This is a genomic window from Dysgonomonas mossii DSM 22836 (assembly GCF_000213575.1).
GTDB classification, from domain to species: Bacteria; Bacteroidota; Bacteroidia; order Bacteroidales; family Dysgonomonadaceae; genus Dysgonomonas; species Dysgonomonas mossii.
Genome location: NZ_GL892004.1, coordinates 1 through 57,671, shown reverse-complemented (window position 1 = coordinate 57,671; position 57,671 = coordinate 1). Strand labels below are relative to the sequence as shown.

Genomic DNA, 57,671 nt, shown 5'->3' with positions numbered 1-57,671 from the left:
GGCAGTCGGTACAGATGTGCTGCTCTCCTTCGCTCAATCGTTGTTTGCAGACAACACAGAGGTTCGGGAAAAAGAGATCGAGAAAATTATGGAATATTGTCTTCATAAGTACCGCCTAAGATTTTATCTACACATTTAATACACAAATCCATAGAAAAACCTCGCCCCAAAGCAAAACGTATTAGTTTGGTTTTCTTATCGTAGTCATTCTTTGCCTTTACTGATTTCTCTTTTATGGAGAGGATGTGCATCAGTTGTTTTTCGAATTCATCTCCTGCAAGGTCTTCCAAGATCGGGTTGTAGATCGATTCTGGAATGTTAAGTTTTCGGAGTTCGAAAACAATTTTGGTCTTTCCCCATTTGTTGAATCGTAATTTATCGTTGATAAAGCTTCTTGCAAAACGTGTGTTATCAAGGTATTTTTCTTTCCTTAGCCTGTCCATAATTCGTTCTATAGCATCGGGAGGTAATTCCCATGCAAGTAGTTTTCTGCGTACTGCAAATTCAGATCGTTCGGCTCTGGAACAATAGGCTGCAACACGGTTGAGTGCTTGTGGTTCGGATAACTTCAATTTCTCTTGTTTTTAGAATAACACTCAAAAGTAGGAAAAATATTATCCTGAATGTAGTAAAGTTTTTTGTTTTGGTAAAATTTAGCACATTATCTGTCTATCTCTGCTCTCACCATCCTATCGTTTTTGTTTAAATCTTGAAATAGGCAAACGTTTATAAAACCTTTGCTTTTGACTAATTGTACTGTATCCTCTCCTTTTCTCTGATTTATTTCAAAGTATAATTTACCATTTGGCTCTAGCAAGTCTAAGGCAATATCGGCAATCCGGTCATAAAACAAAAGTCCGTTATTGTCGGGTACAAAGAGTGCGGTGTGTGGTTCATAGTCCAGAACATTCTGATCCATTCCGGATTTCTCTTTTTCCAAGATATAAGGAGGATTGCTGACAATGATATCAAATTTAGTGTCTGTAGGATAATTTTTTAGAACATCCACATTTCTGAAAATTATATTCACAGCATTTGAATCTGAGTTTAGTGTAGCGATCTTTAATGCCTCTTCTGATATATCCCATGCTTCGATATCTGCCTTTTCTAAATGCTTTGCTAATGCTATTGCAATAGCTCCGCTACCTGTGCCGATGTCGAGTACTTTTAATCCTGATTTTTTGTTTTCGTTCAAAATCAGTTCCACAAGCTCTTCCGTTTCGGGGCGAGGTATCAATACATCCTTCGTTACATGGAATGGAAGTCCGAAAAATTCGGTTTCACCAATAATATACTGTATTGGTTCGAACGTTTTTAAGCGATCTAGTATAGAGTGCAGCAGGATTGTTTGTTCTTCTGTCAGCTTTGTACCTGATATCACAGCCTGAGGGTACGAACGCTTGGTTATATGTTCTATTATAATACGTATAAATACCGAGATTTCGTTTTCGGGATAACACGTTTTTAGGTATTCTTTTATGTAGGATATTGTTTTTTGCACTTGGTCTACTGTTTTTAAATCATTTTTTCTTGTAAAGAACAAGTCCTTCATTTTTGTAAAGCAGAGAATACTCTCTGTCTAAAATCTCATAAAAAGAAGAATTTGCAGGCGTATAACCTGATTCAGACATATTATCCGCAGGTATGATAACCCATAGAGGAGAATGCTTAATCATCATGGAATTGATATCCTCAAATATCTTCTTATCATGAACTCCGTGCCATTCCTGAAAAATAAAGAATCTGTAATATGGTTTTATCCCTGTATTGAGAAAGAAACGGGATTGTACATTATAGGTGTATATTTTGTCTTTTTCATTATCTGGTATATGAGAAATTATATCTGACGATTGTTTGATAAAAATAGAATCATCCAGCATTTCTCTATATCTGGGACTGTTGTATTTCCATATACTATATCCGCATAATAAAGAAAATGAGACAATTAGATAGGTGTAAGTTAATAATTTGGAGTATCTCTGGTATGTGTATGTATTTAGTAATAATGCGAAGCCTAATGCAAGTAAAGGAATGTTTAATGTCATGTAATGAGGAACATACAGCCCAAATCTAGTGCTTACGACTCCCCATAATACGAGAAAACAGGTTAAGACTAAAATATCCTTCTTCCTCGTTTTATGACAATAAAGAACTGTTCCAAGGACGAGTATTATAAATGATGGCCAGTATTTAAAAAAATAGATGATAAATGACCTGATGGTAAAATGAGTTTTCGGTTCATATCCGATGTATTTCATGTTGAATATAAAGGTTGCGTAAATCATTTCGTAGAAACCTTCTTTATATGCAAAATACAATATGATGGGGATGGTTATGAGTAAAAATCCCAATGATAAACCTACAAGTAAATTTTTTATACCCTTCCAGTCTTTACCTTTAATAGTGAATACGAGTATAAATGATATGCAGGCGCATATTACTCCCATATTATTCATCCGCATCCAGAAAAGGAAAGCGACGCTTATCCCCATGATGAAATATTTCCATATGAGAATACTCTTTCTTCCTGATAAATGATACTGAATGGTAAATAGTAAAGAAGAAAGGATAAAAGGTAATGTGTATTCTTCGGTAAGATTTCCTTCTCCGATACTCAAAGAGAACATGAATAGACAGAATAAAACGATACTGAAGCTGATAAGTACTGGTGTAAAATGCCGGCAAATATGAAATATCAATATCTGCGCAATGGTGAGATTTATTATTTGTATAATAAAGATACCTGTATTGCCACTAGGGTACAGACTAAGGCCCAGTGCTTCGACTAAAATGAGAATAGGGCCTTTATGGTCGAAAAAGTCTACATATGGCGTTTTGCCTTCTAGGAACATTTTGCCCATCATTACAAATATAGAACTATCTACCCCCGACATATTATATAAAGGACTGGTACTTCCTGAAAATATCAGTAGAAAGAAGATAGATAAAATAAGGAATAAAAGATATATAAAGTAGTTAGTTCCGGTTTTTAATGATTTGCAAAAGTCCATATAAAGGTTTCATTTTGATATACAAAGGTAGATTTTCATGTCTGGTTTACCTGTATCTATATAATAAGATAAATTTATCGAAATATCCTTATTCCATTTCTTCGTCGTACTTCTGAAAGAGGAAATCGTTGTAAGGGTAGCGTTCTATATGAATCTCTTTTATTCTGTCGTACAATTTCTGTTTCAGTTCATCAAAATTCAATTTCTCTGTAGCCGAAATAAAAATACAATCGTTGTGCATTTTATTCATCCACGAGTTTTTGAGTTCCTCCAAAGAAATGTTCTCCTTGGTTTTAGGAGTCAGGTCGTCTTCATCTTTAGGCTTATAAGAAAAAGAGTCCACTTTGTTAAAAATCAATATAGTTGGCTTTTCCTCTTTGTCTATTTCAAGTAATGTTTTATTCACTACCTCTATTTGCTCTTCGAAGTTAGGATGAGAGATATCCACTACATGTAATAACAGATCAGCCTCTCTTACTTCGTCCAATGTAGACTTAAATGACTCGACCAAATGAGTAGGCAACTTGCGGATAAATCCTACAGTGTCGGATAACAGAAATGGGAGGTTGTCAATGATAACCTTTCTTACTGTCGTATCCAGTGTCGCAAAAAGCTTGTTCTCCGCAAAAACTTCCGATTTGCTTAGTAGCGTCATAAGGGTTGATTTACCTACATTGGTATATCCTACTAAGGCCGCACGTACCATTTTGCCTCTGTTCTTTCTCTGAGAAGCCATTTGTTTGTCAATCCCTTTCAGTTCTTCTTTTAGGAATGCTATCTTGGTAAGAATGATACGGCGGTCGGTCTCCAGCTGAGTCTCACCCACACCACGCATCATTACGCCTCCCCCTCGTTGACGGTCTAAGTGTGTCCACAAACGAGTCAAACGTGGGAGTAGGTATTGATATTGTGCCAGTTCTACCTGTGTTTTTGCATAGGCTGTTTGGGCACGCATGGCAAATATATCGAGAATGAGGCTTGTACGGTCAAGAATTTTCACTTGCAGCTCCTTCTCTATATTTCTTATTTGCTTTGGAGAAAGTTCGTCATCGAAAATGACTAGACCTATCTCATTATCTTCCATATATTGCTTTATTTCCTGTAATTTTCCTGTACCTACGAAGGTAACGGGATTTGCTTTTTCGAGCTTTTGTGTGAATTTTTTTACAGGAACGATGCTCGCCGTTTCGGCAAGGAATGCAAGCTCATCGAGGTACTCTTTTACCTGTTCTTCTGTTTGGTATTGAGTGATAAGCCCTACTAGAACTGCTTGTTCGTTTTTTGATTCTGATATAATAAAGTCTTTCATATAATCTTTTAATCTCTAAAGATTTTAAATCCTATTTGTACTCTAACTCCAAAGTTCCACCATTGAGAATATCATTGTGGTTTATTCTGAAATCGGAGATAATTTTTCCGTTATACTTCACCTGTTTGATTATAGCCTCGGGTGATTTACGGTTCTTAGTTGTAATGTTTAATTTTTTTCCGTTATCCAACTGTATGGTAATATTATCATAAAGCGGGGAAACGATTTCGTACCACGGTTCGCCTACTACCAGAGGATATAGTCCTATTGTAGAGAATACATACCATGCACTCATTGTGCCATCGTCTTCGTCCATTTCGGGCATGTATCCTTTTGGTTCTGCCTTAAAGGGTTTGCCATAATAAGGAGTCGGATATTCGGCATTCCCTCCATACAGGTGGTTCAAATCATCCTTTATGATGCGTCTTACATTCGCCTGAGCTTTCTCATATTGTTGCAAGCGATTGAAAATATACGGAGCATGTATTCCCGGTTCGTTTCCTTGATTAAACAGATTGTTTTCAAAGAAATAGTTGAGCTGCTTCGCTAAGATGTCTTGTCCTCCTGCACTGTCAGCCATTTCGTTCAGGTATTGAGGCAAAGCCCAGCGATATTGCCCAGCGTGTACCTTGATAAAGCCCGCTGCCTCGCATCTTTGTAAAAGAATCGTCAATGTTATTAAAATCTGTATTCCATGTTTTTATAAATGTGCTTTTTGCTTTGTCGCTATAGTAATTAGCGTCATCCGTTTTGTTTAATATCTCCGCTATCTGAGCCATAGCCCACCAGTCTATACAGCTCTCCAGTGTCTGATCGGGACGATTGGTAGGAAGGTTGTCCATTTCTTTTTTTATTCCATTGTAAGCTTTAGCTAAATTGATATTGGTGATCCCTTTCTTGTACGCATCCAGTAACACTACTTGCGAATGCTCGGTACGTACTGTAGGGGCGGATTCGAAGTCTGTAGCCCAATCTTTTTTGCCATATATATACAGATTACACAAAGAGTTTGCAATATCTCTCATCGATTTGGAATCGAGTAGGGTGATCAACGGAAACTTGGTGCGATATGTATCCCACATAGACCAGCAACTGTAGTATGTATAGTCCTTTTTTTGCTGTACTTCTCCATTTGTAGCCAAATACTTTCCGTCGATCGACGTTGTATTCGCCGGACTAAGAAATACTCTGTACAGAGAGGTGTAGAATAGTTTCTTTTCGTCTTCGCCAGCTCCTTTTATTTCTATTCGCGACAAGATATTTTCCCATGCATTAGCGGCTTGTGATTTTATTTGTTCGAAAGAAAGGTTTTTTACACCTTCGTTTTCTAAGCTTGCTGTTTCTGTGCTAATCGGAGAAAGTGCAACTCTCACTTCTATCGGTTGATTATCCCTGCTCTCAAAAGCCAGCTCTAGATCTTGCCCATGCTTTACATTTACTGTAAAGGGCTTGTTTATACTTATGTTGAAGTATAGTTTGTAAGCACCATGATCGCATGTGTTGCCTGCATGTATATATCCTTGTATTTCCTTGTCTGAAACAATTTTGTAATCACAGCCTAATACTCTGGTGAAAGATGAGGCAAAATTTATTGACATCTTTTGCGCCTCTCCCTTTGGGTAGTGATAACGTTCTATGGCTACATTGTGAGTTGCTGTCAATTCCGCTTTTATTCCATTGGTAAGAGTGGTGGTATAGTAACCCGGAGCAGCAGATTCCAACTCTTTATTCATACTGATGCTAACGTCTTTCGTTACAGGTTTTATACTTAAATTACCCCCTGCGCCACTGCATCCGATACCTGATATGCGATTGACTGAGAACCCCGAAATCTTGCTTACATCATAATCGTATCCGACATGAGTTCTAGGGTCGGAATCGGGACAAACCCTTGCCATGCCATATGGAACACATGCGGCAGGGTCTACCTGTCCGTTATCTCCGGCTGTACCCATAAAGAGGTAAACATATTCGTTCTTTGTCTTCCTCTGTTGAGCAAAGAGATCATTTGTATTTATGAGTATCGAGCAGAAAAGAATAATCAGGATGAGCGATGGTTTATAGAATCTCATAATTAAAGTTTTTTGCACAGGATTTGGTATAATGGGCTAAAGGTAAGAATAATCTGCAAGAGGTAGCAGTACATAGATATTAAAAAAGAGCCTGCATTGTAGGCAGACTCTTCTGTATCTTTTTCGTACTTTGTTGTAGGATAAAGAATTAAGCTTTGTTAGATACAACTCTTTTTTCTTTGATTCTAGCTTTCTTACCTGTAAGATTACGAAGGTAATACAATTTAGCACGACGAACTTTACCCACTTTGTTTACAGTGATACTGTCAATAAATGGTGATTCGATAGGGAAAATTCTTTCTACACCGATGTTGTCAGACATTTTACGAACAGTGAAACGTTTTTTTGTTCCGTGTCCTGCAATTTTAATAACCACACCGCGGTACTGCTGAACACGTTCCTTGTTACCTTCTTTGATACGGTAAGCAATTGTCACTGTGTCACCACTTTTGAATTTAGGAAACTCTTTTCCTGTAGCAAATGCTTCTTCTGCAACTTTAATTAAGTCCATGATTATATATGGTTTTGTTGTTAATATACGCAATATACACGAGCACCTCCCGTCAGAGATTACGCAAAGCGGATGCAAAGATAACGATATTTCCGAAAATTGCAATACCTTAACCTCTATTTTTGAAACTATTAGGATGGGTATCAGAAGGTGTATTCCATTCCTATTCCGTAGCAGTTATCTCCTATATTTGGAGCTATTGCCAGTGTGTGTTTCGAATTTAAGTGATTCGGGTATAAAATTTTATTGATTGTGGGTAATAAAAGATAGCTGGCTTCGACACTAAATATGCCTATGCCGGCTCCCATTAATACATCACTTACCCAATGCCTTTTATTGAGTACCCGCAATACGCCTGTTGTCGAAGATGCTATATATCCACTAAAAGCTATATAGGGAGATTTGCCTATATACTCACGAAACAGGATGTGTGCACCTACAAAACTTGTAGCCGTATGGCCCGACGGGAACGAATTGCGTGTCGACCCGTCCGGTCTAAGCACTCCGGTACTGTTCTTTAGAATGTTGACAGTTCCCGCCATCAGAAGGTGAGACGTAGCCATTATGATAGTTACATCTTTCAGATCGTGATTCCCTTTAATTCCGGCAAGATTTAATGTATATACAGAAACGGCAGGGGCAAACTGTAGATAATCATCATATATCATCTTATTCTTAAAATGTTCGCCAACTTCATTATTTGTGCTTTTGTCCAAATCTTTGAGCATATGATTCTCGTGAGCCATGATACCATAAGCAATAAATAGAGTAGGGGCAATTAATCTGGGATAGGTTGAGTTAAAGCTTATTTGTTTAATATTCAATTCAGGAATTTTGTTTTCCCATTTGTCGGAGTCGATATTTAAGGGAACTTGAGGTGATGCGGATAAATCTATTTTGGGAAATAATGTCTTGTTCGGCAAGGTACTACTTTGCAATAATTTAGGTTTCGATGTAATTAACGGCTTATATTCTTGGGCATACACATGTATAATGCCTGTTTGTGTAAGTAGTATAATGATAAAAAGACTTACTTTTCTAAACACATTCATATATGTCAAATTTGATAGTTTATTGATGATAAATATATAACGAAGAAGTTTTTATTTCGTTATTTATTGGATATATTTTAAGGTTAAATAATCATAAGACAAGGTATTATATCTTTGTTAATCTATGTTTAATTAAAGGTTCTTATTGGTTTTGTAAAGCTTATTCGTTATACTTTTGTATATACAGGAGAAAAAGCCTTTTAATTTATTATCAAGTATAAAATGAAAATAAAATATATAGCAGCTGCAACTGCATTCTTTGCAACGATATGCCTCAATGTTGCTGCTTTGGGAAGTAAAACAACTAGTCTCTACGATACGGTCGATAAAGAAAAAATGGGACATTGGGTCGACTCAGTCTATAATCAAATGTCTCTGGATGAGCGTATAGGACAGCTTTTTATGCCTATTGTTAGCGGAGATAATACAGAATCGAATAAAACCACAATAAAAAATCTGATAACGAACCAGTATGTCGGCGGACTATTGTTTTCTAAAGGCTCTCCCCAAAATCAAGCGGAACTCACCAATTATGCGCAACAAACGGCTAAAACTCCTTTGATGATCTCGCTCGATGGAGAGTGGGGCTTATCGATGAGGTTAGATAATACAACACAGTTTCCTCGCAATATGATGCTAGGTGCAATTCAAAATGATTCCCTGTTATATTACTATGGTCTCGAAGTTGCTCGACAGTGCCGACAGATAGGCGTGCAGGTTAATTTTGCTCCGGCACTCGATGTTAATAGCAATCCAAATAACCCTGTGATCGGGAACCGTTCGTTCGGTGAAGACCCCGACCGTGTAGCCCAACTTGGTGTTATGTATTCGAAAGGTTTGGAAGCAGGCGGTGTGATGGCTGTAGCAAAACATTTTCCGGGACATGGCGATACATCCACTGACTCTCATAAAACTTTGCCTACTATTACGCATGACAAAGACAGGCTTGATGATTTTGAGATAAAGCCTTTCAGAAAATATATTGATGCAGGTTTGTCGGGAATGATGATCGGGCATTTGAATATTCCTGCTCTCGACCCTAAAAGGCAACCCAGCTCTCTATCTGAACCCATCACTACGAAGCTGTTGCAAAATGATCTTGGCTTTTCGGGATTGATTTTTACAGATGGCTTACAGATGAAAGGAGTTTCGGGTGAAGATAACTATTGTGTAAGGGCTTTGTTGGCGGGCAATGATGTTCTTCTCGGGCCGGTTAATACAGCAAAAGAATTCAATGCGGTAAAGAAAGCGATAACAGATACCTTACTCACGGAATCGCAAATAGAGGTTAAGTGTAAGAAGGTATTGGCATATAAATATATTCTGGGATTAAATCATGTCGGGACTATAGAAACTTCGGGTCTTATCCAAAATCTGAATAATGCGAATGCCGAGTGGATAAACCGAAACCTGCATCGGGATGCAATGACATTGATAAAAGATGATGATAAAATCGTCCCGCTAAAGGGGCTTGATAAAAGAAAAATTGCAGCGATATCGATAGGCGCTTCGGTGGACAATACATTTCATAATATTTTGAAAATGTATGGAGATGTTACCTGCTTCAATGTTTCGGATAGTGATGCCCTTTTGCAGTTGAAAAAAGTACTTGAGCCATATAATACAATTATAGTATCGGTGCACACTGCAAGAACAAATTTTAGTACTGCTATACAAAATGTAATACAAGGAAAAGAAACTGTACTGACCTTTTTCATTAATCCTTATCGGGTAGCAGCTTATGCCTCTACAGTCAAAAATGCCGATGGAGTTTTGCTGGCTTATGAAGATACCGATCTGGCTCAGAACTATGCGGCTCAAGCTATATTTGGCGGAAATGCTATTACAGGAAAAGCTCCTGTGACCGTGAAAGGAGTGTTTAAAGAAGGAAAAGGGATCAATACTAAAAAGATAAGACTAAGCTATGCTGTGCCCGAAGATGTAGGCATAGCAACAAGCCGCCTGGATGGTATAGAGACTATTGTACACGAAGGTATAAAAGCTCAGGCTTTTCCCGGATGTCAGATATTGATAGCCAAAGATGGAGAAGTTATTTATAATAGATCATTCGGTTCGTTCGAATATGATGGCAAGCAAAAGGTAACGAATACCGATTTGTACGACCTTGCCTCCATGACGAAGGCTACGGCTACCGTTCCTGCTGTGATGAAATTGTATGACGATGCCAAATTGAAACTCAATACACCTATCAGCAACTATGTATCTGCACTGAAAGGTACGGACAAATCGGATATAACAGTACGGGATGCGCTCTTGCACGAGAGCCGACTTCCTGCCTTTATTCCTTACTATATGAATGCGATAGACGAGGAGAGCTATGAAGGTAAATTGTTCAATCGTACGCAGACTTCTCTTTATTCTGCTCAGTTCGATGCGAATACATGGGCTCGTACAGATTATAAATTTAAACCTTCGATGGTGTCTCAAACTCCTAAAGTGGGCTTCTTGCCTTTGGCCGAGGGGCTTTACATCAACGAAACTTATGCAGATACTATTATTTCTGAAATTGCGAAGTCGAAATTGTCTAAAAGGAAACAATATGTATATAGTTGTCTCAATTTCATGCTACTGAAAGAAGTTGTGGAAAAAATATCGAAAGAGGATTTGAATACATTTGTACAGGAAAACTTTTTCAGCAAGCTAGGTGCTACAACAACGACTTACAATCCCTTGACAAAATTCGATAAGCAAAGAATTGTCCCTACCGAGAAAGATGATTTTCTACGCAAACAACTCTTGCAAGGCTATGTACATGACGAAGGCGCAGCCTTTATAGGTGGAATCTCGGGTAATGCCGGCTTATTTTCGGATGCGAATGATATTGCCAAACTGTATCAGATGTGGCTGAATATGGGTACGTATGGCGGTGAGGAGTATTTGTCGCCAAAAACTTGTCAACTGTTTCTTCAGGCAAAGAGCGGAATTTCACGCCGTGGACTGGGATTTGATAAGCCGGAAACAACAACGAGCAAATCGAGTCCGACAGCGTTAAGCGCACCTGCAAGTACATACGGGCATACAGGTTTTACAGGAACTTGCTTCTGGGTCGATCCTGATAATAATTTAATTTATATATTTTTGTCGAACAGAGTGAACGATAAGCGAACTCATAATGCGATATCTACTTTAAATATACGTACACGTATTCAGGAAGAGATATATTCGGCGATGAAAAAAGGAACTGTATTACAAGAAATAAATATAACTAATACTAATACCAATGACAAACAAAAGACTGACGCTGAATGACGAATTGAAACCATTTTTTAGTACCGAAAACCAGCTAATATGGGATTTGATAATAGAAAACAAAACCGAAGAATTGCACCCGGTATTATCGGAAGAAGATGAGCATATCAATAAAATACTTGCCGAACTTTTTACAGAGGGTAAAAGCGATACTCTGGATGCATACGATTTTGTAACTGTCAAAGAGCCCAATAGTAGTTTATTCAGAGATTTGGTTCGTTTCATTTTTGCATCAGATATCAATGGAAATTATGATGAAATAAAAGAGTTGATCTTGAACAAGATTTTCGATTTTACACTCGATATGATTGAGCAGTTGCAAAAGGAGACCCAAGGATACCCGATGAGGCCTGTTTCCGAAATTGTAATCAAAGAAGCTTCGTCGATTCGTATGTCATTGAATACATTGGCTTATTATTTTCGTGAAAAAGAAGATGTTGAAGGACTACACTTCGCCACGGTTATGAGAACCAAGCTTACGCTGTCTATCATGAGCAACTATAAAAATATAGTAGGGCATGATATGATAGAAGCTGCTAAAATAAAGGAACGGGTGGGGGAGACTGATGCCGCTCTTGTTTTTTATAATGCTGCCCGTGAGAACTTGAAAAATGAACTGCATTGGTTTGTAGAAAGTCCTGAGATGGGAGCCAGCGAAGATGATGTGATCATGCTGCAATCTCTTAAAGAAGCATATCAGTCTATCGACAGATTAAAGAATACAGAGCTGTTTGTACAAACATGTGAAATTATCGACGAAATATTGAGCAGGGAATATGTTGAGTATGACTTCGATGAAGAGGATGAGGAAGATTAAAAAATATATATTTCTATATTGCTGTCTTTTGTTGTTGCCTTGTGCTTTATTTGCTCAGCAGCAAAAGACAGCATCTATTAGTCTCGAAGAATATCTGCAAACGCAGGAGCTGGTAAATGTCAATGCTTTAGATAGTAGTATTCGTGTAGATCTAAAGTATGCAACAACAGATAACTTTACAAAAACAATCCTTTACGATTCGTTGGCAAATATATATCTGCATCCTTTGGCTGCAAAAAAGCTGGTGGCTGCACAGAAATATTTGAAAACTCTCCACCCTGATTATAGTTTATTGGTTTATGATGCCGTACGTCCATTGAGTGTGCAGCATAAGATGTATCGGGTGGTGCAGAATACCAAATATGCGGCTTATGTCGCAAACCCTTCACGTACAGGTCTTCATAATTATGGAATGGCAGTAGATCTTACTATTTGTAACAAAAAAGGTGTACCTTTGGATATGGGCACTCCCTTCGATTTTTTTGGTGGTGCTGCCGGTATTAATAAGGAAGCTGAATTGGTGCAACGAAGGGTTCTTACAAAACAGCAAGTCGCAAATCGTGAACTATTGCGCAAAGTGATGAGGCATGCCGGTTTTTTGACTATACGTGGCGAATGGTGGCACTTCAATGCTGTAAGTCTTATAGAAGCCCGCAAGTTGTATAAGGTTATTGAATAACGCTTTTCTTTTTCTTTCGAAAGATATATTTGTAATTCTAAAATAATAAGCACATGAAAAGGATTTACACAGTTTTACTTGTATTATTTATTTTGAGTATGTGCGCACAGAACGCTAACGCACAATTTGTGGTGGCACAAGACACCGTTCGCGGACGAATTGACTTTTGTCCTCGTCTTGGAGATTTGCATAATGCTGTAGAGATTCCCAACGATTCGGTTTTTTATATGCTGCCTATAGATCAGAGTACAGATCCGTGGCGTCAGGTCTATCGCTATATGCCTGATAGAAGCGTCAGCGGCGGATATATACATGGTAGGAAACTGATGCGGGTGGATGATTATGATATAGTAGAGGTAGAACGTCTATCGGCTCATGGTAGCATATCTTTCAAGAATGCAGATGTACGAGTCGTTGTTTCCGTTGCACCCATCGGTACAAAAGATACTTCAGTGAAAAAAGGTGCTGATGGTACCTATATGGTAAACGGGAAGAAGGCTTATGGCGTCTCAAGGTGGTCTTCTCCTCAGTTGCACTATAAATCTATTACGGTGTCTATAAAAGGACGGAATATTCCTGTTCCTCAGAAGGTATTTGAGCACTTGCTCGAGCCCGATATTGAAGATATGGTTGTGTATTATAATCCCAGCAAACAAATAGTTTATATGCAAGTCAACAATGGTGGCACATCGGCTTCTTATACCGCATTGTTTACCATTTCGGTTCGGGGTGTATTAAGTCCGTATGTGTTTTATCCATCTATGAATAGGTAAGAGCAGGTTGATAATCTTTTTATCCTTCTGAATGAAATAAAGATCTCAGTATAGAGGTAATTCTTTTTTAAGGATTTATCTTATAATAAGAGGTCTTTGAAGTGATTGTATGCTGAGTTTCTAGTGTGCGGCAAAAAGTGACACAGCAAAAGAGTGCAAAACCTGTTACTTTTGTTGCTTTTTAACAATTAAACAAAAGGGTAATTGGATTGAGGGTGATGATTGAGAAGGGATTTACTTCTTTAACATTCCCGTTTGCTGAAAGATAGATAAGGTGATATATAGCAATATTCCTGCTGCTATTCCTAATACTCCGATTGTTATTGTAGCTACGATAATGAATGCTGCAAGAAAATAGCGATACTCGTTTCCTTTAAACTTGATATTTTTTATTTTCAACGAGAACATTGGAATTTCAGATACCATGAGTAATGAGAATACTACAATGGCAACCAGAAAAGTATATATCAACGATGGAGTAATCATTGGAACTTTGTATGCAAGACCATAACAGAAGCTAACCCAAAACATAGCATTAGCCGGAGTGTTTAACCCGATAAAAGACTCGCTTTGCCTTTCGTCTACATTGAACTTTGCTAAGCGCAAAGCAGAGAAAATAGCGAGTAGGAATGCTATATATGGCAGATATTCTACTATAATGGGATTCTGAGATATGCGTATCGTGTTGTCTGACAGGAAGCGGAAGGCTGCAATACTCGGAGCCAATCCGAAACTGACCATGTCGGCCAAAGAGTCGAGCTCTTTACCGATTGGAGAATAGGCCTTCAGCAAGCGAGCTGCAAACCCATCGGAGAAATCGAACAGGGCTGCGATGATAACCCATACTACTACCCATGTATATTCTCCCTGAAATGCCATAACCGTGGCTATCGATCCTGAAAACAGATTGAGAGAAGTGAGTGTGTTTGGGATATGCTTTTTCATCTCTTTATGCTCGGAACTTTGCTATTACAGTCTGGTTTCCGGTTACCTTTTGATCCATTTCTACAAGTATCTCAGTACCTAACGGTAGATATACGTCAACTCTTGATCCAAGTTTGATGAAGCCGAGATGTTCGTCTATGCTGCCTGTTTCTCCAACCTGCGCATAGGTTACAATCCGTCGGGCCATAGCTCCTGCTACCTGACGTAGCAATATTTGGTTTTTACCGTCTTCGGTTTCCATGACTACAGTCGATCTCTCGTTTTCTGTACTCGATTTTGGCAGGTATGCCGCCATAAAGCGTCCATCATGATGCTTAGACATCAATACTTTCCCGTTGATCGGATACCAGTTTGCATGAACATTGAATGGAGACATGAATATAGATACGATAATACGTTTGTCTTTAAAGTATTCGCCTTCGTACACTTCTTCTATAGCCACTATCTTTCCATCGGCAGACGCTACCACAACACCGTTGCTGTCGCCTTTGAATTGCCTATACGGGCTCCGATAGAAGTTGAGCACTATACCGAAAAAAACAAGTGATGCTCCACCTGCAAGATAGGATAAAAATGTGTGACGGAAGAAATACCAAAGTATCCCGTTTAATACAAACAGGATTATAAAATATGTTGTTAAAACGTCTCGTCCTTCGTGATGAACCTTCATTATTTTGTGATAAACATATTTAATGTAAGGTGCAAAAGTATCTTTATTTGGCGATATATACAAATTTGGAATCTGAATTTTAGTACAAAAGAAAAGAGAGATGAACGAATCACCTCTCTGATGTATGTATTTTATACCTATTTTGTATTTATAGGATATACAGTGAACTGATAGATTCGTTGCTTAATACTCTGCGGATAGCATTTGCAAACACATCAGCTACAGATAAGATAACTACCTTTTCGCACTTCTTAGAGTAAGGTATGCTGTCTGTAAATACCATTTCTGTAAGTCCCGATTGGGTTACTCTTTCCGATGCAGGGTCAGACATCACCGCATGACTGGCTATAGCTCTCACCGATCTCGCTCCACTGGCTTTCATTATGTCGGCAGCTTTTGTTATTGTACCTGCTGTATCCACAATGTCATCTACCAACAGCACATCCATTCCAGTAACGTCCCCGATGATTTGCATTTCGGATATTTCGTTTGCTTTTTTACGAAGTTTATAGCATATAACCATCGGCAAACCAAAGTATTTGGCGTATGAGCTTGCGCGTTTTGTACCTCCCACATCGGGTGTTGCTATCACTAGGTTATCGGTATCCAATGTTTTGATATAGTCAACGAATATTGCAGATGCGTATAAGTGGTCTACCGGAACATTGAAGAATCCTTGTATCTGGTCGGCATGCAAGTCCATAGTTATTAGTCTGTTGATGCCCGCTGCACTAAGCATGTCCGCAATAAGTTTAGCTCCGATAGAAACACGAGGCTTATCTTTGCGGTCTTGGCGAGCCCAACCGAAGTATGGTATTACAGCTATTATAGATGAGGCAGACGCCCTTTTTGCGGCATCGATCATCAATAGGAGTTCCATAAGATTATCTGAAGAAGGGAACGTAGACTGTATCAAAAAAACCTGACCCCCCCTGATTGACTCTTCGTATGAAACAGAGAATTCTCCATCGGCGAAGCGTTCAATTTTCATTTTACCCAAAGGGCATCCAAGGCTAGTACATATTTTTTCAGCTAAGTAACGAGAATTAGTTCCCGAGAAAATTTTGAAAGGTAGATTATTGTCCATCTCTTCTTTAATTTTTTTAATCTTTATGGAAAGTTTTTTAATAGATTTATATGAGACTGTAAAATTAGGAAAAACAACACAATTAGCTCATAGAAAATTTAATTATTTTCCCAGAATATTCTTCTATGTTTAAAAACAGGTTCCGATCCCATTGTGGACTTAATGTAAAATTCTTTTTAGTGAGCAGTTCTTTCGCTTTTTTTATTTCGTGCGGTTTTATTTCCATATATTCGAAAGCATGAAAAGGAATATGCACAGAAATATCCACAGGCTTGGAATCAAAATTAGCGACTACAATCAAGAATTCATCTTTGCCAGACCTCAAGAAAGCGTATTGTTTTGTAGAATCAAAGTCCATGTTGTTATAATTAGCATACATCAGATCAAAGAATTTACCTGTTCTGATTGACTCTTCTTTTGCGATCTTTAGAAGCTGAATATAAAACTTCCGAAGTTTTATCTGTTCCTCCTTTAGTCCTCCTTCTCTGAACGTTCCTTTGTTCCTCCAGCTTCTTATAGAGTCTACCGACCAATAATCAAAGATGGTTGTACGTCCATCTAGTCCGCTAAAACCTTCTTTATCCATTCCCCGTTCACCCAGTTCTTGTCCGAAGTAGATCATTACGGGATTGGTATTCATTGTTGCGGCTACAATCATTCCCGGAATGGCTTTAAAAGCATCGCCTGCAAAGAAATCAGATGCTATGCGCTGTTCGTCATGGTTTTCGAGGAAGTTTAGCATTTTGGTTTGTAGCCCGTCAATGCTTTGCCAAGAAAAGGTAATGTCCGATGAAGGTTGTTGATGGGTGATTACATTACGTAGTGTATCATAGAGCCCAACTTTGTCGTATAGATAATCAAACAGTCCCCAATCTACATATTTGTGATACAAGTCGGGATTATATACCTCTGCAATAAAGATAAGTGTCTTGTTTTTTGCTTTTACTCTCGGTATTACCCAGTTCCAAAATTCCACAGGGACCATCTCCGCCATATCACATCTAAATCCGTCTACCCCTTTGGCTGCCCAGAATAGAAGAATGTCTTTCATCTTTAGCCATGTGTCAGGGGTTGGTATAAAGCAGCTTGTGTTGTTATTGGTATAGTCTATTCCATAATTTAATTTAACCGTTTCGTACCAATCTGTTACCGATGGCTTATTGCTGAAGCAGTCATTGCCGGTTGCTTTAGCCGGATATTCTATGTATGCGTTTTCTCCTTGTTGAGTAGGGAATTGCAATTCTAGTTTTTGATTGGGTATATAATAGAAATTATTATCCGGATCGAACGCTACGTTTTTATTATCATCTGCACCCAGATCTTTTATCTTTTTAGGTTTTGCATCAGAATGATATTGTCGTGCAACATGATTGGGAACAAAATCAATAATGACTTTCATTCCATTTTTGTGCGTACGTTCTATGAGGGCTTCAAATTCTTGCATCCTGTTGTCTACAGTATCAGCCAGATCGGGAGAAACATCATAATAATCACGGATCGCATAAGGCGAGCCTGCTTTTCCTTTTATTACATCGGGATGATCTTTGGCTATTCCATTTGCTGTGTAGTCGGTAGTAGAGGCATGTTCAAGTATGCCGGTATACCAGATATGGGTAAATCCCATTTTTTTTATTTCTTTCAATGCCTTATTGTCGAAGGCTGAGAACTTACCTACTCCATTTTCTTCTATGGTGCCGCTTTCCTTATTTGTGCTGTTGTCGTTGCCGAATAATCGGGGAAGTACTTGGTATATAAAAATCTTTTCTGCCATAGCTGCTAATTTTATTATTGTGCATGTGTTATGCATGTAATAAGGTTGATATGTGGAAAATCTTTTGTTAAGGCTTCTTTTTTTTCTTCAAAAAATTTTGTTGTCAAGTTATATCCTGCCTTATATATTTCTTCAACATGTTCTAGATCAAACATTGAATATTGAGACAAAGATGTTGATTCGATCAGATAGTCACACAAGTTTCGGTCTAATAAGGTATTGGAGCCGGACATATAGTGGAAAGACCTTTCTGCAATATATTTAATAGAGCTCCTGAATTCTGCTTTTATGATGGGGCTAACATTGACTCCTATAATTTTAACGCAATCTTTGCGTATCGTGGAAACTGGGAAGTTCTTAAATAGACCTCCGTCAACATAATAATGTTGGTTGATTTCCACAGGACGGAAAATGATAGGTACCGAACATGATGCAATAACGGCCGGTATCAAAGCTCCTGTAGAAAACACCTTTGTTTCACCATATTCTATATCAGTAGCCACAGTTCGCAGGGGTATTTTCAGATCCTCAAAGGTTTTAGCTCGGAGATGTTTTTTTAGAAATGAACGAAACCCATCGCTTTTGAAAAAGCCGCCATGTGGTATCGTAAATTCTGCAAACTCTCTGAATACCTTCTTCTTGAAGAATGATAATATTTCCTCAGGAGTATACCCATCCGCATATAATACTCCGGCAAAAGCTCCTGCGCTGGTTCCGGATATAATTTGAGGATAAAGACCAATTTCATTTAGTGCTTGCAATACGCCTAAATGAGCAAAACCTTTGGCACCACCTCCGCTAAGGGAGAGACCTAGTTGATAAATGTTTTTTTCCGGACTCATGCGTTTTGTATCAATATACAAATTTAAGGATATTCTTCTTATTTGCTAATTTGTAGTCTAATAATAGTTGCGACGATGTGTGTGAATAATGAAAAGAGCTGTTTTTAATCATTAAAAACAGCTCTTTTCATATATTCTGAGTAATTGTTACTTTACTTCAAAATCTTGTTTCATATCAATTTCTTCTCCATTTTCATCCATAAAATGATATTCGAGGAATGCCAGATTCTGGTTTGGAATGATCTTCACTCCCATGCCATAACGCCATTTCCATTGCCATTTTAATGAAGGAAAACCTTTATTGATAAATGCTGCTACATACGGATGTATGTAGAGTTTGAAATTCTTTACTTTTAGATCTTTTACTAGATAGCTTATTTTCATGCGCAGGGTATCTGTAAACAGTATGGATGGTCTTATTTCTCCCTTCCCAAAACATGTAGGACATGCTTCGGTGGTTGATATTTCCATCTCTGGACGTACACGCTGACGTGTGATCTGCATTAGCCCGAACTTGCTCAGTGGGAGTATATTATGCTTTGCCCGATCATTTGCCATCAGCTCCTGCATTTTGGCCATTAGTTGTGCTTTGTGCTCACCTTCCGTCATATCTATGAAGTCGATTACGATGATTCCCCCCATGTCTCGTAATCTCAATTGACGTGCTATTTCTTCTGCTGCTGCGGAATTCACTTCCCATGCATTATTCTCTTGTCCTGCTTCAGGATTCTTCGACCTGTTGCCGCTGTTTACGTCTACAACGTGAAGGGCTTCGGTATGTTCCAAGATAAGGTATGCGCCATTACGGAATGTAACTGTTTTTCCAAACAAGGCTTTTACCTGTTTTGTTACATTGAAATTATCAAAGATAGGTAACCCGCCATCATAACTTTTTACAATGTTTTTTTTGTCGGGTGCTATAAATGATATATAATCCTTAATCTGGTTGCAGGTATCTAAATCATTGACATGGATTTCCTGAAAGGTAGGATTGAAGATGTCTCTCAGTAAGGCCACAATACGGCCTGTTTCTTCAAAAACGAGGGTTGGAAGTTTATTTTTCTGAATCTTAGGAAGATTATCCTCCCAACGTTTTACCAATGTTTTCAGTTCTGTATCCAGATCAGCTACCTTTTTCCCTTCAGCTACAGTTCTTACTATTACTCCGAAGTTTTTTGGTTTTATGCTTTGTATAAGTTGTCTTAGACGAGCACGCTCCTCTTTCGATTTAATTTTTTGAGAGACAGATACTTTGTCGTTGAACGGAATGACAACTAGAAAACGGCCGGCCAGTGAAAGCTCGGCTGTGAGGCGGGGGCCTTTTGTTGATATAGGTTCTTTGGCTATTTGTACCAGTATTTCTTGTCCTGGTTTGAGAACGTCGCTGATAGACCCATTTTTGTCTATGTCTGCTTCCATTTTCATCTTCGAGATGTTAGGAAACTTTTTCTTATCAGCTAAAGCCTGTTTGTAAAACTTATCAACGGATTTGAATTGAGCACCTAGATCTAAATAGTGAAGAAAAGCGTCCTTTTTGTATCCTATGTCTACAAAAGCAGCATTTAATCCGGGCATCAGTTTTTTAACTTTGCCGGCATAGATGTTTCCTACCGCGTATGAAGCGTCTCTTCCTTCTTTTTGCAGTTCGACAAGTTTCTTGTCTTCCAAGACTGCGATTGAGACTTCATTGGGCTGAACATCGACTATTAGTTCGCTATTCATAACTATGTTTTAGAATTAAAAATAAGATTTAAATTCCCTATTTAAATCTGATAGTAGAGTTTACTTCTTTGTTTATCAAGAAGCTTTTTCATTAAATACACAAAGAACAAACTTAGAAATTCAACAATTTGCAAGTTTGTTCTCGTATATTTCATTAAATAAAAGAATTACAGATTATTTTTTCTTTTTGTGTCTGTTCTTTCTTAATCTTTTTTTGCGCTTGTGCGTAGACATTTTATGTCTTTTTCTTTTCTTTCCGCTTGGCATGTTATTTATATTTAGAAATTAATTTAATAAAAGGCAAGATTACTTTCTCACTTGAGTTATGAAAGTTTTGGCAGGTTTGAATGCCGGAATTGAGTGAGCAGGTATGATGATAGTAGTGTTTTTAGAGATATTACGAGCTGTTTTTTGAGCTCTTGTCTTCACGATGAAACTACCGAAACCTCTTAAATAAACATTTTCATTCTTGCTTAACGAGTCTTTTACAACATCCATGAATGATTCAACTGTTTTTAATACAGTAGCTTTGTCTATTCCTGTATTTTTCGCAATTTCGTTAACGATGTCAGCTTTTGTCATTTTCTTATCTTTTTAAATTCGAAACAATTAATTTTTTGGACTGCAAATATATAGCTTTTTATTTACCTTTGAAACAAATAATTATCATTTTTTCTCCTAGATAAAGAAATTAACGTTCAACTATAGCTTGTTTTGAGCGGATATTAATGTGTTCTAAAATGAATATGGAAAAAGATTTAAGACTAAGCTCTATATTAATAAGGTGGTATGAAGCTAATAAGAGAGATTTGCCATGGCGCAATACGTCCGATCCGTATGCAATATGGCTTTCAGAGGTTATCTTGCAGCAGACACGTGTAGATCAAGGTTATTCTTATTATAATAAGTTTATACAAAAATACCCGAAAGTGGATATGTTGGCAATGGCTGACGAAGATGAAGTTTTGAAGCTTTGGCAGGGACTTGGCTATTATAGCAGGGCGCGAAACCTTCAGGCGGCGGCAAGGTTGATAGTGAAAGATTATAATGGTGTTTTTCCTCGCCAACACAAAGATGTATTGAAGTTGAAGGGGGTGGGCGATTATACTGCCGCGGCTATAGTTTCCATCTCTTACAACGAGCCTTATGCTGTGGTAGATGGTAATGTGTACCGGGTGCTGTCGCGTATTTTTGCTATTAACGAACCCATCGATAGTGGCAAAGGTAAAAAAGTATTTGCAGAATTGGCTCAAGAGTTGCTCGATGATGCTAATGCAGGCTTGTATAATCAGGCAATAATGGAATTTGGTGCATTACAATGTGTGCCTGTTTCGCCTCGTTGTGATATTTGTCCGGCATCCTCGATATGTTTGGCGTATGCTCAAAACAAAGTAGCCCAATATCCTAAAAAGGCGGGTAAGCAAAAAGTGCGAAACCGTTATTTTAATTATTTTGATATCCGACATGGCGAATCTATGTACTTACGCAAACGAGGGGATAAAGATATCTGGCAGAATTTATACGAATTACCCCTTGTGGAGACGGAAAAAGAACTGACGATTGAGGAATTGCAAAAAGATGAAAAATTTAAACCGTTGTTTGAGGCTGCTTCTGATGTTAAAATACAATACATCCGGCAAATAAAACATGTTTTATCGCATCAAATTATTTATGCAATATTTTATAAAGTAGAGGTGTCGGAAATTCGATTGGAAAAAGAATATCTAAAAATCGGAGTTGGCGATGTTGACGATTACCCGGTTTCGCGATTGGTGCATAAATATCTGGAACAGTTGTGACTTATATATTCTGGGGCTTGTGTAAGATCGAAAAAAAATTAACTTTGTAATCAAATAATAGAGCGATATGGATAAAATATCATTGATTGTCCCTTGCTACAATGAAGAACAAGCTCTTCCGTATTTGTATAAAGAAGTAGTGAAACTTGCGGAAGGAATGCCTGATCAGGAATTTGAATTTATTTTTATAAATGATGGTTCGAGGGACAAAACCTTAACAGTAATTAAAGAACTAAGAGAGTCGGACGAAAGAGTGCATTTTGTGTCTTTTTCCCGCAATTTCGGTAAAGAAGCAGGTATATATGCCGGCTTGCAAGCAGCTACCGGAAATTTTGTATCGTTAATTGATGCAGACTTACAAGACCCGCCGTCCTTGATAAAGGAAATGTATGAAACCTTGAAAACAGAAGACTACGACTGTGTGGCTACTCGCCGGGTAGACCGAAAAGGAGAGCCGCCTATCCGTTCGTTTTTTGCCAAGCAGTTCTATAAGCTAATAAATAAGATATCAGATACTGAAGTTGTAGACGGAGCTCGTGATTTTCGTCTTATGACGCGGCAGATGGTTGATTCTATATTGGAAATGGGCGAATACAACCGTTTTTCGAAAGGTATTTTCGGTTGGGTCGGATTCAAAACAAAATGGATTGCCTTTGAGAATGTCGAACGTGTGGCCGGAGAAACAAAGTGGTCATTTATCGGATTATTTTTGTATTCTCTGGAGGGGATAATTGCATTCTCTACCCGCCCGTTGATTATTGCATCCGTTTTTGGTATCCTTTTTTGTATAATAGCATTCATTATGATATGCTTTATTATCTTCAAAAAGATATTGTTCGGTGATCCGGTGCAAGGTTATGCGTCTACTCTTTGTATCATTTTCTTTATCGGAGGAATCCAGTTGTTTTGCCTTGGTATTTTGGGGCAATATTTATCAAAAACATATATGGAGGCAAAAAAACGACCTATTTATATCGTAAGAGAGCGGGCTTAATTCGCTATTTTGCAATCTATAGTTGCCAAATTTGCATAATTTGGCGTTTTATTTTTTGCGTTTCTGAAATAAAAGATTAATTTTGCGCCGATTGTCAGGAAGGCTCTAACCGAGTCTGTGTCTCATGCCTGTAGCAAAACGCTATGAATATTATCAAAAACTAAAGACAATCGATAGAAAAGTCTTAATTTTAATATAAAAATATGAGTTCTTCCGCTCTTTTTTTAGTAGTTTTCTTAACTGGAATCACACTCGTTTGTGCCGGATTAGGCATGGCCTTACTGTTATCACCAAAATCTTTCAATCCTCAGAAAGGAGAACCATACGAATGTGGTATTCCTACGCATGGAACTTCCTGGATGCAGTTTAAGGTAGGTTATTACCTGTATGCAATTCTTTACTTAATGTTCGACGTTGAGGCTATATTCCTCTTTCCTTGGGCTACAGTTGTAAGGCAATTGGGTGTACCCGGTCTGTATTGTATATTGTTTTTCGTAATAATATTGGGTCTGGGCTTAGCTTATGCCTGGAAGAAAGGAGCATTAAAATGGAAATAAAGAAAATATATATAAAAGGTATTCCTAACGAGGAGTTTAGAGACAATGAATACCTTGAGGATTATGTCAAAGAGCTCAACGAAGGCGGGGTTCCTGTTATAGTGGGTAAGCTCGATGATCTGATCAACTGGGGTCGTTCAAATTCAGTGTGGCCATTAGCTTTTGCTACAAGTTGTTGCGGCATTGAGTTTATGGCTTCAGCAGCAGCTCGTTACGATTTGGCTCGTTTTGGGATGGAGGTAACTCGCAATAGTCCGCGTCAGGCCGATACAATGGTGGTGGCCGGTACGATTGTGCACAAGATGGCTCCACTTTTGAAACGTGTATATGATCAGATGGCAGAACCGAAATATGTAGTTGCGATGGGTAGTTGCGCTATTTCGGGAGGTCCATTTGTTGATTCATACCATGTTGTGAAGGGTATTGATGAAATAATTCCTGTAGATGTATATGTGCCGGGATGCCCTCCGCGTCCTGAAGCTTTATTTTATGGTTTGATGCAATTGCAACGTAAGATAAAAGTAGAGCGTTTTATGTTCCGTAAAGGACACAAGAACATCAAACGGGATAAATAAGAATAATATAGAACTGAGATCCCTTACTTTTCCCAAAAAGACTAAGAAACAAAGAGACAATGGAAAATATCAAGAAGGTAATACTCGAAGCTGTACCTGAAGCGGCTATTGAAGATAAAACACCTTTAACTGTAACTGTAGAACCTAACAAACTACGTCATTTAGTAAAAGCACTTCGCAACTATGCTGCGATGCCTTTCGATTACTTGGCAATGTTGACAGGAACTGATGAAGGAGAGATGCTGATGGTAACTTATTTGCTGTGCCCTTCAACAGATTTGTCGAAAGAAATAGCGGTAAAAACAGGAACAGCAAATCGCGTAAATCCATTATTGTATACAGTTACCGATATTTGGGAAACTGCACACTATAATGAGCGTGAAGTTTTTGCTATGCTGGGTATTCGCTTTATCAACAACCCTGATATGCGCCGTTTCTTTCTCAACTCAGACTGGGTTGGTTTTCCTTTGAGAAAAGACTATGATGCGAGTCCCGTAAAGAATCCCGTATCGATAGAAAGTAAGGATATTATAGATACTGCTCCACGTATTGTAGAAATGCCTGATGGTAAGCTGAAAGAGGAGCGAGCTGATATTTTCGAAAAAGACGATTATATAATAAATATAGGGCCACAGCACCCATCCACACACGGAGTAATGCATTTTCGTGTAGCTTTGGAAGGTGAGATCGTTAAGAAGATCGATGTGCATAGTGGTTACATTCATCGCGGAATAGAGAAGCTGAGTGAGAAACTCACCTATCCGCAAATACTACACTTTACAGACCGCCTTGATTATCTTTCTGCCAACATAAACCGTCATGGATTGTGTATGTGTGTAGAAAAGGCTGCTCAGATAGAAGTTCCCGAAAGAGCTCAATATATACGTACTATCATGGATGAGTTGAATCGTATCGATTCTCACTTGGTTGCATGGGGTACGATGTGTATGGACTTGGGTTCTACTACAGCCTTTATATACGGTATGCGCGAAAGGGAAGATATCCTTAAGATATTTGAGAAAAACACAGGAGGCCGTCTGATTATTAACTACAATGTCCTTGGTGGTGTGATGTTTGATATACAGCCTGATTTTCAGTCGGATGTAAAAGCATTTATACCTGTAATGCGTAAGGCACTGATCGAATATGATAAATTATTCACCGGAAACGTGATCGCAGTAGGCCGTATGAAAGGATTGGGACTTCTGTCGAAAGAAGACGCCATTTCGTATGCTGTTACCGGACCTGCAGGACGTGCATCAGGATTTTCTTGCGATATACGTAAACATATGCCTTATGCGTTGTACGATAAGGTTGAATTTAACGAAGTTATTCGCGAAAATGGAGACTCTTTCGACCGATATTTGAATCGCCTTGACGAAATAGAAGAATCTTTAAAAATCATAGAACAACTAATCGATAATATACCTGACGGAGACTATCTGGCAAAAACAAAAGCGATAATAAAACTACCTGAAGGTGAATATTATCAGCGAGTAGAAGCCGGACGTGGAGAGTTTGGTATATATATAGAAAGCCGTGGAGATAAAGCTCCTTATCGTCTCAAGTTCCGTTCGCCCTCTATGGCTGCTGTTTCGGCTATGCCATTGATCTGTGCGGATGAGAAGATATCAGACTTTATCGGTATCGGTGGATCTATGGACTATGTGATTCCGGATATCGACCGTTGATCAAGAGCGTTTTAGGGTTGCTAGAGCAGGGACAAAGTTTATTTGGATTTTGCCAAGTCACACCGGACGACTAATTAATTGAATATTTATTTTATCAATATAAGAAGATATATGTTGTTATTTGATTCTCAAGTAGTAGAAGTATCATATTGGCTTAGCCAGTTCGATGTATTTCTGACTAAGAATTTACCTACATGGGCGGTCTTGGCTATAGAGTTTGTATTGGTTGCCGTCGCATTGCTGACCTTGTACGCCGTATTAGCCTTGATCCTGATATATGTAGAACGTAAAATCACAGCTTTCTTTCAGGCTCGTCTCGGTCCTAACCGTGTCGGTAAATATGGATTAGTTCAGAGTGTTGCCGATATGGTAAAGATCCTTATCAAGGAAATTATCCATGTAAGACAGTCCGACAGATTTCTGTTTTTCACAGCTCCTTTCTTCATGATTATAGCATCTATGCTTACATTCGGTGCTTTGCCTTTTGGTAAGGGGTTGCAAGCTATAGATTTTAATATTGGAGTGTTTTACGTTGTGGCTGTATCTTCACTTGGTATTATTGGAGTTTTGCTGGCCGGATGGTCTAGTAACAACAAATACTCGATGATTGGTGCTATGCGAAGCGGTGCGCAATTTATAAGTTATGAATTGTCTGCAGGTTTCGCCCTGATGACTATGGTGGTGTTGTCGGGAACAATGAGCTTTTCTAAAATAATAGAAGGACAAACATATCTTCATCAATGGAATATAATTGCAGGACACGTTCCGGCACTTATTGCATTCATTATTTATCTGATTTCGGGACATGCTGAAACAAATCGTGGACCGTTTGACTTACCTGAAGCCGAGTCGGAGTTGACAGCCGGATATCATACCGAATATTCGGGACTACAGTTCGGTTTCTTCTATTTGGCAGAATATCTGAATATGTTTATCGTAGCCGGTATTGCCACTACTGTATTTTTGGGAGGATGGATGCCTATTCAGATTCAAGGGTGGGATGCCTTTAATGAGGTTATGAATTACATACCATCATTCTTGTGGTTCTTCGGAAAAGCAGGATTCCTTATCTTCCTCAGCTTGTGGGTAAGATGGACATTCCCTCGTTTGCGTATCGACCAGTTGTTGAATCTGGAATGGAAATATTTACTGCCTATCAACCTCTTCAATATTTTGTTGATGGTAGTTCTTGTCGTATTTGGTTTGACTCTGAAATAATAAATTATAGTATAAGAAAATGAGTTCAGTTTCAGAATATTTTTCAGGATTATTTGGAGGTATTAAATCTCTTCTCACAGGGATGAGAATTACATGGGGTGAGCTGTGGACTAAGAAAATCACAGAGCAGTACCCTGAGAATAGAGCAACCCTTGTTATTCCCGATCGCTTTCGTGGAGAGTTGACTATGCCTCACGATGAAAACAATGAGCATGCTTGTACTGCTTGTGGTATTTGCCAAATGAATTGTCCGAACGGAACAATACAGGTAATATCGAGATCGATAGAAACAGAGGATGGCAAGAAAAAGAAAGTTCTTGACAAGTATATATACGACTTGGGGTTATGTACATTTTGTAACCTATGTGTGATTACCTGTCCGTCTGATGCTATCAAGTTTGCGAATACGTTCGAAAACTCACTGTTTACACGTAGCAAGCTGATAGAACAATTGAATAGGGATGGATCTAAACTTCGTGAAAAGAAGAAGGAACCAAAACCTGTAGTGGGTAAGCCTGTGGCTAAAGCAGAAGTTGCTGTTGACAGTGCTGCTCCTGCACCTGCACCATCAGCACCTGTTCAAGAGGTAAAAGAAGACAAAGAATAAACATATACGATAATCAATAGATTATGGCAGAACAAATTATATTTTACATTTTAGCAACAATCATTGTGTTTTCTACTATTATGGCAGTAACAACACAAAAGATTATTCGCTCGGCTACATTCCTGTTGTTTGTACTTCTTGGTACTGCGGGCTTGTACTTATTGTTGGATTATCATTTTCTGATGGCTGTGCAGATTGCTGTATATGGCGGAGGGGTGATGGTGCTGTTTATATTCGCTATTTTGCTTACTCACGAGCCGGGAGTAGATGTTAAGTTCGAGAAGCCGGGCAGGATATTTATTTCTGCTTTAGCTGCGCTGGCTGGTTTGGCTATTTGCGGACACATTATATTTTACAATGTCAACAAGTTTTATACCTACATCACGCAACAAGAATTGAATATGCAGGATATAGGTATGGGAATGATGGGAACAGACAAATATCAATATTTGCTGCCATTTGAAGCGATAAGTATATTGCTCCTTGCTTGTATCATTGGAGGAATCATGATTGCTAGAAAAAGATAAGAAAAAGAAAGATATAAGTTATGGGTGAGTTTATAACAAATTTTCTGTCCGGGCCGGTGCCAATCGAAGCATATCTGGTTGTGAGCACCATCATGTTTTTTGCAGGAGTATATGGTTTCCTGTCTCGTAAAAACATGTTGATGGTACTGATATCCGTTGAGTTGATGCTGAATGCTACCGATTTAAACTTTGTGGTGTTTAACCGCTATTTATATCCGGGACAGCTTGAAGGATTCTTCTTCACATTGTTTGCAATAGGTATTGCTGCGGCAGAAACAGCTATTGCTATAGCTATTATCATCAATATATACCGTAATGTGAAAAGTATATATGTGGATGAGAATATAACTAAAATGAAAAACTAAGCAGGGAAATAGTAATAAGATATGGAACATTTTGATTTTACATATTCGATACTGATAGTTGCTTTGCCGGCTATTATGTTTGTTATACTCGGACTGGGTGGAAAATATATGAAACCTGTTGTTGCCGGAATACTGGGAACAACCTCTCTGAGTGTAATGACAATACTATCCTACTTGACGGCATATCAATATTTCTTTGTTGTGGGTAAGGTAGACGGAGCCTATCAGGCGATTCATACAGCAGTAAGATGGCTTACATTTACCGATAAACTGCATATTGATTTGGGTGTTTATCTTGATCCTATTTCGGTAATGATGCTTGTTGTAATCACTACAGTATCATTGATGGTGCACGTTTACAGTTTAGGTTATATGAAAGGAGAAAAAGGTTTTCAACGTTATTATGCCTTCCTTTCACTGTTTAGTTTTGCCATGCTGGGACTGGTTGTTGCAACCAATATTTTCCAGATGTATATTTTCTGGGAGCTTGTGGGGGTATCATCCTTCTTGCTTATCAGTTTCTATTATATCAAACCTTCTGCAGTGGCAGCTTCAAAGAAGGCATTCATTGTTACTCGTTTTGCCGACTTCTTTTTCCTTGTAGGAATTTTATTGTTATCATATTTCTCAGGCTCATTCGATTTCACAGATATAACAGCTCAAGGTGCACCGTTTATTGCTACAATGCAAGGTTCATCTTTCTTAGGCTTGTCTATTATATCGTGGGCGATGCTACTTATATTTATGGGTGGAGCCGGAAAATCAGCGATGATGCCATTCCACATCTGGTTGCCCGATGCGATGGAAGGTCCTACACCTGCTTCGGCATTGATCCACGCCGCAACGATGGTTGTAGCCGGAGTGTTCCTTGTTGCACGTCTATTCCCTGTGTATGCGTTCGGAGCACCTGATATATTGCATTTTATTGGTTATGTAGGTGCAATAACCGCATTGTTTGCAGCTATTGTAGCTTGTACACAAACCGATATAAAACGTGTGTTGGCATTCTCTACCATATCTCAAATCGCATTTATGCTAACCTCTCTTGGTGTTTCCGAATATGGAGGCCACGAAGGTTTAGGATACATGGCCGGTATGTTCCATTTGTTTACTCACGCATTCTTCAAAGCATTATTGTTCTTGTGTGCGGGTGCTATTATTCATGCTGTTCATAGCAACGAGATGGACGATATGGGAGGACTCTGGAAAAAATTACCAATTACAGGTGTTGCCTTTGCTGTAGCTTTGTTTGCGATAGCAGGTATTCCTTTCTTCTCCGGGTTTTATAGTAAAGATGAAATATTAGCTGCGGCATACGAGCACAATAAGATTATATACTTTATACTATCTTTCGCTGCCGGTCTTACAGCATTCTATATGACTCGTTTGTTCCTTCGTATATTCTTCTACGAAAAGAAACACTATCATCACGAGCCGCATGAGGCTGGTCCTGCAATGGCTATCCCGTTGATCATACTAGCCATTTTTGCATTCGGAGCAGGGTATGTCCCTTTCAGTCAGTTTGTGACTTCAGACAGAATGCCATATGATGCGCATATTAATATGCAGGTGGCTATAACAAGCGTTGTGATTTCACTGATAGGAATGGGTATTGCATTTAAACTATACTATAAGAAAAATGAAATACCGGATAAAATTTCAACAAGTATCAGTACGTTGTATACATGGGCTTTGCATAAGTTCTATTTCGACGAATTGTGGTTGTTTGTAACCCGTAGCATTATATTCAAGCGTATATCTAAGCCTATTGCATGGTTTGACCGTAATATTGTAGATGCCTTTATGGACTCTTTGGCATACGTGACTCAGGCTGCCGCCCGTTCTATCAAAGGACTACAATCGGGCTATATTCAGCAGTACGCATTGGCATACTTGTTGGGAGCCTTGATTTTAGTTGTGGGTTTTGCCGGATGGCTGATATGTTTTATTTGTAAGTAAGATAAAGATTAAAATATAAAACAATGAATATTCTTTCATTATTTGTTCTTGTACCTGTGTTGATGTTGTTAGCATTTATACCATGCCGCAACATTAAACAAATCCGTACCGTAGCGGTAATCGGTGCAGCCATTGAAATAGTATTGGCTGTTGCTTTACTCTTTATGTTCTATGCAGAACGCAGTGCCGGCAATACAGCCGAGATGTTGTTTACTTATGATAAGGTTTGGTTTGCGGCGTTGAATATCCATTATGCTATCGGTGTTGATGGTATTTCGGTATTAATGCTTTTGCTTACCGCTGTTATTATATTTACCGGAACATTTGCATCATGGAATATGAATCCGCTGCCTAAAGATTTCTTTATGTGGTTGACCTTACTTTCGGTGGGGGTATATGGATTCTTTATCTCATTGGATATGTTCACCATGTTCTTCTTCTATGAGATTGCTTTGATTCCGATGTATCTGCTTATCGGGCTTTGGGGAACAGGACGAAAAGAATATTCGGCAATGAAACTTACCCTGATGTTGATGGGAGGCTCTGCTTTCCTTGCAGTTGGTATATTCGGTATATACTTCAACTCCTCAACAACGGGAGATTATACATTTAATATACTAGAGGTAGCTGCAAACAATGCAATACCTGTAGCTACTCAATATTGGATATTTCCACTTACGTTCTTAGGATTTGGAGTATTGGGAGCACTTTTCCCATTCCATACATGGTCTCCTGATGGTCATGCATCGGCACCTACGGCTGTGTCTATGCTTCATGCCGGAGTATTGATGAAACTAGGGGGATACGGATGTTTCCGCATCGCAATGCGCCTGATGCCGGAAGCGGCTCACGAGCTTTCATGGATATTCATTATACTAACAGGTATCAGTGTTATCTACGGGGCACTGGGAGCTATTTCTCAAACTGACTTGAAATATATCAATGCATACTCTTCGGTGAGTCACTGCGGACTGGTATTGTTTGCAATATTGATGATGAATCAGACTGCGATGACAGGTGCTGTGATGCAGATGCTTTCACACGGATTGATGACTGCCCTATTCTTTGCTCTGATAGGTATGATATACGGACGTACTCATACACGTGATATTAGACAGATGGGAGGACTCATGAAAATCATGCCATTCCTTAGCGTGTGTTATGTTATTGCGGGTATGGCTTCTCTGGGGCTTCCCGGATTGAGTGGATTCGTCGCCGAGATGACAATCTTTGTAGGTTCGTTCCAGCATAGCGATCTTTTCCATCGTATTTTCACGATTGTTGCTGTTTCTTCAATTGTTGCAACAGCAGTTTATATATTGAAAGTGGTTGGAAAAATTTTATATGGACCAGTACAAGATCCTCATCACTTGGAGCTGACAGATGCAGTATGGCATGAAAAGGTAGCTACAGTAGGGCTGATTGTTTGTGTTGCCGGAATGGGATTGTTTCCGAGTTGGATTTCCGATCTTATCAGTGCAAGTTTGGCATATATAAAATAAGTAAGGATAAATAGTAAACATTGTAATTTTAAGATATAAAGATGGATTTAAGTAATTATTTGTTGATGAAGCATGAACTATCACTGATTGTGGTATTTCTCTTACTCATTTGTTATGATTTGTTTGCTTCAGACAACGCTAAGAAATATTATTTTCCGGTAGCTTGTGGCATATTTCTTATACATACAGTTTTTTGTTTCTTTATCAAAGACGACGGAAGCTCTTTTGCCGGAATGTATGTTACAGGCCCTGCTTATCTTACGATAAAGAATATTCTTAATATAGGCGTCTTCCTTATTTTCTTGCAAGCAAACTCATGGCTTAAGAAACCCGATTCGATATTGAAACGAGGAGAGTTTTTTATGCTCACAACTCTTACTCTGATTGGGATGTACTTGATGATATCTTCAGGAAACTTCTTGTTATTCTACATCGGACTCGAAACAGCATCTCTGCCTATCGCAGCTTTAGTTGCTTTTAATAAATATAAAAAAGAATCGGCCGAAGCCGGAGCAAAATATATCTTTAATGCTATATTCTCTTCAGCGATCATGACATTCGGATTGTCTTTCCTATACGGAGCTTGCGGAACTCTTTATTATACAGATATAGCTGCAAACATCTACTCTACACCACTCGTGGTTATGGCAATGGTTTTTGTTATGAGTGGATTGTTCTTCAAGATATCTTTGGTTCCTTTCCATCTTTGGGCACCGGACACATATCAGGGAGCACCTACTAATGTGACTTTATATTTATCTACCATATCGAAAGGAGCGGCTGTATTTGCTCTTATGACTATCTTGTTTAAGGTATTCCCGGCATTGCAGGATGTATGGCAAAATATAATATGGATTGTAATCCTTGTTACCATTACTGTTGGTAACTTGTTTGCTCTTCGTCAGAAAAACATGAAACGCTTCCTTGCCTTCTCATCTATTTCGCAGGCAGGATATATTATGCTGAGTGTATTTACCGGGACATCGGCAGGTATGGCAGCAACTATATTTTACGTATTTGTTTATGTCTTTTCCAACCTTGCAGCCTTTGGCGTTATTTCAGCAGTGGAAGATAAAACAGGTAAAGTGAATATGGACGACTATAACGGATTGTATTATTCAAATCCGAAATTAGCATTGGCTATGATGATCGCCATGTTCTCTCTTGGAGGAATTCCATTTGCCGCAGGATTTTTCAGTAAGCTGTTTGTCTTTATGGCAGCTATGGAACAAGGACACACTTTGTTGGTTTTCTTAGCGTTCCTCAATACTGTTATATCACTCTTCTACTATTTGTTGGTAGTGAAGGCAATGTTTATAAAAAAGGCAGATTCTCCTATCGAATCGCTAGATACAGATAAGTATATGAAAGCCTCTTTAGTAATATCAATGATCGGTATTTTTGCCGTAGGTGTAGTAAGTTACTTCTATGAGTATATAGCACACGTTAGCTTTGGTATATATTAAAGAATATTAAAGAATAAAAATAATTCGACAGAAGGCCTTATCTTTGGGACTTCTGTCGAATTTTATGTAATAATAAGGAATCAATATATATGAATTTATTCATTTTACTACAAGCAGCAAGCCCCGTGATCGAAATGGCAGATCAAGCTGCACAGACTGCACCTGAAGAAACTTATCTTAGTCTTGTCTTGAAAGGGGGATGGGTACTTCTACCTATATTTCTTCTATCGTTACTCTCCATTTATGTTATAATAAACAAGTGGCTTGTAATAAGTCGTTTGGGAAAGAAAGACTCTATTTGGCTGTCTCGCGTTATTGAGTTGGTGAATGAGGGTAAGATAGATAAGGCCTTGAAATTCTGTATAGAACGTCCTTATGCTTCGGCGAAAGTTATTGCAGCCGGATTGAAAGAATTTGAATTGAGCGAAAAAGAGATAGAAGAAGCAATGGAGGTTGAAGCACGCCAACAGGTAAATATCCTTGAAAACCAAATGAACTGGCTGGGAATTACCGCTTCTATTGCACCTATGCTCGGATTTTTAGGAACAATATTTGGAGTTATAAAGATATTTTATGATATTGCACGAACAAATGATCTCGCTATTGATACTATCTCTACCGGATTGTATCAGAAAATGATATGTTCGGCAGCCGGTTTGTTGGTAGGTATTGTTGCATATTCAGGCTACTATATACTCAATGGACGTATTGATAAAGTAGTAGTAAATATAGATAAAGACTCAAACGAAGTGCTTAAAGCTATACGTGCATATAAGAAGGGAACAATAGTAGCGTAATATTTGTTTTGAGTAAAGACATTGAACAGAAATGAAGATAGAACGAAGAAAAACAAGAACAGCCGAGGTATATACTGCATCATTGAATGATATAATGTTCTTTTTATTATTATTCTTTCTTATTATATCCACGATGGTGACACCTGCTGCCATCAGGGTGCTACTTCCCAATGCCGCAACCTCGGAAAAGGTGGTGACAAAGAAAAATATAAACGTGATCATAACAAAAGATCTACGATATTACATTGATGACAAAGAACTACAGAAAAGTGAATTAGAGTCTGCACTGGGTTCAGTTCTGGCAAAAGAGAAGACTGACAACCCAAATGTAGAGATGAACGTTTTGCTACAAGCCGATAAGTCGTTGAGCTTACAGGATGTTGTAGATGTTATAGATATAGGAAATAAACTTCAGGTCAAGATGGTTCTTTTCACTCAAAAACCTGAATGATTTATACTTAATAATCTTTATATTATAAAGTTAAAAAAAGAGGTGGTATAATTATTTTTATCACTGACAGATGCAACACTTCCACAAAAAATGCATCTTTAAAGTGAGGCTTAGCCAATATGAATGAACTGCAAATGATAGCAGGCTGTAAAGAACAAAAGCGAGACGCACAAAAAATGCTCTACGAAACGTATGCACGTAAGATGTATAGCATATGTCTCCGTTATAGTTCGGATCAGGATGCTGCGCAGGATCTTTTACAGGATGGCTTCATGAAAGTTTTTTCAAATATCGGTTCATATCAGGAAAGAGGTTCTTTTGAAGGATGGATGAAACGCGTATTTATAAACCTTGCTTTAGAAAACTTAAGAAAGAAAAAGTCGATATTTCATTCTTCTGAGGATATCCAAAATCTCCCGGAGGTCGTTGATGAATCAACAGAAGACGATCAAATGTACAGGATATCGGAAACGGAACTATTGAAAATGGTACAAGAATTGCCGAAAGGTTACTCTACTGTTTTTAATTTGTATGCTATAGAAGATTACTCCCATAAAGAAATTGCTGATATGCTTGGTATAAGTGAAGGAACTTCTCGCTCACAGTATGTGAGGGCCAGGCAAATATTGCAGGATAGGGTAAAAAAATATGTAAACGAGAGAGTGTAAAGATGATAGAAGATAAAGACAAAATAAAGGATCTATTCTCCTCAAAGTTGAAAGACTTTGAGCCGGAAGTGCCTGCATCCCTATGGGGTGGGTTAGATCAGCTTTTGTCTCAGCAGGCAGCACCTGCTGACCCATCTTCTGCGTCCAGCTCCTCTTCTTCTTCGGGTTCTTCTGTTGCAACAGCCTCTAAGGTCTCTCTAATAAAGACTGCATTGATAACAGTAGGTGTTGCTGCGGCAGTTGTTACCGGTGTACTGCTTATCCCAAAAGGGAGTAATTTGGTTGTACCCGAAGAGCCAAAAGTAGCTACAATAGAAGAAGCTATTCAGGATACAATCAAGCTTGATGATACAACGATCGTGATTTCTCCACGACCTGCGATAAGACCTATTATAGCAAGGGCCGAGCTACAACAGGAGAAGAAAGCAGTTGTTGATGTGCAGGTTTCAACTTCTTCACAGCAGCCGCAGAAAGAATCGGGTAAACCCGAAAAGAAAGAAGATGTGGCAAAAGAGAAGTCTTTGCGCAGTAGCGGGGATCATAAAGAAGTGAGATTGCTACCGAAGAAGAATTCGGGTTCAGGTCTTTCTGTCGGACTGTCTACTAACTCTGCATTATTTGGTCAGAATATCAATCAAAATGGGGGGCGCTTATTATTCTCTTATCCTACCAGAGGCAAATTTTTCAATGATGCCCTTGCTAAAGAAAATAAAGAATTTAAATTACAACATAACTTGCCAATTTCATTCGGATTGAAGGTTTCTAAAAGTATTACTCCTAATTTGTCTTTAGAAACGGGTATTGTATACACTTATCTTTCTTCTAAGATAACGTCAAATAGTGCCTTTAATATTCGAGAGAATCAATACTTCCATTATTTGGGGGTACCATTAACGTTGAATTATAAATTCTATGAACTGGGTAAGGCTAAATTTTATTTATCTGCCGGAGGGATGGTGCAAAAAGATATTAAGGGGCAGTATGAAAGTAAGATAGCGTATACAGAATCTACCCTTATTGTTATGGGGCTCCCTCGAGATCTGTATTATTCAGAGCCATACTATATAAAAGAATCAATAAAACAGGCTAATCCTCAATTTTCTGCAAATGTAGGGATAGGAGGTGCATATCCTATTTATAAAAAATTGTATCTTTACGGAACGATTGGAGGTGCTTATTATTTTGATGCCGGAAATAAGTACTCCACAATATACTCAGATCGAAAAATTCAATTGGATTTTAATCTGGGTGTTAAGTTCGATTTTTAATATTTACGAATAATTAATTTAAAACATGAAAACATCAATACTAAAATTGATCTGTGGGGTATTTGCTGTAGGGCTTTTATTTTCTTCTTGCCTTGGAGACAGCGACAATAAGATAAATATTAACAATGACTATGTTTTTGTAACCACCAAAGACGGTATGAAAGTTGCTGCTGTAGCAAGTTACAGAACATGGATCGTAACAGATCAGGTAAATGCGTCGAATACTATAGAAGGACAGTATTACACTATGGGCTATTCTATAAATACTTCGCAATCATTAGGTAATGGGATTTATCAAGGAGCAGATTATGGTGAACCTTTGGTTAGAATAGAACAAACCAGTGTAGCCGTTAAAGCTCCAGATAGAGTGGATGACTTTAACCCAACAATATTCACTTCTCCATTTCCTTATCCGATAAAAGATTTTTTTGGAGACGGATGGGTTTTTGGAGCTCAGGCTGAATTGAAAGAAGGCACTGTTGCAGATATGTATTTTTATTATGACCCTTCTAATCAAAAAGAAGAAGTCAATGGAGTAGTTCAAGAAATAGGAAATAATAAGATAATTATTGATGTTAGATTTGGAAAAAGGCTTGAAGGTAATGGAGCTCTAGGTAGTAGACCTATATTGTATGTAGCGAAAATGTCACAACTAAGATCATACTTCCAATATCAGAGCGGAAAATTCAGCTTCAATAATGAAAAAAGTGTTTCTATCCCTATAAAATTCCGTTATAACAAGACCGTGACAGAAAATGGCCAAAATGTTGTAAAAGAAACATTAGATGGTAATTGGAACACCGACTCATCTGCCAAATATCTCCTATACTTTGACTCAGCATCTTGATAAAAGTATACAATGAAATATATGAGAAGGCACAACAATCAAAAGTTGTGCTTTTTTGTTATAAATAATTTTTATATTAATATTAAAAAAACGATAACGAATGATTGAAGTTGTAGAAGAGTATTTACCTCAAATTATAGCGTCAGTTTTTATTATATTACTAACGCCACTATCTAAATATGTATCAAGAAAGATAATAATAAAATATGGGCAACTAACCTTAAAGGCTGAAGCCCGAATATTTCAGATAATACAGGTAATTAATATACTTATTAATTTTGTTTGTGTTGTTGCACTTGCAATTATATGGGGAGTACAACCTCAGAATATGTTGGTTGCTGTTTCTTCGATATTTGCCGTTATTGGGGTTGCCTTATTTGCGCAATGGTCTATATTGAGCAATATTACGGCAGGCATTATAATTTTCTTTTCTATGCCGTTCAGAATAGGAGATAAGATACATATCCTCGATAAGGATACACCGATAGAGGCTATAATAGAAAATGTGCTTACTTTCCATACATACCTCAGAACAATGGATGGAGAACAAATTATAATACCCAATTCTTTATTTCTTCAAAAAATAGTATCGGTTGGCAAACCGAAAGAAGAATAATCAAATAGCAACAAGCAATTTTTTTTTCTATATTTGTGTATCTATAGTTAAAAAATATTTTAGAATATGTCGATAAATAAAGTAATACTTGTAGGAAATGTAGGGAAAGACCCTGATGTAAAATATTTTGATAACGGGAGCGTTGTTGCAAACTTTACCTTGGCTACTACCGAAAGAGGCTACACCGCTGCAAATGGAACTCAGATACCTGACCGTACAGAGTGGCATAATATTGTCTGCTGGCGAGGCTTAGCTAAAGTAGCAGAACAGTTTGTGAGGAAAGGCACTCAGGTGTATGTTGAAGGAAAAATTCGTTCGCGTACTTACGATGATGCCAATGGAGTAAAACGTTACGTTAATGAGATATATGCAGACAATCTTGAACTACTGGGAAGCCGTAAGCGTGAAGGCGGAGATTCTCCTGCCGGCTATGGTTCACCTACGGGGTATGGTTCGGATAACACACCGACTGAGAATACAGGGTATCAAACCCCTCCAATGATGGGAGAGGAGGACGATCTACCATTCTGATTTATACAAAAATATTATAATACTTCCTTAGAGGAAGTGTATAGAATAAATATAAAACTGAACAGATTAAATAAAATAGTAGCCACTGTTTGATTAATCTGTTCTTTGTATTGTTACGATGAAAATATTTAGTATTCTTTTTTTTGCCTGTGCATTTGCTTTAATTTCCTGTAGCGAATATACGCCTAAACCTATCGGGTATGCCCGTATAGAAAAGGTAGTGGCTGACACTGTTAGACTGCAAGGTTCCGGTTTTTCTTTTCTATACTCCTCACTTGCAAAAATAGAATACTTGAATCCCGAAGTTAAAAATGAGGTTTGGTTCAATATTTATTATCCCACATACAAGGCAAAAATTTATTGTACCTATATTCCCACCAATAATAAAGAATTATCCAAGATGCTTGACGATAGTCATCAATTGGCATATAGCCATGCGGTGAAAGCGGAGAGTATATCCCAAACACAATTTTCTGATTCACTAAAACATTTGTCAGGCTTGATATATGATATAAAGGGCTCTGTTGCATCTCCTGTCCAATTTTACGTAACCAATAGCTCTTCAAGATTTATGAGAGGTGCGTTATATTTTGACGATGTTGTAAAATCTGACTCAATCGCTCCTGTCGTTGCTTTTTTGCGTGATGATATTGTTCGCATGATGGAGTCGCTGCAATGGTAGTACGGTAATGAAATTTAGAAATAAAAATCGGAAAGTTTCTTATGCTTATATCCTGCTTTTCGCGATAGGGATTAGCCTGTTTACTTACCTCGACTTTGCCGACTTAGCTATACCTTATGATGATGCATACTCCATGTTTATGGTAAAATCGTCATACTTCGATATAGCAAAAATTACCGCAGAAGATGTTCATCCGCCCCTCTATTATTGGGGACTCAAAGCATTCAGTTCGATCTTCGGAGATACAATTTTTTCATTAAGGCTCTTTTCCGCATTGGGCATATTTGCTACATTCTTACTGGGATACTTTCCAATAAGGAAACTGTTTGGAGATAGAGTAGCACTTATATTTATCTCCCTCCTCATTATGTTTCCCGTTACACAATACTTGATAACAGATATACGGATGTACTCGTGGACTATGTTTTTTGTATTGGCTTGTGCTATTTGTGGCTATAAGATTTACTCAGAAGGTTATTTCCGAAATTGGGTGTTGTTTCTGGTAACCGGACTTTGTGCCGCTTATTTACATAACTATGGACTACTGAGTGTTGTAGGTATTTATATTTTCCTGCTTATATTTTTAGTACAGGGAAAGAAGGAGTGGAGGCGTTTGATTTACTGTGGTATAATATTCTCTGCTTTGTATGCCCCTTGGCTCTTACAACTGATATGGCAGTTTTCAGATGTAGCTAACGAGTATTGGATAAAACCGCTGACATTAAACGATCTGTTCTTGAACATCTATTATTTTTATTCTCCTAAAGAGATTTGGAGGCCATTTGCCGATTTTTCTAAAATACAGATGATGATAGGACTCATTATTGTGATGAGTATTCAATTGATAATAACACTCAAAGTTTTGCGTTCGGGGATTAAAGACAGAGATAAAAAGACTTATCTGGCGGTCATCTCTTTTCTTGTATTTCTTTTTCCTGTTTTAATCGCGGCTTTGATTTCAATACTATATGTTCCAATACTGGCAAGCCGTTATATGACATGTTCTTTTGGGCTTTTCGTTTTAAGCTTGGCTTTTATTCTTGCCAAGGCATACGAGTATCCGGCTTATAGAAGGTTAACAAATGTATTCTTTGTGTTAATGGTTTTTGTGGGGGGAGTTCGCATATATTCAGGGGTGAAATATTACAACGAAACAGAATCTTTATATCATAAAATACGTGAGTTTACTGCCAGCAATGGAGAAAAGTCGATTCTTCTCGCCGCTGATTCTTCTTACTCGGTAATGCCAAGGTTGCAGATTATTGTTCCCAACAATCATTTTTATATCTTGAATAGAGCTGTTGATAATGATTTCAGCCCTTTTGTATTTCAAGAAATAGATTCTATTCCTCTTCGCAATTTTATATTGGTGCACCATGAGCCCAAAGAAATTAGTGCGGACTTTAGGAAATATCAATATCAGCTATCAGAACGCTATATCTTCTCGGATAGCATACAGGCTCTGGATTCTTATCTTTATAAGCTAAAACTGAGATAGATTAGGTTAATAGTCATCATAGTAGGTGGTTTTCTCCGGTTCGCCATACATGACACCAACCACTATTAGTCCGGCTCCACCTATAATTCCTAATGTTGTATATAAGGCATCATTATTGGCGGGTTTTTCTACATAGAATAGATCTCCGCGATCTAGTAATTGATTAAACATCTCAGAAGGTTTTGCTTCTGTTCTTATGAGGCTCGATAAATAGAAGTCTTGTTCAAAAACCATTGGTTTATCGGGTTGAGAATAAATTGTCAGATAACTTTTAAAAGCCAATGGAGTATCGGTTTGATCAAAGTCTCGTCTTCTGATTTTTAAAGCGACATCACCTTGCCCTCCCATTGTCGCATTCTTATAACTTTTCTTATTTATATGATCAAACTTGGGGCTTAAGATCAAAGGTATTTCACTTACCATGGTCTGTGGAGGAACAAAACTCACACTCTTTGGAAGCGATGCAGCTCCACTAAAGGTGCCCCATGAGGATGAGTTGCTGTTGATAGCACTATCCCAATCTCCCGAATAACTAATTTCTTCTCCCGAATATGTTGTCGCTACATTATCTATGATAAGGGCAGATTTTCCCCAGTCTACATATAATGGCTTATCAGATTTATTGAACACCGTAATTTGTACCGGCCCATCCTGTCCCTTAAAACAATAAGCAATCCATAGACTATCCGTTTCTAAAAGAAAATCTCCATTATCTACTTTTTCAACATATTCGTTAGGCGTATTTAGGGTAGAGTAGAAAAATGTAGAACTACATGATGTGAAGATTAAAATTGTAGATAATGTAAAAAACAAATATTTCATCTAAGTCTATTTTTTGTATTCATTATTGGTATCAAAAGGCTATTAGAGAATGGCTGCTCTCTTTGAGATAAAGGTACAAAAGATATTAACACAAGCAATATGTTTGAAAAAATATTAGCAAGTACTTTTTTCCTTTTCTAACATCTGCTTTTTCTGAAAAAAGAGGTTGCAGCTATTTACTGCAACCCCATACTGATATTATATATATGTGTAAGGAAGAATTATTCAGGTCTGTCGGCCATGGCGGTTAATTTACCCTTTGTTTTCAGGTTTTCCATCAGTACCTTGTCGCCATCTTCAACATCTACAATTGTGTATTTCCCAACACCGCATATTTGCATTTCATCGAGAGCGTCTACCAAATTTTTATAATTGGATTTTTCTGTTGGCTTTATCAAAACAATAAGTCCGTCCTTTGATTTTTTAATATTGCTAGACATCTCTTTAAATTCCTTTTCAGTGATTTGCTTTTTATAACGTTTTTGTCTCAATTCTTTTATCTTAGACATGTTTGCATTGTTTCGGGTTAGCAACATATTGCGTAAACCAAGAGTGTTTGTTTCTTTCAATGATGTATAATCTTCATAATTTGCTAAGCCTTCATAATAGTAAACCTTATCATTTTCTCCCAAAATTACTGTTACAGATTTTGAGTCGGGCACCGGTTGTTCCCCCTTATCTGTTGGCATAGCTACATCCATTATTTGAGGAATGCTTAATGTTGTGCAAAACATGAAGAATGTAATCAATAAAAGATTCATGTCTACCATCGGAGTAAAGTCTACTCTTAATATCTTGCGTTCAGGTTTGCCTTTTTTAGTTTCGCTCTTACCTGTAGTATCTATGTTAGCCATAATATTTATTCTTTAAGAGGTTAAACATCTATTTTTACTTAATAGAGATAACAGATGTTGAATTTCCATAAATTACTATGACTTTTTTTTTAGATAAATTATCTTTGTGCCTCATCCAATCTTTTAGATCCAAATGAAGCAAAGAATAATCCTATATTTTACTGTTTTTTTCTATTTCGTTTTTCTATTCCTTATCGGCAAAATTCTATTTGCTTTTATCCATGCCTCTTTGGGTGGAGGTGTTTCGGCAAAAGATATGCTTGACATACTATATAATGGTTTACCTCTCGATTTGTCGATGAGTGGATACCTCACAGTGCTTCCGGTTCTTATACTTATTGCTTCTATTTGGATTAAACCTAAATTTATAGCACGGACATACAATATTTATTTTGGGATTATATTATTGTTGATAGCAATAATCACCGTTGTCGACCTTGTTGTATATCCATATTGGGGATTTCACTTCGACTCTACGGTTTTTCTTTATCTGAAAAAGCCAAAAGAAACTTTTGCAAGTGCCTCTGTTCTCGACTTCGTATTTGGCATACTGGGTATGGCTGTGTACTTTGTAGTATCTTACCTAGGGTATATTTATATTATAAGGAGGCAAATACTTAATTTTACGGTTCCAAAGAGTATCGCTAAATCTTGTATTGTGCTGGTGGTTCTGCTGGCAGCACTCTTTCTTCCTATCAGGGGTGGGGTCACAGTTTCTACGATGAATATAGGTAAGGTGTACTATAGCGATAATATGTTCTTTAATCATGCGGCTATCAATCCCGAATTCAACCTGATGTCGTCGTTCTTTAAATCTGATAATTTTGCTTCGCAATATCAATTTTATGATAAAAAAGAGGCTGAAAAGGTATTTGCTCAACTAAACTTTCAGCCTAAAAGTGATAGTGTTCCTAATCTATTGAAAACAGATAGGCCTAATATCATATTGTTTATTCTCGAGAGTTTTTCTGCTAATGTGGCTTTAGATTCTGTTGTGGCTCCTAATATGAGTCGCTATGCGAAGGAAGGCGTGTTCTTCAAAAACTTCTATGCAAACAGCTTTCGCACCGATCGGGGACTTGTTTCTATCCTAAGTGGGTATCCCGCACACCCTACTGTGGCTATAATGAAATATCCGCAAAAGACAGGAACATTAGCTACTATTCCCAAAACATTGAAAGATGCAGGCTATAATAATCTCTCTTTTTATTATGGCGGTGATGCTGATTTCGCTAATATGCGCTCTTATTTTGTAGGAGCATGCGGAATAAAAGACATTGTCTCTGATAAAAAATTTCCTTTGAGCGAGCGCCTTACCAAATGGGGAGTTCCTGATAAGTTTTTGATTAACAGGCTGCACGAAGATCTACTCTCAAAAGAGCAAAGTGAACCTTATGTCAAAGTTGTGCTTACCCTTAGTAGCCATGAGCCATTCGATGTGCCCCGAGCTGGGTTTAAAGAACCGTTTCTTGATGCAGTACACTATACCGATGAGTGTCTGGGGAATTTCGTAGAACAATTGAAAAAGACAAAGCAGTGGGATAATACCTTGATTCTGTTTGTTGCCGATCATGCAATGCAGTCGTATCCCAAAGGTTTGAGTAATAGTGATCCGGAGCGTTTTCGTATTCCTCTTATATGGATAGGAGGCACTATAAAACAGCCGGTAACAGTATCATCTTATGCTTCGCAAAACGACATAGCTGCAACTTTGCTGTCCCAGCTAAACTTGAAGCATGATGACTTTAGGTTCAGTAAAAACATCATGAATCCCGAAGGTAATAAGTTTGCATTCTATTCTTATGTCAATGGCTTTAGCATGACAGATTCTACGAGAATGGTAACTTACGATAATGATAAGCAAAGTATTATCCATCACAAAGGCGATGTGGCTGATATGGAGAAAAAAGCCAAATCATTTTTTCAGATGATGTATCTTGATTTGGGTAATAGATAGAAGTTCTTGTTTTTTTAGTGTGTTTATACTGAAATGTTTAAACAATGTTTTGTGTCCAAGCGTTATTTATTATAAAACAAAATGGAGGGCTTTAACATGAGAACAATACTTGTACTGACTGCTATCATCATTTTAGGGTTTAGTTGTAAAGCGGGAGACAGCCTGACTAAAGAGGAGGCCGTTTCTAAACTGACTGAAAAAATAGAATCAGCAAATTATACTTTTGTCCCTCAAACGGCTTTGCCGATGAATGGGAAATCAATAAGTTTGAATTACTCTTACTCCCTCAAAGTTTCAAAGGATACTATAGATTCTTATCTGCCTTATTTCGGCAGAGCATACACTGCTCCGATTTCTCCAACAGATGGAGGAATAAAATTTACAAGTGAAGAATTTGACTATTCTATAACAAAAAACAAAAAAGGAATGTGGGATGTGTCTATAACCACAAAAGATACTCCACGCAAATACACTCTCAGCCTCTCTATCGGAGACACGGGATATGCTACTTTAGTCGTGAATGAAAATAATAGACAACCAATCTCTTTTTACGGAAAGATAGAATAATTAATAATATTTCGCTTTGATCAGCCGTTTTTTTAGCATAAAAGTAATATATTTGGAAAATTATTAGTTATTTCGCACCCTTAATAAGGGGTGCCAAATATTTTTTAGTCTATTTTTATGCAAATATCCTTCACTGCAAAGCAGATTGCGACAGTCTTAAATGGAACTATTGAAGGGGATTCTTCAGTTGAAGTGAATAATTTTTCACGTATAGAAGACGGTAAACCCGGGACGTTGACATTTTTAGCAAATCCCAAATATACCCATTACATATATACAACAGACGCCAGTATTGTATTGGTGAATAATGATTTTGTAGCAGAACGCCCGATAAAGGCAACGCTGGTGCGTTGTTTTAATGCCTATGCAGCTCTTGCCATATTATTGGATATGGTAGAGAAAATGAAACCTCAGAAAAAAGGAATAGAAGCAATGTCTTTTGTTGCAGATACTGCTAAGCTTGGCGAAAATGTATATGTGGGAGCATTCTCATATATTGCAGAAGGTGCGGTAGTGGGCAATAATTCTCAGATATATCCACAATCTTATATTGGAGACAATGTTACAATCGGGGATAATACAATCATCTATCCCGGAGTGAAAATATATCAAGGATGTATTATCGGTAATAATTGTATCATACACAGTGGTGCGGTTATCGGAAGCGATGGCTTTGGTTTTGCACCCGAAGGTGAGATTTATAAAAAAATTCCTCAGATGGGTATTGTACGTATTGAGGATGATGTGGAAATAGGAGCAAATACAACTATCGATCGCGCCGTGATGGATGCGACTGTTATACATAAAGGGGTTAAATTAGATAACCTGATTCAGATTGCACATAATGTCGAAGTCGGAGAAAATACAGTAATGGCGGCTCAGGTCGGCATATCCGGCTCTACTAAAGTCGGCAAGCATTGTATGTTTGGCGGACAGGTAGGATTGGGCGGACATATTACCATTGGTGATAATGCGAATATAGGAGCTCAGTCCGGTATAATAAGCAATATTGCACCCGAAGCAAAAATACTTGGGTCTCCGGCAGTACCAGTGAAAGATTTCTTCAGATCAAGTATCATATTTCCTAAATTACCTGAAATGTACAGGCAGTTAGCCCAGTTACAAAAGGAGATTGATGCATTGAAAGCAAATAAACATGAATAATATATTTTAAAAAAATGAGCAAACAGCACACTCTGAAAGGCAGTTTTACATTGCAAGGAAAAGGGCTGCATACAGGATTACCTATAACCATAACATTTAATCCTGCCCCGGACAATCACGGATATAAAATAAAAAGAGTAGACCTGGAAGGTCAGCCTATAATTGATGCAGTTGCCGAAAATGTAGGAAATACGCAGCGTGGTACTGTTCTTATAAAGGATAATGTGCAGGTGAGTACTATAGAGCATGCTATGGCTGCTTTGTATGCTCTCAAGATAGATAACTGTCTTATTGAAGTGAATGCACCTGAGTTTCCGATATTGGATGGGAGTTCGATACAATATGTACAGGGAATATTCGGAGTGGGAACCGAAGAGCAAACAGAGGAAAGAGATTATTTTGTTGTCCGCAGCAAGATGGAAGTGGTGGATGAGGAAACCGGCTCTAAACTGACTCTATTGCCTGACGATCGTTTTTGCATCAACTCGTTTATTGAATTCGAATCTAAATATATTCCGAACCAATCGGCTACTCTCGAAAATCTTGCTGATTTTCCTAAAGAAATAGCCAATGCGAGAACTTTTGTTTTTGTGCGTGAAATACAAAAGCTGCTTGAAGCCGGATTGATAAAAGGTGGAGACCTAGATAATGCAATCGTTATTTATGAACGCCAAATATCTCAGCAAGATCTTGACAGTTTAGCTGATTTGCTTGGTGTACCATATAAAGATGCTACAGAGCTTGGGTATTTGAATAACAAGCAAATAATGTATCCGAATGAGCCCGCTCGCCACAAACTATTGGATATAATAGGAGATATGGCCTTGATAGGAAAACCTATCAGAGGTAGAATTATTGCTACTCGTCCGGGACATAAGATCAATAATAAGCTGGCACGTTTAGTTCGCAAACAGATTAAGCTGAATGAAGTTCAGCCACCTGTATATGAGCCTAATAAACCGGCAGTGTTTGATATAAACAGAATTAAAGAGCTATTGCCTCACAGGTATCCTTTTTTGATGGTGGATAAAGTGATTGAGGTAGGGCAAAAACATATTGTAGGTATAAAAAATATTACAACAAACGAACCCTACTTTCAAGGGCACTTCCCTCAAGAACCGGTTATGCCGGGAGTATTGCAGGTAGAAGCAATGGCACAGGTGGGAGGATTGTTGGTTCTTTCTCAGATTGATGAGCCGGAAAGATATTCTACCTACTTTCTGAAAATAGATAATGTGAAATTCAGAAGCAAAGTAGTGCCCGGAGATACGCTTATTTTCAGACTAAATATGATGTCTGAGATTCGTCGTGGAATTGCCAACATGAAAGGGTTTACTTTTATTGGAGACAAACTGGTTTCTGAAGCTGAGTTTACTGCGCAAATTGTAAAAAATAAATAATTAAAGTATTATGTCAAACATATCGAATCAGGCTTATGTACACCCGGAAGCTAAATTGGGTGAAAATGTAACAATTGAACCTTTTGCCTTTATTGACAAAAATACAGAAGTTGGCGATGGCACTATCGTTATGTCGGGTGCTAATGTAAGAAACGGAGCCCGAGTAGGAAGTAACTGCCGCATATTTCCAGGAGCTGTAGTAGGCGGAATACCTCAGGATTTGAAATTCAGAGGAGAGGAAAGTCTTGCTATAGTAGGAAATAATACTACAATAAGAGAGTGTGTTACCATAAATAGAGGTACAGCTTCGAAAGGATATACTAAAGTAGGTAATAGCTGCTTGTTGATGGCATATAGCCATGTTGCACATGACTGCGTGCTGAATGACAACATCATACTTGGTAATGCTACCCAACTGGCAGGAGAAGTAGAAGTAGAGCACCATGCAATATTGAGCGGTGGAACGCTTGTGCATCAATTTACTCGTATCGGGGCGCATGCCATGATACAGGGCGGAACACGTTTAGGGAAAGATATTCCTCCGTATATTATTGCAGGACGTGAGCCGGTTTGTTTTTCCGGAGTAAATCTTGTAGGATTGCGCAGGCATGCTTACAGCAATGAAAAGATAAATGAAATACAAGAAATATACCGTGTAATCTATCAGTCGGGATTCAATTTTTCTGATGCTATCAATAAGATTGAGAGTGAATTTGAAGAAACACCTGAGATGAGACTGATTGTTGACTTTGTTAAAGGTTCGCCACGAGGCATTGTCAGGGGTTATTTGGGGTAAGTATTGTAAAAAGAATAAATTGTGATCCATTTAGATGTTCTAAATGGATTATTTTTTTATAAAAATATTGTACCTTTGCACCCTCAATTTATATATATGCAAAATATTAGAAATATTGCGATTATCGCACACGTCGATCATGGTAAGACTACTCTTGTTGATAAGATGCTTCTTGCCGGACAATTGTTCAGAGAAAATCAATCTTCAGGCGAATTAATACTAGACAATAATGATTTGGAACGTGAGCGAGGAATTACCATCCTTTCTAAAAATGTTTCGATTAATTATAAAGGAACTAAAATCAATATAATAGATACACCCGGACACGCCGACTTTGGTGGCGAAGTTGAACGTGTATTGAATATGGCTGATGGTTGTTTGCTGTTGGTCGATGCATTCGAAGGTCCGATGCCTCAAACTCGTTTTGTGTTGCAAAAAGCTATACAGATGGGGTTGAAGCCAATTGTGGTAATTAATAAAGTGGATAAACCCAACTGTCGTCCTGATGAAGTGCACGAGATGGTTTTCGACTTGATGTTTAGCCTCGACGCATCCGAGGAACAGTTAGATTTTCCTACCATCTATGGATCTGCAAAACAAGCTTGGATGTCTGATGACTGGAGTAAACCAACAGAAGATATAAGTCCATTGCTGGATGCGATTGTAAAATATATTCCGGCTCCCGAATATTTGGAAGGAACACCGCAAATGCTGATTACATCATTAGACTATTCTAAATATGTAGGACGGATTGCTATCGGGCGTGTACATCGTGGAGAACTCAGAGAAAATATGGATGTCTCTTTGTGCAAGCGTGATGGGAGTTTTGTGAAAACGAGAATAAAAGAAATAAATATATTCGAAGGACTGGGACGTATAAAAGTACCGAAAGTTCAGTGTGGCGACATTTGTGCCCTGATAGGAATCGAAGGCTTTGAAATTGGCGACTCGATTGCCGATTTGGAGAATCCGGAAGCGTTACCAACAATCGATATCGACGAACCTACTATGTCGATGTTGTTTACCATCAATGATTCTCCTTTCTTTGGGAAAGATGGTAAATTTGTGACATCAAGGCATATTCACGACCGCTTGATGAGGGAGCTCGACCGTAACTTGGCACTACGTGTTGAAACAACGGACAATTCCGATTCGTGGATTGTTTATGGACGTGGAATTCTGCATTTGTCAATCCTTATCGAAACAATGCGCCGCGAAGGATATGAGCTGCAAGTTGGTCAGCCAAAGGTTATCATAAAAGACATTGACGGACAAAAATATGAACCGGTAGAGCAATTGACTATCAATTTGCCGGAAGAATATTCAAGTAAAATTATAGACCTTGTGACACGTCGTCGTGGAGAATTGACGATGATGGGTAACAAGAAAGATCGCATCTATCTCGAATTCAATATTCCTTCACGTGGTATTATCGGGCTAAACAATGCTGCACTTACACTCTCGGCGGGAGAAGCTGTCGTTGCACACCGATTCTTAGAATTCCAGCCATGGAAGGGTGATATCGAAAAACGTTTGAATGGATCTATCATTGCTAGCGAATCCGGTAATGCGTATGCATATGCTATTGATAAATTGCAAGATAGAGGTAAGTTCTTCCTTGAGCCGCAGACCGATATTTATATGGGTCAAATTGTAGGGGAACATAGCAAAGAAGGAGATTTGGTTGTAAATCTTACAAAATCGAAGAAGCTGACCAATGTGCGTGCTTCGGGGACAGATGATAAGGTGAAGCTCGCTCCTCCTGTTATTTTCAGTCTCGAAGATGCTTTGGAATATATAAAAGGAGATGAGTACGTAGAGGTAACGCCACATGCGATACGTTTGCGTAAAATCTATCTGGACGAGAATGATCGTAAGCGAATGGCGAAAAAGTGATAAAATGTTCATAATAGATTGGGGGTTATCAGATTGTTCTGATAGCCCCTTTTCATTTTTTTTGATGCTAGAATTATCTTATAAAGGATGTTTTTGTTTTATAATAAGGCGAGAAAAGTGGCAATGAAAAAAGTGCGTAAAAGGTGTCACTTTTGTCACCTTTTCACTAAAAAGGGTTTTTACAGTTTGTTATTATATAAGCTTTAGAGTATTAAAACTTATAAAAAGTGAAGACAACTTATTATTGACAACTTATGAATCTTATCATTAAACAATTTTTCATACCTTTGCTTCCTTAAAAATAGAGAGATCCACATGGCCGATACCAAACAGCAATTTGAACATGTAATAGCAATATGCCGTACTCTTTTTGCCAAAAAGTTGAAAGATTATGGTGCTTCATGGCGCATACTCCGCCCACAATCGGTTACTGACCAGATACTGATAAAAGCAAAACGTATAAGAAGTATCGAAGAGAAGGGCGTGAGCCTTATTGATGAAGGTATTGCTCCGGAGTTTATCGGAATCGTGAATTATGGTATCATTGGCTTGATGCAATTGGAATTGGGCTTTTCGGATAGTATAGATATTACCGAAGAACAGGCTCTCGCATTGTATGATAAACATATGACCGAAACCAAAGAATTGATGTATGCCAAAAATCATGATTATGACGAGGCATGGCGATCTATGCGGATTAGTTCATATACCGATCTTATTCTGACAAAGATATATCGCACAAAGCAGATAGAAGAAAACAAAGGTAAGACCATTGTTTCGGAAGGGATAGATGCCAACTATATGGATATGGTCAACTATTCTCTCTTTGGCTTGATAAAGTTAGAGTTTCCTGAAGAAGGATAATTAAATAAATGGGCAAAAAGAAGGATGTAATTATAAAGATTTTAGTAGAAATATCCAGAATTATACTGGGTGTTACCTTTATTTTCTCCGGCTTTGTAAAGGCTGTCGACCCTTTTGGTACGGCTTATAAAATCGAAGATTACTTTGCTGCATTCAATCTTACTTCGCTTTCTTTTTTGTCTCTGTCAGGTTCTGTTCTGCAAAGTGTTGTGGAATTTGCAATGGGGGCATGTATGCTTTTCGGCTTGTACCGTAAGTGGAACTCCCGACTGATATTGCTGGTTATGGTCTTTATGACCGGGCTTACTCTTTATTTGGCTATAACAGATCCGGTAGAAGATTGCGGATGCTTTGGCGATGCATTGATAATTACCAATTGGCAGACATTCTATAAAAATATAGTACTTCTTATATGTTCTGTCATTGTATTTGTGTATTGTGAACGTATCAGCAATTGGTTTACAGGTAAAACATACTGGCTGGCATTCTTGTATATCTTTATTTTTATTGGTCTTTTCACATTCCGCAATTATTTATACGATCCCTTGTTCGACTTCCGACCATACAAAATAGGAGCTAATCTGCCTAAATTGATGAATGTAGAGAGTGGAAAAGGTAGAGAAGAGAAGACTGTGCTTGTTTATGCGAAGGATGGAGTAGAAAAAGAATTTACTGAAGAAAATTATCCATGGGAAGATAGTACATGGGTGTTTGTGCGAATGGATAACCATGTTATACGGGAAGGAGAAAAGCCTGTTGTTAACGATTTTTCTATAAATAGATTGGTGTTTAATTCGGATAGGACAGAGGTCGAAACGCAATTAGATATTACGCAAGAAGTGTTGTCGGATTCAAATTACGTTTTCTTGATGATAACACCTTCGCTAATCAATATGAGTGATTCTTATCTCAGCCGATTCGAGGATATAGAAAACTATGCAAAAGATCATAATTATCATTTCTTTTGTGTGACCGCATCGCCTACCGATGAAATAATGAAATGGTCGAAAGAGAATACGATAAATTTTGATTTCTGTACAGCTGACGGACGCATGCTGAAAACTGTAATTCGTTCCAATCCGGGGCTTATTCTGTTAAAAGAAGGTATTGTAGTCAACAAATGGGCGGATATAAATGTTCCTGCTGAAGAGTATCTTACAAAACCTTTGACCGATTTGCCTTATGGACAGATGATAGATACGAAGGCCAAAGACAAAAAGAATTTGATAGCTGTGTGTGTTGCATTCTTTTTACCATTGTTATTTCTGAAAGGATTGGATTTCCTGTTTTTCAGAAAGATGAAGAAAGAAGCTATTACAGAAGAAGAAAATGAAGAAGAAATTAAAGAATAATATATTAATCAATAAAAACAAATATTAAAATCATGAGAAAGAATATTGTTGCAGGAAACTGGAAAATGAACAAGAATCTACAAGAAGGTGTTGCGTTTGCTAAAGAATTAGAAGCTGCATTAGCCGGGAAAACATTAAAATGTGAAGTAATTGTAGGTACTCCATTCATTCATTTGGCAAGTGTAGCTTCGTCTACTAAACTAGGTGTTGCTGCTCAAAACTGTGCTGATAAAGTTTCAGGCGCATATACAGGCGAAGTATCAGCTGCAATGGTAGCTTCTACAGGTGCAAAATATGTAATCCTCGGCCACTCTGAGCGTCGTACATACTACGGAGAAACAGATGCTATCTTGAAAGAAAAAGTACTATTGGCTTTAGCTAACGGATTAAGCCCGATTTTCTGCATCGGCGAAACAAAAGAAGAAAGAGAAACAAATGTACATTTCGATGTTGTGAAAAGACAAACAGTAGATGCTTTGTTTAATCTATCTGCTGAAGACTTCGCTAAAATAGTTATTGCTTACGAACCGGTTTGGGCTATTGGTACAGGTCTTACTGCTACATCTGCTCAGGCTCAGGAAATGCACGCTTTCATTCGTCAAACAATTGCTGACAAATATGGTAAAGAAGTTGCAGATAACACTTCAATCCTATATGGTGGTAGCGCAAACGGAGGAAATGCAAAAGAGCTTTTCTCATGTCCTGATATCGACGGTGGACTTATAGGTGGAGCTTCTCTCGATGTTGAGAAATTTATTCCTGTAATTGAAGGATTCTAAGAGATCGACTAAAGTTTATATATAATGTTGCGGATGAACCCTGACCGAATATCCGCAACATTTTTAAATAACACACACATGAAAAAAAGTTTTTATATTTTCTTTTTATTAGGATTGTTTTCGGCTTCTGCGATTGCACAAAACAGTCAGAAAACAATCATTGATGAACTGAACTCATCTAAATGGGGGCAAGGGGATGTAAAAGTAATGCAAGATGATGTGTTGCAGGGTAAAATAGCGGTTCGGAGTACCGAGCCTATAGACTCTCTTGGTGAACCTGAGCCGTCTACATCTTCGAATGCGAATGTAGCTCCCGGAACCAGAGTGAGAGAGTACAAAATTCAAGTTTTTATGGGAAATAATCAGCAACAATCCAAACGAGAAGCTGAATCGAAGCAGGCACAGATAAGGAATGCTTATCCCGAGCTGAGAACTTCGGTTTCATTCCAGTCTCCATTTTGGCGTCTACGGGTAGGAAATTTCCGTACAAAAGAAGAAGCTGAGCAAATGATGCATGATATGCGCAAAACATTCCCTTCATTCGGACGAGAGATGACCGTCGTGTCGGAGGTCGTTAAACGATAATATATAATCTTCATAATGCAAGAAGAAAACAAAATGAACCTTCTGGAGGAGCACTATAAGAATGTAATTTCTTTGTTAGGCGAAGATCCGGAGCGCGAAGGCCTGTTAATGACACCTCACAGAGTTGCCAAGGCTATGCGGTTTTTGACAAAGGGCTACAGTGAAAGCCCCGAAGCTATTTTAAATAAAGCTTTGTTTAAAGAAGATTACCGTCAAATGGTAATTGTAAAAGATATAGATTTTTACTCCTTGTGCGAGCATCACATGCTTCCATTTTGGGGTAAAGCTCATGTAGCATATATACCCAACGGATATATAACGGGATTGAGTAAGATTGCTCGTGTAGTCGATGTGTTTGCACGTCGTTTGCAGGTACAGGAGCGTATGACCTTACAGATAAAGGAATGTATACAGCAAACTCTTAATCCTTTGGGGGTAATGGTCGTGATAGAAGCTCAGCATATGTGTATGCAGATGCGAGGGGTGGAGAAACAGAATTCGACTACTACCACCTCCGACTTTACAGGAGTATTTAATCAGGCTAAAACTCGGGAAGAATTTATTAATCTTATAAGATAGAGATGTTATAACAATATAAAAAATAACGAGATTTTTTCTGAACAGAAGATAATCTCGTTTTTTTATTTCGGACTATGTATTTATATAATATTCATACACATAAAATAGATGACGCTTCATGCCAAGAGTATGAGGTGAAGTCTATTCTGAATACCTATCCGGAAGATTTTTATGAAAAAAGGAATCAGCATCCTGATTGTTGGTTTTCTTGTGGTGTGCATCCGTGGAATACGGAAGATTCTGATCTGCAACTCCGCCTTTTAGAAGAGATTATTGTCGACCCCAATGTTGTAGCCGTTGGTGAAGCCGGCCTTGATAAATTAAGGGGAGCCGAAATGTCTGTCCAGATAGATGTGTTTCGGAAACAGATCGAGTTGGCTCTTTCTGCAAATAAACCTCTTATTATACATTGCGTAAAGGCATGGGATGAGCTGATTCGATTGTATAAGGAATATGAAGGGAGTAATATTCCTTGGATTATTCATGGCTATAGAGGCAATCCCCAGCAGACAGAGCAATTGAGTAAAGTTGGCTTCAAATTTTCAATAGGAGAAAAGTTTAATCCAGATTCGCTTAAGAATATTCCATTGACTGATATTTTTTGTGAAACAGACGAATCTTATTTGACTATTTGTAAGGTGTATGAAAATATTTCAAGTGTATTTGGTGTAAATAAAAATCATTTTGCTATTTTAGTGGCCGATAATGTAGGTCGGGTATTTAAATAATTGACAAAAGTATATTAGGTTATTAATTCTTTTCAGGTAAACTATGATTGATGTTAATGCTCACATATTATTAATTTATACAGGAGGTACAATCGGGATGGTCGAAAATCCTGCTACGGGTTCTTTAGAGCCCTTCGACTTTGCTCATCTGAACAATCATATACCTGAACTTCAGCGTTTCAAGTTTCATGTAGATCATATTGTTTTCGATCCTGTTATAGATTCTTCGGAGATTACGCCCGAACATTGGAAAAAGATGGTGCACATCATCGAAGATAATTATGACGATTACGATGGATTTGTTGTGCTGCATGGTACCGACACAATGGCATATACGGCCTCGGCTCTCAGCTTTATGCTCGAGAACTTGCATAAACCTGTAGTGCTTACCGGAGCTCAGCTGCCTATCGGTAAATTGAGAACAGATGCAAAGGAGAATTTGATTACCGCCTTGGAGATAGCCGCCGATAAGAATCAGTTAGGCTACCCAATTGTTCCCGAGGTATGTGTTTTCTTTCAGAACGATTTGCTTCGAGGAAATAGGAGTACCAAAGTGAATGCAGACAATTTTAATGCATTCAAGTCGTATAATTATCCTAATTTGGGAAAATCTGGTATTCAGATAAGGTATGAGAGAAAGGCTATTCATACGCCCGACTATGAGAAGAAAACGATCTTCCATTATCGATTAGATAATAGGATAGCTTCATTAAAGTTGTTTCCGGGAATTGACAAGCAAACTGTGGAAGCAATCTTGACATTGAAGAATATAAGAGCTGTGATTCTTGAGACCTACGGTTCGGGAAATGCTCCTCTCTCGCCTTGGTTCCTTGATCTGATCCGCGAAACGGTAAAGCGGGGAGTTATTATAGTCAATATATCCCAATGTGAAATTGGACTTGTAAATATGCAGCGCTACGAGACGGGACGTGAACTTTTGCGTGCAGGTGTTATCAGTGGATTTGATGCTACATTCGAAGCCGCTTTAGCTAAGCTGATGTTTCTTATCGGGCATAAGTACGATAAAGAGGATATAAAGATACGAATGCGTGTGCCTCTAATAGGAGAAATTACAAGACCCGAAGACAGAGACAATGAAACAATATGAAAATTTGCAGGTATTAGCTGAGAAAGCTAAACCGCTGTTTCTTCAATATTATAAAAAGAATAAAAAGCGTCTCAGCAAAATGGATACCATTGTGCAGCAATTGCACGATGAGGTTTCCGAAAAGATTGACTGCCTGACGTGCGCTAATTGTTGCCGGAGTTTAGGGCCGGCTATCTACGATAAGGATATTGAGCGGATAGCAAAGGCGCTTCGCATAAAACCGTCGGAAGTTGTTTCTTCCTATTTGCGGATAGATGAAGATGGCGATTATGTCTTCAAGTCTATGCCTTGTCCTTTTCTTATGGACGATAATTATTGTTCGATATACGAATCTCGACCGAAAGCTTGTCGGGAATATCCTCATACGGATCGGAAAAATTTCGAGCAGATTTATAAATTAACTGTAAAAAATGCGAGTACTTGTCCAATCGCATACGAGGTTCTTTGCAAATTAATGGACAAGTGATGTACTTTTCTAAAATTAATCAATCACTCCTTTTCCCCGTCCCTTCTTCATTCCCCATTAAAATCTTCAAAAAATCATCAAGGAAAAATATGTTTAACAACAGTTTGCAAATAAGGTATATAGGTATTAACTTTGTAGTTCTGCCAAAAAATATTTTAAAATTAATTGGTAAAAGATTTGGAGTGTAAGGAAAAGGTTATTACTTTTGCACCCGCTTTACCGATAGAGCCGGCGGGTTTTCGAGAGCGAGTTTTGGCAACAGACAAGATTTAGAGCTAGGGACTCGGACGGTGAAAAAGGGAAAAGCGATTAGAAAACGATCTTTGAAATAATGACAACATATGAGTGTAGTACAATAGCACTTTGGTGCTAAGAAATATTATACCGTCAATTTACTTAATAAGTAAAAAGAGCAGGACAGGATCACGAAAGACTTAGAAAAAAAGAATATACAAAGAAGAGTTTGATCCTGGCTCAGGATGAACGCTAGCGATAGGCCTAACACATGCAAGTCGAGGGGCAGCATAGAGTAGCAATACTTTGATGGCGACCGGCGCACGGGTGAGTAACACGTATGCAACCTACCTACATCAGGGGAATAACCC

At 38.1% G+C, this 57,671-nt stretch carries 56 protein-coding genes, 1 rRNA gene and 1 pseudogene (1 of these 58 running past the window's edge); 40 read left to right on the top strand and 18 right to left on the bottom strand.

From position 1 onward, the window contains the following. The 9 genes from HMPREF9456_RS00290 to HMPREF9456_RS00255 all read right to left on the bottom strand — a co-directional run. A protein-coding gene (locus HMPREF9456_RS00290; RefSeq protein WP_006841431.1) for a ComF family protein crosses the window boundary here: on the bottom strand, positions 1–106 show its start. Its footprint begins 584 nt before the window's first position; the window shows 106 of its 690 coding nt (coding positions 1–106); its start codon is at positions 104–106; its stop codon lies beyond the left edge, outside the window. Next, on the bottom strand, positions 87–572 hold the full coding sequence (locus HMPREF9456_RS00285) for a regulatory protein RecX (protein WP_006841430.1): 486 nt from the start codon (positions 570–572) through the stop codon (positions 87–89). Before HMPREF9456_RS00285 ends, HMPREF9456_RS00290 begins: the two co-directional genes overlap by 20 nt. Positions 573–661: 89 nt before the next feature. After that, the gene (prmC, locus tag HMPREF9456_RS00280; protein ID WP_026177010.1) at positions 662–1,501 is read right to left on the bottom strand and encodes a peptide chain release factor N(5)-glutamine methyltransferase; all 840 of its coding nucleotides are present in this window, start codon (positions 1,499–1,501) and stop codon (positions 662–664) included. 19 nt (positions 1,502–1,520) lie between these two features. Continuing rightward, on the bottom strand, positions 1,521–3,011 hold the full coding sequence (locus tag HMPREF9456_RS00275) for a hypothetical protein (protein WP_006841428.1): 1,491 nt from the start codon (positions 3,009–3,011) through the stop codon (positions 1,521–1,523). An 88-nt stretch (positions 3,012–3,099) separates the two neighbouring features. Beyond that, positions 3,100–4,320, bottom strand: coding sequence for a GTPase HflX (hflX, locus tag HMPREF9456_RS00270; protein WP_006841427.1), 1,221 nt, complete (start codon positions 4,318–4,320; stop codon positions 3,100–3,102). 31 nt (positions 4,321–4,351) lie between these two features. Next, positions 4,352–4,900, bottom strand: a complete 549-nt coding sequence (locus HMPREF9456_RS17595; RefSeq protein ID WP_006841426.1) for a glycoside hydrolase domain-containing protein — start codon at positions 4,898–4,900, stop codon at positions 4,352–4,354. Next, the gene (locus tag HMPREF9456_RS00265; protein ID WP_006841425.1) at positions 4,893–6,392 is read right to left on the bottom strand and encodes a glycoside hydrolase domain-containing protein; all 1,500 of its coding nucleotides are present in this window, start codon (positions 6,390–6,392) and stop codon (positions 4,893–4,895) included. Before HMPREF9456_RS00265 ends, HMPREF9456_RS17595 begins: the two co-directional genes overlap by 8 nt. Before the next feature lie 148 nt (positions 6,393–6,540). Next, a complete protein-coding gene (rplS, locus tag HMPREF9456_RS00260; RefSeq protein WP_006841424.1) occupies positions 6,541–6,903 on the bottom strand; it encodes a 50S ribosomal protein L19 in 363 nt (120 codons plus the stop codon). Between the two features lie 143 nt (positions 6,904–7,046). Further along, positions 7,047–7,955 (bottom strand): phosphatase PAP2 family protein, encoded by a 909-nt coding sequence (locus HMPREF9456_RS00255; protein WP_006841423.1) that lies wholly within the window; start codon positions 7,953–7,955, stop codon positions 7,047–7,049. A gap of 222 nt (positions 7,956–8,177) precedes the next feature. On the opposite strand from HMPREF9456_RS00255, the gene HMPREF9456_RS00250 reads away from it, so the two are divergent. The 4 genes from HMPREF9456_RS00250 to HMPREF9456_RS00235 are packed head-to-tail and all read left to right on the top strand — an operon-like array spanning position 8,178 to position 13,494. Further along, on the top strand, positions 8,178–11,225 hold the full coding sequence (locus HMPREF9456_RS00250; protein WP_006841422.1) for a serine hydrolase domain-containing protein: 3,048 nt from the start codon (positions 8,178–8,180) through the stop codon (positions 11,223–11,225). Continuing rightward, positions 11,197–12,042: a hypothetical protein gene (locus HMPREF9456_RS00245; RefSeq protein WP_006841421.1), complete on the top strand. Its 846-nt coding sequence runs from the start codon at positions 11,197–11,199 to the stop codon at positions 12,040–12,042. Before HMPREF9456_RS00250 ends, HMPREF9456_RS00245 begins: the two co-directional genes overlap by 29 nt. Continuing rightward, positions 12,029–12,721, top strand: coding sequence for a M15 family metallopeptidase (locus HMPREF9456_RS00240; RefSeq protein WP_050797496.1), 693 nt, complete (start codon positions 12,029–12,031; stop codon positions 12,719–12,721). Before HMPREF9456_RS00245 ends, HMPREF9456_RS00240 begins: the two co-directional genes overlap by 14 nt. A gap of 53 nt (positions 12,722–12,774) precedes the next feature. Beyond that, on the top strand, positions 12,775–13,494 hold the full coding sequence (locus tag HMPREF9456_RS00235) for a hypothetical protein (protein ID WP_006841419.1): 720 nt from the start codon (positions 12,775–12,777) through the stop codon (positions 13,492–13,494). A 234-nt stretch (positions 13,495–13,728) separates the two neighbouring features. Here HMPREF9456_RS00235 and HMPREF9456_RS00230 read toward each other — a convergent pair whose 3' ends face one another. The 7 genes from HMPREF9456_RS00230 to HMPREF9456_RS00200 form a co-directional block, all read right to left on the bottom strand. Further along, entirely contained in the window at positions 13,729–14,439 is a 711-nt protein-coding gene (locus tag HMPREF9456_RS00230; protein ID WP_006841418.1) for a CDP-alcohol phosphatidyltransferase family protein, read from the bottom strand. Between the two features lie 4 nt (positions 14,440–14,443). Further along, positions 14,444–15,109 carry a phosphatidylserine decarboxylase family protein gene (locus HMPREF9456_RS00225; RefSeq protein ID WP_018074730.1) on the bottom strand — a complete coding sequence of 222 codons (666 nt, stop codon included), beginning with the start codon at positions 15,107–15,109 and terminating at the stop codon, positions 14,444–14,446. Positions 15,110–15,257: 148 nt separating this feature from the next. Continuing rightward, a complete protein-coding gene (locus HMPREF9456_RS00220) occupies positions 15,258–16,196 on the bottom strand; it encodes a ribose-phosphate pyrophosphokinase (protein ID WP_006841416.1) in 939 nt (312 codons plus the stop codon). 82 nt (positions 16,197–16,278) lie between these two features. Continuing rightward, a complete protein-coding gene (locus HMPREF9456_RS00215) occupies positions 16,279–17,967 on the bottom strand; it encodes an alpha-amylase family glycosyl hydrolase (RefSeq protein WP_006841415.1) in 1,689 nt (562 codons plus the stop codon). Positions 17,968–17,981: 14 nt separating this feature from the next. Further along, on the bottom strand, positions 17,982–18,809 hold the full coding sequence (locus HMPREF9456_RS00210; protein WP_018074733.1) for a patatin-like phospholipase family protein: 828 nt from the start codon (positions 18,807–18,809) through the stop codon (positions 17,982–17,984). A gap of 147 nt (positions 18,810–18,956) precedes the next feature. Continuing rightward, complete coding sequence (locus HMPREF9456_RS00205) at positions 18,957–20,531, bottom strand: Rne/Rng family ribonuclease (protein ID WP_006841413.1); 1,575 nt, start codon at positions 20,529–20,531, stop codon at positions 18,957–18,959. 306 nt (positions 20,532–20,837) lie between these two features. Continuing rightward, entirely contained in the window at positions 20,838–21,113 is a 276-nt protein-coding gene (locus tag HMPREF9456_RS00200; RefSeq protein ID WP_006841412.1) for an HU family DNA-binding protein, read from the bottom strand. Positions 21,114–21,271: 158 nt separating this feature from the next. On the opposite strand from HMPREF9456_RS00200, the gene mutY reads away from it, so the two are divergent. From mutY to HMPREF9456_RS00095, 21 genes and pseudogenes are all read left to right on the top strand, one after another. Then, positions 21,272–22,330: an A/G-specific adenine glycosylase gene (mutY, locus tag HMPREF9456_RS00195; RefSeq protein WP_006841411.1), complete on the top strand. Its 1,059-nt coding sequence runs from the start codon at positions 21,272–21,274 to the stop codon at positions 22,328–22,330. A 67-nt stretch (positions 22,331–22,397) separates the two neighbouring features. Next, positions 22,398–23,324 (top strand): glycosyltransferase family 2 protein, encoded by a 927-nt coding sequence (locus HMPREF9456_RS00190; RefSeq protein ID WP_006841410.1) that lies wholly within the window; start codon positions 22,398–22,400, stop codon positions 23,322–23,324. A 203-nt stretch (positions 23,325–23,527) separates the two neighbouring features. Further along, positions 23,528–23,881 carry an NADH-quinone oxidoreductase subunit A gene (locus tag HMPREF9456_RS00185; RefSeq protein ID WP_006841409.1) on the top strand — a complete coding sequence of 118 codons (354 nt, stop codon included), beginning with the start codon at positions 23,528–23,530 and terminating at the stop codon, positions 23,879–23,881. Next, a complete protein-coding gene (locus HMPREF9456_RS00180; RefSeq protein ID WP_006841408.1) occupies positions 23,872–24,456 on the top strand; it encodes an NADH-quinone oxidoreductase subunit B in 585 nt (194 codons plus the stop codon). Before HMPREF9456_RS00185 ends, HMPREF9456_RS00180 begins: the two co-directional genes overlap by 10 nt. Positions 24,457–24,515: 59 nt before the next feature. After that, on the top strand, positions 24,516–26,147 hold the full coding sequence (locus HMPREF9456_RS00175; protein ID WP_006841407.1) for an NADH-quinone oxidoreductase subunit D: 1,632 nt from the start codon (positions 24,516–24,518) through the stop codon (positions 26,145–26,147). A gap of 111 nt (positions 26,148–26,258) precedes the next feature. Continuing rightward, positions 26,259–27,365 (top strand): NADH-quinone oxidoreductase subunit NuoH, encoded by a 1,107-nt coding sequence (gene nuoH, locus HMPREF9456_RS00170; protein ID WP_006841406.1) that lies wholly within the window; start codon positions 26,259–26,261, stop codon positions 27,363–27,365. Between the two features lie 19 nt (positions 27,366–27,384). Further along, positions 27,385–27,858: pseudogene (locus HMPREF9456_RS00165) on the top strand (4Fe-4S binding protein); the annotation flags it as partial. Between the two features lie 137 nt (positions 27,859–27,995). Further along, positions 27,996–28,499, top strand: a complete 504-nt coding sequence (locus tag HMPREF9456_RS00160; RefSeq protein ID WP_006841404.1) for an NADH-quinone oxidoreductase subunit J family protein — start codon at positions 27,996–27,998, stop codon at positions 28,497–28,499. Positions 28,500–28,519: 20 nt separating this feature from the next. Continuing rightward, on the top strand, positions 28,520–28,864 hold the full coding sequence (gene nuoK / locus HMPREF9456_RS00155; protein WP_006841403.1) for an NADH-quinone oxidoreductase subunit NuoK: 345 nt from the start codon (positions 28,520–28,522) through the stop codon (positions 28,862–28,864). A gap of 21 nt (positions 28,865–28,885) precedes the next feature. Continuing rightward, positions 28,886–30,823: an NADH-quinone oxidoreductase subunit L gene (nuoL, locus tag HMPREF9456_RS00150; RefSeq protein ID WP_006841402.1), complete on the top strand. Its 1,938-nt coding sequence runs from the start codon at positions 28,886–28,888 to the stop codon at positions 30,821–30,823. Between the two features lie 23 nt (positions 30,824–30,846). Next, positions 30,847–32,325 carry a complex I subunit 4 family protein gene (locus HMPREF9456_RS00145; RefSeq protein WP_006841401.1) on the top strand — a complete coding sequence of 493 codons (1,479 nt, stop codon included), beginning with the start codon at positions 30,847–30,849 and terminating at the stop codon, positions 32,323–32,325. A 41-nt stretch (positions 32,326–32,366) separates the two neighbouring features. Further along, entirely contained in the window at positions 32,367–33,791 is a 1,425-nt protein-coding gene (locus tag HMPREF9456_RS00140) for an NADH-quinone oxidoreductase subunit N (RefSeq protein ID WP_006841400.1), read from the top strand. An 89-nt stretch (positions 33,792–33,880) separates the two neighbouring features. Then, entirely contained in the window at positions 33,881–34,588 is a 708-nt protein-coding gene (locus HMPREF9456_RS00135) for a MotA/TolQ/ExbB proton channel family protein (RefSeq protein WP_006841399.1), read from the top strand. Positions 34,589–34,619: 31 nt separating this feature from the next. Beyond that, a complete protein-coding gene (locus tag HMPREF9456_RS00130; RefSeq protein ID WP_006841398.1) occupies positions 34,620–35,039 on the top strand; it encodes an ExbD/TolR family protein in 420 nt (139 codons plus the stop codon). 119 nt (positions 35,040–35,158) lie between these two features. Then, the gene (locus HMPREF9456_RS00125; RefSeq protein WP_006841397.1) at positions 35,159–35,707 is read left to right on the top strand and encodes an RNA polymerase sigma factor; all 549 of its coding nucleotides are present in this window, start codon (positions 35,159–35,161) and stop codon (positions 35,705–35,707) included. 2 nt (positions 35,708–35,709) lie between these two features. Then, positions 35,710–36,975, top strand: a complete 1,266-nt coding sequence (locus tag HMPREF9456_RS00120) for a hypothetical protein (protein ID WP_006841396.1) — start codon at positions 35,710–35,712, stop codon at positions 36,973–36,975. 25 nt (positions 36,976–37,000) lie between these two features. Continuing rightward, entirely contained in the window at positions 37,001–37,822 is an 822-nt protein-coding gene (locus HMPREF9456_RS00115; RefSeq protein ID WP_006841395.1) for a hypothetical protein, read from the top strand. A gap of 100 nt (positions 37,823–37,922) precedes the next feature. After that, positions 37,923–38,438, top strand: a complete 516-nt coding sequence (locus HMPREF9456_RS00110; protein WP_006841394.1) for a mechanosensitive ion channel domain-containing protein — start codon at positions 37,923–37,925, stop codon at positions 38,436–38,438. A 66-nt stretch (positions 38,439–38,504) separates the two neighbouring features. After that, positions 38,505–38,969: a single-stranded DNA-binding protein gene (locus HMPREF9456_RS00105; protein ID WP_006841393.1), complete on the top strand. Its 465-nt coding sequence runs from the start codon at positions 38,505–38,507 to the stop codon at positions 38,967–38,969. A 118-nt stretch (positions 38,970–39,087) separates the two neighbouring features. Further along, positions 39,088–39,651 (top strand): gliding motility lipoprotein GldD, encoded by a 564-nt coding sequence (gene gldD, locus HMPREF9456_RS00100; RefSeq protein ID WP_006841392.1) that lies wholly within the window; start codon positions 39,088–39,090, stop codon positions 39,649–39,651. Between the two features lie 7 nt (positions 39,652–39,658). Further along, positions 39,659–41,149, top strand: coding sequence for a glycosyltransferase family 39 protein (locus HMPREF9456_RS00095; protein ID WP_006841391.1), 1,491 nt, complete (start codon positions 39,659–39,661; stop codon positions 41,147–41,149). Between the two features lie 6 nt (positions 41,150–41,155). On the opposite strand, the gene HMPREF9456_RS00090 is transcribed toward HMPREF9456_RS00095, so the two are convergent. After that, complete coding sequence (locus tag HMPREF9456_RS00090) at positions 41,156–41,971, bottom strand: hypothetical protein (RefSeq protein WP_006841390.1); 816 nt, start codon at positions 41,969–41,971, stop codon at positions 41,156–41,158. Between the two features lie 221 nt (positions 41,972–42,192). Continuing rightward, a complete protein-coding gene (locus HMPREF9456_RS00085) occupies positions 42,193–42,825 on the bottom strand; it encodes an ExbD/TolR family protein (protein WP_006841389.1) in 633 nt (210 codons plus the stop codon). Positions 42,826–42,958: 133 nt separating this feature from the next. On the opposite strand from HMPREF9456_RS00085, the gene HMPREF9456_RS00080 reads away from it, so the two are divergent. The 15 genes from HMPREF9456_RS00080 to HMPREF9456_RS00005 all read left to right on the top strand — a co-directional run. Further along, positions 42,959–44,782, top strand: coding sequence for an LTA synthase family protein (locus HMPREF9456_RS00080; protein WP_006841388.1), 1,824 nt, complete (start codon positions 42,959–42,961; stop codon positions 44,780–44,782). 96 nt (positions 44,783–44,878) lie between these two features. Then, entirely contained in the window at positions 44,879–45,349 is a 471-nt protein-coding gene (locus HMPREF9456_RS00075; RefSeq protein ID WP_245530973.1) for a DUF4251 domain-containing protein, read from the top strand. A gap of 123 nt (positions 45,350–45,472) precedes the next feature. Continuing rightward, on the top strand, positions 45,473–46,513 hold the full coding sequence (gene lpxD / locus HMPREF9456_RS00070) for a UDP-3-O-(3-hydroxymyristoyl)glucosamine N-acyltransferase (RefSeq protein WP_026177013.1): 1,041 nt from the start codon (positions 45,473–45,475) through the stop codon (positions 46,511–46,513). A 14-nt stretch (positions 46,514–46,527) separates the two neighbouring features. After that, entirely contained in the window at positions 46,528–47,913 is a 1,386-nt protein-coding gene (locus HMPREF9456_RS00065; protein WP_006841385.1) for a bifunctional UDP-3-O-[3-hydroxymyristoyl] N-acetylglucosamine deacetylase/3-hydroxyacyl-ACP dehydratase, read from the top strand. A 10-nt stretch (positions 47,914–47,923) separates the two neighbouring features. Further along, entirely contained in the window at positions 47,924–48,709 is a 786-nt protein-coding gene (lpxA, locus tag HMPREF9456_RS00060; protein ID WP_006841384.1) for an acyl-ACP--UDP-N-acetylglucosamine O-acyltransferase, read from the top strand. Positions 48,710–48,805: 96 nt separating this feature from the next. After that, on the top strand, positions 48,806–50,605 hold the full coding sequence (gene typA, locus HMPREF9456_RS00055; protein ID WP_018074737.1) for a translational GTPase TypA: 1,800 nt from the start codon (positions 48,806–48,808) through the stop codon (positions 50,603–50,605). Positions 50,606–50,920: 315 nt separating this feature from the next. Next, a complete protein-coding gene (locus HMPREF9456_RS00050) occupies positions 50,921–51,469 on the top strand; it encodes a DUF1599 domain-containing protein (RefSeq protein WP_006841382.1) in 549 nt (182 codons plus the stop codon). Between the two features lie 8 nt (positions 51,470–51,477). Continuing rightward, positions 51,478–52,821 (top strand): BT_3928 family protein, encoded by a 1,344-nt coding sequence (locus tag HMPREF9456_RS00045; RefSeq protein ID WP_006841381.1) that lies wholly within the window; start codon positions 51,478–51,480, stop codon positions 52,819–52,821. 32 nt (positions 52,822–52,853) lie between these two features. Next, positions 52,854–53,600, top strand: coding sequence for a triose-phosphate isomerase (gene tpiA, locus HMPREF9456_RS00040; RefSeq protein WP_006841380.1), 747 nt, complete (start codon positions 52,854–52,856; stop codon positions 53,598–53,600). Positions 53,601–53,678: 78 nt separating this feature from the next. Continuing rightward, positions 53,679–54,185, top strand: coding sequence for an SPOR domain-containing protein (locus HMPREF9456_RS00035; protein ID WP_135106883.1), 507 nt, complete (start codon positions 53,679–53,681; stop codon positions 54,183–54,185). A gap of 15 nt (positions 54,186–54,200) precedes the next feature. Further along, a complete protein-coding gene (gene folE / locus HMPREF9456_RS00030; protein ID WP_006841378.1) occupies positions 54,201–54,764 on the top strand; it encodes a GTP cyclohydrolase I FolE in 564 nt (187 codons plus the stop codon). 74 nt (positions 54,765–54,838) lie between these two features. Continuing rightward, a complete protein-coding gene (locus tag HMPREF9456_RS00025) occupies positions 54,839–55,492 on the top strand; it encodes a TatD family hydrolase (RefSeq protein WP_006841377.1) in 654 nt (217 codons plus the stop codon). 43 nt (positions 55,493–55,535) lie between these two features. Further along, complete coding sequence (locus tag HMPREF9456_RS00020; RefSeq protein ID WP_006841376.1) at positions 55,536–56,600, top strand: asparaginase; 1,065 nt, start codon at positions 55,536–55,538, stop codon at positions 56,598–56,600. Beyond that, positions 56,587–57,066 carry a YkgJ family cysteine cluster protein gene (locus HMPREF9456_RS00015; RefSeq protein ID WP_018074739.1) on the top strand — a complete coding sequence of 160 codons (480 nt, stop codon included), beginning with the start codon at positions 56,587–56,589 and terminating at the stop codon, positions 57,064–57,066. The genes HMPREF9456_RS00020 and HMPREF9456_RS00015 overlap by 14 nt, the downstream gene beginning before the upstream one ends. 451 nt (positions 57,067–57,517) lie before the next feature. Beyond that, positions 57,518–57,671: ribosomal RNA gene (locus HMPREF9456_RS00005) — 16S ribosomal RNA — on the top strand; the annotation flags it as partial.

Excerpts from the sequence above, each read along its gene's own strand:
- HMPREF9456_RS00275 (WP_006841428.1), bottom strand. The coding sequence starts at position 3,011 with ATGGACTTTTGCAAATCATTAAAAACCGGAACTAACTACTTTATATAT.
- hflX (WP_006841427.1), bottom strand. The coding sequence starts at position 4,320 with ATGAAAGACTTTATTATATCAGAATCAAAAAACGAACAAGCAGTTCTA.
- HMPREF9456_RS17595 (WP_006841426.1), bottom strand. The coding sequence starts at position 4,900 with ATGGCTGACAGTGCAGGAGGACAAGACATCTTAGCGAAGCAGCTCAAC.
- HMPREF9456_RS00265 (WP_006841425.1), bottom strand. The coding sequence starts at position 6,392 with ATGAGATTCTATAAACCATCGCTCATCCTGATTATTCTTTTCTGCTCG.
- rplS (WP_006841424.1), bottom strand. The coding sequence starts at position 6,903 with ATGGACTTAATTAAAGTTGCAGAAGAAGCATTTGCTACAGGAAAAGAG.
- HMPREF9456_RS00255 (WP_006841423.1), bottom strand. The coding sequence starts at position 7,955 with ATGAATGTGTTTAGAAAAGTAAGTCTTTTTATCATTATACTACTTACA.
- HMPREF9456_RS00250 (WP_006841422.1), top strand. The coding sequence starts at position 8,178 with ATGAAAATAAAATATATAGCAGCTGCAACTGCATTCTTTGCAACGATA.
- HMPREF9456_RS00245 (WP_006841421.1), top strand. The coding sequence starts at position 11,197 with ATGACAAACAAAAGACTGACGCTGAATGACGAATTGAAACCATTTTTT.
- HMPREF9456_RS00240 (WP_050797496.1), top strand. The coding sequence starts at position 12,029 with ATGAGGAAGATTAAAAAATATATATTTCTATATTGCTGTCTTTTGTTG.
- HMPREF9456_RS00235 (WP_006841419.1), top strand. The coding sequence starts at position 12,775 with ATGAAAAGGATTTACACAGTTTTACTTGTATTATTTATTTTGAGTATG.
- HMPREF9456_RS00230 (WP_006841418.1), bottom strand. The coding sequence starts at position 14,439 with ATGAAAAAGCATATCCCAAACACACTCACTTCTCTCAATCTGTTTTCA.
- HMPREF9456_RS00225 (WP_018074730.1), bottom strand. The coding sequence starts at position 15,109 with ATGAAGGTTCATCACGAAGGACGAGACGTTTTAACAACATATTTTATA.
- HMPREF9456_RS00220 (WP_006841416.1), bottom strand. The coding sequence starts at position 16,196 with ATGGACAATAATCTACCTTTCAAAATTTTCTCGGGAACTAATTCTCGT.
- HMPREF9456_RS00215 (WP_006841415.1), bottom strand. The coding sequence starts at position 17,967 with ATGGCAGAAAAGATTTTTATATACCAAGTACTTCCCCGATTATTCGGC.
- HMPREF9456_RS00210 (WP_018074733.1), bottom strand. The coding sequence starts at position 18,809 with ATGAGTCCGGAAAAAAACATTTATCAACTAGGTCTCTCCCTTAGCGGA.
- HMPREF9456_RS00205 (WP_006841413.1), bottom strand. The coding sequence starts at position 20,531 with ATGAATAGCGAACTAATAGTCGATGTTCAGCCCAATGAAGTCTCAATC.
- HMPREF9456_RS00200 (WP_006841412.1), bottom strand. The coding sequence starts at position 21,113 with ATGACAAAAGCTGACATCGTTAACGAAATTGCGAAAAATACAGGAATA.
- mutY (WP_006841411.1), top strand. The coding sequence starts at position 21,272 with ATGAATATGGAAAAAGATTTAAGACTAAGCTCTATATTAATAAGGTGG.
- HMPREF9456_RS00190 (WP_006841410.1), top strand. The coding sequence starts at position 22,398 with ATGGATAAAATATCATTGATTGTCCCTTGCTACAATGAAGAACAAGCT.
- HMPREF9456_RS00185 (WP_006841409.1), top strand. The coding sequence starts at position 23,528 with ATGAGTTCTTCCGCTCTTTTTTTAGTAGTTTTCTTAACTGGAATCACA.
- HMPREF9456_RS00180 (WP_006841408.1), top strand. The coding sequence starts at position 23,872 with ATGGAAATAAAGAAAATATATATAAAAGGTATTCCTAACGAGGAGTTT.
- HMPREF9456_RS00175 (WP_006841407.1), top strand. The coding sequence starts at position 24,516 with ATGGAAAATATCAAGAAGGTAATACTCGAAGCTGTACCTGAAGCGGCT.
- nuoH (WP_006841406.1), top strand. The coding sequence starts at position 26,259 with ATGTTGTTATTTGATTCTCAAGTAGTAGAAGTATCATATTGGCTTAGC.
- HMPREF9456_RS00160 (WP_006841404.1), top strand. The coding sequence starts at position 27,996 with ATGGCAGAACAAATTATATTTTACATTTTAGCAACAATCATTGTGTTT.
- nuoK (WP_006841403.1), top strand. The coding sequence starts at position 28,520 with ATGGGTGAGTTTATAACAAATTTTCTGTCCGGGCCGGTGCCAATCGAA.
- nuoL (WP_006841402.1), top strand. The coding sequence starts at position 28,886 with ATGGAACATTTTGATTTTACATATTCGATACTGATAGTTGCTTTGCCG.
- HMPREF9456_RS00145 (WP_006841401.1), top strand. The coding sequence starts at position 30,847 with ATGAATATTCTTTCATTATTTGTTCTTGTACCTGTGTTGATGTTGTTA.
- HMPREF9456_RS00140 (WP_006841400.1), top strand. The coding sequence starts at position 32,367 with ATGGATTTAAGTAATTATTTGTTGATGAAGCATGAACTATCACTGATT.
- HMPREF9456_RS00135 (WP_006841399.1), top strand. The coding sequence starts at position 33,881 with ATGAATTTATTCATTTTACTACAAGCAGCAAGCCCCGTGATCGAAATG.
- HMPREF9456_RS00130 (WP_006841398.1), top strand. The coding sequence starts at position 34,620 with ATGAAGATAGAACGAAGAAAAACAAGAACAGCCGAGGTATATACTGCA.
- HMPREF9456_RS00125 (WP_006841397.1), top strand. The coding sequence starts at position 35,159 with ATGAATGAACTGCAAATGATAGCAGGCTGTAAAGAACAAAAGCGAGAC.
- HMPREF9456_RS00120 (WP_006841396.1), top strand. The coding sequence starts at position 35,710 with ATGATAGAAGATAAAGACAAAATAAAGGATCTATTCTCCTCAAAGTTG.
- HMPREF9456_RS00115 (WP_006841395.1), top strand. The coding sequence starts at position 37,001 with ATGAAAACATCAATACTAAAATTGATCTGTGGGGTATTTGCTGTAGGG.
- HMPREF9456_RS00110 (WP_006841394.1), top strand. The coding sequence starts at position 37,923 with ATGATTGAAGTTGTAGAAGAGTATTTACCTCAAATTATAGCGTCAGTT.
- HMPREF9456_RS00105 (WP_006841393.1), top strand. The coding sequence starts at position 38,505 with ATGTCGATAAATAAAGTAATACTTGTAGGAAATGTAGGGAAAGACCCT.
- gldD (WP_006841392.1), top strand. The coding sequence starts at position 39,088 with ATGAAAATATTTAGTATTCTTTTTTTTGCCTGTGCATTTGCTTTAATT.
- HMPREF9456_RS00095 (WP_006841391.1), top strand. The coding sequence starts at position 39,659 with ATGAAATTTAGAAATAAAAATCGGAAAGTTTCTTATGCTTATATCCTG.
- HMPREF9456_RS00090 (WP_006841390.1), bottom strand. The coding sequence starts at position 41,971 with ATGAAATATTTGTTTTTTACATTATCTACAATTTTAATCTTCACATCA.
- HMPREF9456_RS00085 (WP_006841389.1), bottom strand. The coding sequence starts at position 42,825 with ATGGCTAACATAGATACTACAGGTAAGAGCGAAACTAAAAAAGGCAAA.
- HMPREF9456_RS00080 (WP_006841388.1), top strand. The coding sequence starts at position 42,959 with ATGAAGCAAAGAATAATCCTATATTTTACTGTTTTTTTCTATTTCGTT.
- HMPREF9456_RS00075 (WP_245530973.1), top strand. The coding sequence starts at position 44,879 with ATGAGAACAATACTTGTACTGACTGCTATCATCATTTTAGGGTTTAGT.
- HMPREF9456_RS00065 (WP_006841385.1), top strand. The coding sequence starts at position 46,528 with ATGAGCAAACAGCACACTCTGAAAGGCAGTTTTACATTGCAAGGAAAA.
- lpxA (WP_006841384.1), top strand. The coding sequence starts at position 47,924 with ATGTCAAACATATCGAATCAGGCTTATGTACACCCGGAAGCTAAATTG.
- typA (WP_018074737.1), top strand. The coding sequence starts at position 48,806 with ATGCAAAATATTAGAAATATTGCGATTATCGCACACGTCGATCATGGT.
- HMPREF9456_RS00050 (WP_006841382.1), top strand. The coding sequence starts at position 50,921 with ATGGCCGATACCAAACAGCAATTTGAACATGTAATAGCAATATGCCGT.
- HMPREF9456_RS00045 (WP_006841381.1), top strand. The coding sequence starts at position 51,478 with ATGGGCAAAAAGAAGGATGTAATTATAAAGATTTTAGTAGAAATATCC.
- tpiA (WP_006841380.1), top strand. The coding sequence starts at position 52,854 with ATGAGAAAGAATATTGTTGCAGGAAACTGGAAAATGAACAAGAATCTA.
- HMPREF9456_RS00035 (WP_135106883.1), top strand. The coding sequence starts at position 53,679 with ATGAAAAAAAGTTTTTATATTTTCTTTTTATTAGGATTGTTTTCGGCT.
- folE (WP_006841378.1), top strand. The coding sequence starts at position 54,201 with ATGCAAGAAGAAAACAAAATGAACCTTCTGGAGGAGCACTATAAGAAT.
- HMPREF9456_RS00025 (WP_006841377.1), top strand. The coding sequence starts at position 54,839 with ATGTATTTATATAATATTCATACACATAAAATAGATGACGCTTCATGC.
- HMPREF9456_RS00020 (WP_006841376.1), top strand. The coding sequence starts at position 55,536 with ATGATTGATGTTAATGCTCACATATTATTAATTTATACAGGAGGTACA.
- HMPREF9456_RS00015 (WP_018074739.1), top strand. The coding sequence starts at position 56,587 with ATGAAACAATATGAAAATTTGCAGGTATTAGCTGAGAAAGCTAAACCG.